This is a genomic window from Amycolatopsis sp. NPDC041971, assembly GCF_055588925.1.
Genome location: NZ_JBVJCE010000017.1, coordinates 12898 through 68682, shown reverse-complemented (window position 1 = coordinate 68682; position 55785 = coordinate 12898). Strand labels below are relative to the sequence as shown.

Here is a 55785-nt window from a genome sequence, read left to right as displayed (position 1 = left end):
TCAGCCCCGGCTGCCACTCGGGGCACATCCGGAACATTCGTCTCAGATCACAGCTTGAGCGGCCATCCGGGTGAAAAGCGGTTCATGACATGCTCTGCCCCATGTTCGCGCTGCATCAGGATGAGAATTCGGCTCGCCGCGCCCCGGCCATCTGGCGCACGATGCTGAACATCGACCGGGGGCTGGTCAACTTCGTCGGCAAACTCACCGTGACCGGCGGTGTCCCGGTGGAACTGCGTCGGCGGCCGTTGCTCATGGCGGCCAACCACATCGGCGTTTTCGACGCGTTCGTGCTGATGGCGGCCTGCAAACGGATCGGCATCAACCCGCGGTTCATGCTGGCGGGGGGCATCCTCGACGCGCCGGTCATCGGCCCCGCGCTGCGGGTCAGCGGCCATCTGCGGGTGGACCGCAAACAGGCTTCGACGGCCATCGGCCAGTTCACCGAAGCCACCGAAGCGCTGCGGACCACCCATGACCCGTTGATCGTCTACCCCGAGGGCCGGATCAGCCACGATCCCGGTCTGTGGCCGGAGCGCGGCAAGACCGGCGCGGCACGGCTCGCGCTGGCCGCCGGGGTGCCGGTGATCCCGATCAGCCAATGGGGCGCGCACGAGGCCGTGTACTGGGGGACGGAGACCGTCAACGGGCCAGCCGACCTGGTGCCCCTCGCCAAGTCCGGCCTGAGCGCGCCCATGCGGCGGCCGCGGTTCAAGGTGCATTTCGGCGAGCCGGTGGACCTGTCTGCGGTCGAGCCGGAACGGCCGGGCGCCGGGGTCCGCGCGCACGCCAAGATCATGCAGGCGATCACCGACGGCCTGGTACCGCTGCGCCACGACGAACTCGACAAACCGCGCTTCCACGACCCGACGCGGCCGACCGACACCGTCAGTCCCTGGAAGAAGTACTGAGTTCCGGCAGGCTCGAACCGGGTAATCCGTGCGCAGCTGTCTAGCGGTACATCGCCGACGGCCTTTCAAGGACGGGTGAACGGAACCGCGCACCTGTCTTCCGCGTCGTAGGGTGGTCACACAGCGTCACGCTACGGGGAGGAAGCGGGATGACCGGCGGCTACGAGGTGGTCCTGGAATCGATCGGCGCGGCATCAAGCGCGGCGAAACGCGCTTCGGACGATGTCGGGAAGGTGAACCTCGCGGCCACGCTCGCCGACGTCGCGGCAGGCCTGCCGGGTGGCGTATCCGGTGAAGCGGCCCGGCTGCTCGCCGACGCCTGGGGCCGCGCGGTGCGCGGCTGGGCCGAGAACACCGCGGACTACTCCGCACGACTCGACGCGGCGGCCGTCCGCTACCGCACGAACGAGCAGGAGGCGTCGCGGGATCTGCGCGCCGCCGGGACGCCTGCCTGATGCTCACCTGGGGTGACGTGCGCCGGTGGGATCCGGCCGCGATCGGCCGCGTGGCCGACGCGCTCAACGACGGTTGCACCCGGATCATCGCCGCGAACGACGACGTCGGAGCCATGGCCGGCTTCACGGGCTGGACCGGCGAGGCGGCCACCGCCGCGTCGACACGGGGTGAATCGCTGACCTCCACCCTGGAGCGGCTCGTCGCCGAGGCATCCGCGGTCCGGCGGGGTGCCCACGAGGTGCAGATCGCACTGGACCGAATCGTCGCGTTCGTGCGGGAGACCGACGAACTGGCGCACCGGAACGGTCTGGCCATCGGCCCCGGCGGCGAGATCTCCGTCGGCGTCGCGCGGCCTGACCTGGCTCGCGTGACGGCGGAGCTGGCCGACCGGATCGAACAGGGCCTGCGCCGCGCGGCGGACGTCGACGCCGATTTCGCCGCGATCCTGCGCCGGGCTCTTCGTGGCGAGATCACCGAACAGGGTGGCGGCACCCTCGCCCAAGCGGCGGACGCCGGGGCCGCGCAAAGCGGCCTGTCGATCATCGGGCCACCGGAGAACGGCTCCCCCGGCGACAACAAGGCCTGGTGGGCAAGCCTGTCGGATACGGCGAAAGTCGCGCTGCTGCAAGGGAACCCAGGGCTCGTCGGGAATCTGGACGGCATCCCGGCGGCCGACCGCGACGCCGCCAACCGCGCCGTGCTCGCCCGCGAGATCGCCCGGCTTCAAGGCGATCCCAAACTCAAGGGCCTGGAAGCCATCGAACGACGGCTGGCCCAGTCGGAGCCGCAGGCGTTCCTGCTGGGCTTGGACACCAGCGGTGATGGGAAGGCGATCGTTTCGGCGGGAAATCCCGACACCGCCGCGAATGTGGCGACCTACGTGCCGGGAACCGGTTCGGAACTGGCGAAGATCGGCGGCGATCTCAATCGTTCCGACAAGATGTGGGCCGTGGCGACGACCGCGGGCTCGCCGTCGACAGCGGTGATCACCTGGCTCGGCTACGACGCGCCGAACGAGATCACCGACGCCGCGAGCGCCAAGTACGCCGATAGTGGTAAGGCGGCCCTCGCCGACTTCCAGGACGGGTTACGGGAAACACATCAAGGACCGCCTTCGCACAACACGGTGCTGGGCCACAGCTACGGCACCACCGTCGTCGGGCACGCGGCGGTCGACGGCGGCCTCGCCGCGGACGAACTCATCTTCGTGGCGAGTCCCGGCGTCGGCGCGCACGACGTGAGCGAACTGCACCTCGACGGGGTGAATCAGGACGAGATAGGCAAACACGTGCACGCGACGGTGGCCGAACACGACATGATCAACCTGGCCAACGTCGAGATCGCGGGGTACGACCCGATCCTCGGCCAGGATCCGACCGACGCGGACTTCGGCGGACAGGTGTTCACCTCGGCACCGGGCACGGATGGGTGGGGCGGGTACAGCACGGAGGCGCACAGCGAATACTGGGAAGACAACAACCCGTCGCTCCGGAATATCGGCCTGATCATCGCGGGAAAGCCCGCCTCGTGAGACTTACGCTTCTGACCGCTCTTCTCGTACTCTTGTCCGCTTGTTCCGCCGGAGGTGGAGACACCATGAAACCGACCATCACCGAACACGAAGCGAAAGACAAGGTCGAGCAGTACATCGACGGCGCGTTCTCCGCGCTACCCGGCTCGGCGGGACGGAAACCGTTCACCCAGCACAGGTCCGAATGCACCGACCCCACCGACGACGGGCCCCAAGGCCGCTTCGAGATCTCCGCGACCTATGAGGTGACCGGCCTCGAACCGGCACGGTTCGCGGAATACTTCGACGCCATCGTTCAGTGGTGGTCGGCTCATGACTTCACGGTCCTGACGGATTCGCGGCCGAAAGATCAATATGTTTTCGTCAGGAACAACGCGGACGCTTTCGACATGTCCGTACAGGCGAACGACCTCGGCAAGTTCTACGTCGGAGCGACCTCCCCTTGCGTCTGGCCGAACGGCACGCCCGAACCCCAGGCCGTCGAAGCCGCCGAACCCGGGCAGCCGGTCGCCTCTCCCCCGGAACCGGAACCGGGACCGGTCCGTAGACCGCGCCGCGCTCCCGTCGACGACGAGGACTTCGCCCAGACCGACTGGACCGACGGCGGCGCCTCCTTCTGACGGCCCACCATGGTCACCAGGCGGGTAGTGAAGGCCTCCTTCGCCACCTTCGGGGTCAGGGTTCCGGCAAAGTCGCATAGCCGCTGGTCGGTGGCGCTTTTGGTGGTTCGAACTGGACTTTCGACGGGGGTGGATGACAGGGCACCTTGAGCGTCAAGCGTCCACAAAGGACATTATTCGGCCGCTGAATGTCCATTTCATGCGTTTAGGTACGTTTTTCGATCGGGGTCGTGAGTGAAATTCAGGGCCAGAATCCTCTCTTTCACTCACGACCCGGTCGAATAACGCCCAAATCGGGCACTGCGACCTCGGAGACGTCCTATGTGGACAGTCGAGAAAGATGTCAGGCGACTGTGGCAAGCCCGCCTCTGTCGCCGCAACACCCACTTGACCAGTGGTTATGCGACTTTGCCGGAACCCTGACCTTCAGAGTAGGCAAGGAGGCCTTCACGGACCGGTGAGCGCCGGGGACCTCGCGACGATCCCCACCCGACGGGATCATCACCGTCAGCAGCAGCCAGCCAAATACCACCGCTCACGAGCCCGGACCGAAAACCAGCCGCTGGGAAAACGGGTCGCCCCGCCGCCACCGGACCTTTACCCTCCGGCCGTGACCGCCGAACTCGCCGCCGCCCCCGCCCAGCACGTCGCGCGTCGCGGCCGGGGCATCACGCTCATCCTGCTCGCCGCGCTCTTCTTCGGAACCTCGGGCGTGCTGGGCAAACCGGCGATGCAGGCCGGCTTGTCGCCGGAGCAGGTCGCGGCGATCCGTATCGGGCTGTCGGCGATCGTGCTGCTCGGACTGGTCGCCGTCTTCCGGCCGAAGCTCCTCAAAGTGACGAAGCGCGAGTGGCCGCTTCTGCTGGCGTACGGCTCGCTCGGCGTGGCCGGCGTTCAGCTCATGTACTTTCTCGCGGCGGACCGGATCCCGGTCGGGATCGCGATCCTGCTCGAGTTCACCTCACCGGTGCTGATCGCGCTGTGGGTGCGGTTCGTGCGGCGGGTGCGGCTGCCGAAGGCGATGTGGGCGGGGATCGCGCTGGCGATGACAGGGCTCGTACTGGTCGCGCAGGTCTGGGAGGGGCTGAGCCTGGACATCGTCGGGTTGCTCGCCGGGCTGGGCGCGGCCGTCTGTTCGGCGGGCTACTTCCTGCTCGGGAACGCGGTGTCGCGGACCGCGATCCGCTCGGCATGGTCACCTGGGGGATGACGATCGGCGCCGTCCTGGTGTGCGCGGTCGCGCCGCCGTGGACGATCCCGTGGGGTGTGCTCGACGCCCCGACGACGTTCGGGCCGTGGCGGCCGCCGGTGTGGTCGCTGCTGATCGCGTTGGTGCTGATCGCGACCGTCCTCGCCTACGCGACGGGCATGGCGGCGCTGCGTCATCTCCCGGCGTCGGTGGCGAGCGTCGTGGGGCTGGTGGAGCCGCTGATCGCCACCACCGCGGCCTGGCTGCTGCTGGGGGAGGCGCTCAGCTGGATCCAAGCCGCGGGCGCGGTCGTACTGCTGACCGGCGCGTACATCGTCCAGCTGAATTCGAACGTGGTCCAGACGGACTCAACCCTGCTGGAGGCCCCGTAGGTCGTTGATCTCCTGCTGCTGTGAACGTGACGTCGTCGCGGCGAGGTCGCGGGCGTCGGGGTTGCGGCCGTGCTGGGTTTCGACGTCGGCGATGCGGAGGCCCGCCTCGCGCTGGCGGATCAGCCGGGCGACGAACTGACGATCGAAGTCCTTTCCGGACAGTCCCGCCAATTCCGCCATTTCCCCGGGGCCGATGTATCCGTCGCGCTGGATATGTTCGAGGTTCGGGTCGTCCGGCGCGGGCTGACCCCAGGCCTCGATGAGCGCCGAAAGCCGCGCGATCTCAGGTTCGTGCGTGTCGATGATCCGCTTGGCGAGCACCTTCAGCTGCTCGTTCCCCGCACGGGTTTCCGCCAGTGAAGCCAGATCCACGCCCTGCTGGTGGTGCGCGAGCGCCTGCCGCGCGAACGCGACATCGGCGTCGTTGAACGGAGCGGCGGCCTGTTGCGCGCCCGGTGAAGACCCGGGAGGCGCCGTCTGCGACTGGGGCGCCTCGTCCGAGCAGCCCGCGAGCGCGACGGCGGCCAGGGCGACGGCGGGCAGGAACCGGAGGACGGCGTGCGACATCGAAGAGCTCCTCGGAACGCGCGGTGGAGGTGCCTAGGTTGGCAGAGCCCACATCGGCCTGTTCACCGGGGGTTGCGCAAACACTTTTCCGCCGGCACTCGTGGTGCGACAATCCCGCGATCCACCGCCGCTCCGCCAGGAGGTGACGGCGTATGGGCGCAGAAACCACGACCGAGCGGACGGGGTTGCGCCCGGACCTGCGGCAACGCCACGTCCGGATGATCGCGCTCGGCGGCATCATCGGCGCGAGCCTGTTCATCGGCAGCGGCGCGGTCATCCATACCGTCGGCCCGGCGGCCGTCCTCTCCTACGCCATCGGCGGCCTGATCATCGTGCTGGTGACGCGGATGCTGGGCGAGATGGCGACGGCCGCGCCGTCCCAGGGTTCCTTCATGGAATACGCGAGGACTTCGCTCGGCGGCTGGGCGGGTTTCACCGTCGGCTGGCTGTACTGGTACTTCTGGGTCGGCGTGGTCGCGTTCGAGGCCGTCGCCGGGGCGAAGATCCTCCAGACCTGGATTCCCGTTGTACCGCAATGGATCTTCGCTATCCGTGGCTGAGCCGGCTCACGCTCGCCGGGACGCTGGCCGTGGTCGCGTCGATGCTGTTCGTGGACGCGGACACGCGGGCCCAGCTGTACCTGAGCCTGCTCAGCCTGGATCCGGCCGAGAGCACGGTAAAGCACCTCTCCGATCGACGCGGGATCACGGCTGAGGAAGGCCTGGCCGCCGGTCGGGAGGACGAGCTGCCCGAGTCCGGCTTCGTCGGCGTCCGGGCCCGATCCCGGGGGAGAGCAAAGGCACCGGGCGCTCCCGGTCGTGCGGTTTTCCCAGCTCGGCCGGCCGCTGCCTGACCGGCGCCATCGGCAGGCAGCGCGAGCGCCAGTAGCGAGAGCGGCCTCCGTCTTCGGGTCCGGGCGGTGGCGTGGCGTCCCGCCGACTCTCCCGGCATGGCGTTCGAGGTTACGACACCCCACCCTTAGGGGAAGGCTGCGACTTTCGGCGTAGAAGAACCCTACCGAGGCGGGAGGTGATCGAACGCGGGTCGCGGAACACTTGCCCCGTAACGAAAACACTCGAAACCGGGGGAATCCGTGATGAACCGGCCCACTCGTGCGGAACAACGCAAAGCCCGCAACGCCCTGTTCGGTCAGGCGATCACGATCGCCTTCGCTCTGCTGATGACGGTGGCCGCCGGTCGGTCTTCATCGGGATGAGCCGTGCGTGGGCGACCGGCGAGTTCGCCCAAGGGCGCCAGGGTGACGGCCATGAGTGCGCGGCGTCGGGCCGCTCCACCCGCGCGTCGGTGAAGTCGGCGTCTTGTTCGAACACAGCGTCGGCGAAGGTGGTCGTCCCGTTGAACATCGCGGCGGCGAAGGTCGCGTACCGGGGGAAGGACGCGCCGCTGAAGTCGGCGTCGCCGGTGAAGCACGCCCTGTCGAAGTTGACGAAAGGCGAGAACCGGGTCCCGCGGAAGTCCCCGCGGACGATCAGGCTGTCCTGGAGATCGGCACCCACGAGGAAAGTGTCCGCGAAGTCGGGCTCGACGAGTACCGCGTCCCGCAGTTCCAGCTCTTCGACCGCCCAGAATTCGAAAGGCCGGGCCTCCCCCGCGGGCCACCTGAAGTGCCGGGTGAGGAGCCTCTGCGCGGCGAGCCGGACGTGGAGCTCGTCCTCGTCTTCGACCGGGTACGCGAAGGGCTTGCGCAGGTAGGCGCAGGTCAGCCCGACGACGTCTTCCCTGGCGTCGGGTTCCTCGCGCCCGTAGCGCTCCAGGAGCGCGAAGCATTCGAGGCGCTCTGCGGCGTCCTCGCTGTCCATCATCTCGACGACGCGTTCCCAGCGGTCCCGCCGGAGTCCCGCGGCCACCTGTTCGGGCTGGAGCCGCCGGTCGCGGCGGACGCCCTCGATGTATGTCCGGAGGAGGTAGATCGCCCCCACTCCGAGCGCCACCCCCGCCAGCGCGGCCAAGACGTGCACCCCCACCATCACCATGCGGCGATTATGCGCGAGAAGGCCCTCCGTACGTCGTGAGTGGCGATTCGGGTTAGAACCCCAATCGCCACTCACGACCCGCTAGACCGGGATGACCGTCGGCACGATCATCGGACGGCGCCGGTAGGTGTCGGCGACCCAGCGGCCGACGACGCGGCGCACGGCCTGCGCGATGCGATGGGTGTCGGTGATGCCCTCGGCCTCGGTCCTGGCGAGTTCCATCTCCACCATCGGGAGCACGGCGTCGAGTGCCTTCGGGTCGTCGGAGAACCCACGTCCGGACACCGTCGGACGGGTCACGGCGCGGCCGGTGCTGGTGTCCACGGCGACGGTGATGGCGATGAAGCCGCCTTCGCCGAGCACGAGCCTGTCGGACAGCGTCGACTCGCCGACGTCGCCGACCGAGAGGCCGTCGACGTACACGTGCCCGACCTCGACGCGGCCGGTCCGCGTGGCCTTGCCGTCGACGAGGTCGACCACGACGCCGTCCTCGGCGATGACCACGTTCTCCGGCGCGACACCCGTGCGCACGGCCAGTTCACCGTTGGCGCGCAGGTGCTTCCACTCGCCGTGCACCGGCATGACGTTGCTGGGGCGCACCGCGTTGTACAGGTACAGCAGCTCGCCCGCCGACGCGTGCCCGGACACGTGCACCTTGGCGTTGCCCTGGTGCACGACGTTCGCGCCGAGCCGGGTGAGGCCGTTGACGACGCCGAAGACCGCGGTCTCGTTGCCCGGGATCATCGAGCTGGCCAGCACGACGGTGTCGCCCGCGCGGATCGAGATCTGCCGGTGCTCGCCACGCGCCATCCGCGACAGCGCCGAAAGCGGCTCGCCCTGCGAACCGGTCGACACGAACAACACCTTGCTCTCGGGCAGGTCGCTGGCCTGGTCGAGGTTGACCAGCAGGCCGTCGGGCACGTTCAGCAGGCCCAGGTCGGCGGCGATACCCATGTTCCGGACCATCGACCGGCCGACGAAGGCCACCCGGCGGCCGTGCCGGGTGGCGGCGTCGAGCACCTGCTGGACGCGGTGCACGTGGCTCGCGAAGCAGGCGACGATGACGCGCTGGTCGACCCGGCGGACGACGTCGTCGAGCACCGGGCCGATGTCGCGTTCCGGCATGACGAATCCGGGCACCTCGGCGTTGGTCGAGTCGACGCAGAACAGGTCCACGCCCTCGTCGCCGAGCCGGGAGAACCCGGCGAGGTCGGTCAGCCTGCCGTCGAGCGGGAGCTGGTCGAGCTTGATGTCACCGGTGTGCAGCACGACCCCCGCCGGCGTGCGGATGGCCACCGCGAGCGCGTCCGGGATGGAGTGGTTGACCGCGAAGAACTCGAGGTCGAAGGTGCCCACCTTGCGGCGCTCACCCTCGCGGACCTCGATCAGGTTCGGCCGCTGACGGTGCTCCTTGGCCTTGGCCGCGAGCAGCGCGTTCGTGAATCTGGAGCCGTAGATCTTCAGGTCCGGGAAGAGCCGCAGCAGGAACGGCACGGCACCGATGTGGTCCTCGTGCCCGTGAGTGAGGACGAGGCCGTCGATGTCCTCGAGGCGGTCTTCGATGGCGCGGAAGTCGGGCAGGATCAGGTCGACGCCGGGCTGGTCGTCTTCGGGGAAGAGCACCCCGCAGTCGACGATCAGCAGACGGCCGCCGAACTCGAAGACGGTCATGTTGCGCCCGACTTCGCCAATCCCGCCGAGCGCCACGACGCGCAAAGCGCCTTCGGGCAGCGCCGGCGGCGGGTTGGTCGGTCCGGGTCCGGTTGACAATGAACTCACCGAGGCATGGTCCCTACGCTGGTATGTGAGGTCGGCGCCGTGTAGGCCGCCGCTGAATCTGCTTGTGCCACCCGAGCACCATGCCAGTCACTGGCGGCGCTTTCGCCGAGCGGCACGCCTCCCTGGGCGAGATCGGCGGAAATCGCCTGGAGTTGCTCGTCGTTCGCGGCCACGATGGGCAGCCGCGGGTCGCCGATGTCGAAGCCGCGCAACCGCAGCGCCGCCTTCGAGAACGCGACCCCGCCGACGCGGGACATCGCCCGCAGGACCGGCAGCATGCCGCGGTGGTTGGTGCGCGCGGTCGAGGTGTCGCCGGACTCGTAGGCGTCCATCATGCCGCGGATCCGGCCGGCCACTACGTGCCCGATCACGCTGACCACGCCGGTGCCGCCGACGGAGAGCCACGGGAGGTTGAGGCCGTCGTCGCCGGAGTAGTAGGCGAGCTGGGTGTTCGCGATGACCTCGGAGCCGGCGATCAGGTCGCCCTTGGCGTCCTTGACCGCGAGGATGCGCGGGTGCTCGGCCAGCCGCAGCAGCGTATCGACCTCGATGGGGACGATCGAGCGCGGCGGGATGTCGTAGAGCATCACCGGCAGCTCGGTGGCGTCGGCCACGGTGGTGAAATGCGCGTAGAGCCCGGCCTGGCTGGGCCGCGAGTAGTACGGCGTGACGACGAGGATGCCGTGGGCGCCCGCCGCTTCGGCCTGCTTCGCCTGCTCGATGCTGTGTGCGGTGTTGTTCGTGCCCGCCCCGGCGACGATCGTCGCGCGGTCACCGACGGCCTCGACGACGGCGCGGATCAGTTCGGCCTTTTCGGCGTCGGTCGTGGTGGGGCTCTCCCCGGTCGTGCCGTTCACGACGAGACCGTCGTTGCCCAGTTCCACGAGGTGTTCGGCCAGCTCCTGCGCCCGCTTGAGGTCCAGCGCGCCGTCGGCGTCGAAGGGGGTGGCCATCGCGGTGAGCACGCGCCCGAACGGTCTTCCCGGCGCTGCGGTAGGTGGAGTGGACATGCTGTGAAGGTACCTCCTGCGGCCGTTCGCCCCCTTGCCGACGTGGTCATTCCCGAGAATGCGGGAGATTTTCCGTGGCGAAGGCGAACTCGGCGCAAACTCTTTGTGAGCTATTTGACCTTGGTCGTGATCCGGGCGGGGATCTGGCTTCCGTCAGCCTTGGCGAGCAGGCAGTAGTACCCACGCGAGTAGCTCGACGAACTCGACTCGTTCTCGTCCACGGGCCGCTTCCATTCCGCCTCGGTCGGGACGACCGCCCGCCAGGTCAGCGAGGCTCGCCGCGGCGCGGGCACGACGTTCGAGTTGAAGGTCGCCGCGCAGATCGTCTCGGCGATCCGGTTGACCGTTTCCGCCCCCGGATACTCGGCGATCTGCGCGTCGTCGTCGCCGGCCGACTCGACTTCGAGCAGTGCCCGCTTGGCGAAGATCTCCATCAGGTGGTCCTTGTCGCAGCTGACCCCGTCGTTCAGGTTGACGCCCTCTTTGAGCGGCACGTTGAAGCAGTCCCCGGACGAACCGAGTTTGACCTGGCCGTTGATGCCGTAGGTCAGGGTGGGCTGCGCCTGGTCGTTCCCCTCCGGCGCGGCCATCCAGCGGCCGAGGAAGATCCCGCCGACCAGGGCGCCGATCACCGCTATGGCGGCCAGGCTGAGCCACAGTGGACGGAGGTCGCGCTTGGCGGGCCCGGGCGCGAGCCTGGTCATCGGCTGGCCTGGCGGCAGCATCGCCGTGCCACCCGAAGGCGGGGTCGGCAAGGCCTGCACCCCCTGCGCGGCCGCGAGCAGGCCGTGCACCTGGTCGTACGACATCCGTGCCTCGGGTTTGGTGACCAGCAGGCCGAGGATCGCGGCGGCCAGCGGGCCCTGGACCCGGGTCAGGTACGGGGCCTCGGTCATGATCGCGTGCAACGTCGCGGCGGTGGTCGACCGTTCGAACGCGACGATGCCCTCCGCGGCGAAGAACAGCGTCGTGCCCAGCGACCAGAGGTCGGATTCGGGCATCGCGTCGCGGCCTTCGACCCGTTCCGGCGCCATGAACGCGGGCGAGCCGACGATCATGCCGCTGGTGGTGAGGCGCGGGTCGTCGGCGGCGTGCGCGATGCCGAAGTCGGTGAGCTTCACCCGGCCGTCCGGCGCGACCATGATGTTCGCCGGTTTGACGTCGCGGTGCACGATCCCGGCGGCGTGCGCGGCCCGCAGCGCGGACAGCACCCGCTCCCCCACCAGCGCGATCTGCTGGGCGGGCAGGGGTCCGCGGTCGCGGACCAGGTCGGCCAGCGTCGGCGCCTCGACCAGCTCCATCACGATGTAGGTGGCGCCGTTCTCGGTGACGACGTCGTACACGGTGACCACGGCCGGGTCGTTGAGACGCCCGGCGGAGCGGACCTCGCGCAGCATCCGCTCCGACAGCACCGAGGCGTCCTCGGGCGCGTTCGGGAACTTCAGCTCCTTGATCGCCACCTGACGGCCGATGACCTGGTCCTGCGCACGCCAGACGACGCCCATCCCGCCGCGGCCGAGTTCGCCCAGCAGGGCGTATCGGCCGGCGACGATCCGCGCGCCGGTGGCCTGATGCGTCTGCGGGGGCGGCCCGTACGGACGGGTCTGTTCGTCGGTCAAGGTTCGGTGCTCCTTCGGTTCGCGCAGGATGCTAACTCGGACCCGTTCGCGCCTCGAAAGGTTCCTTCTCCCCGCTTCTGGTTCAGACCGTGACCTCGTGCCCGGCTTCCCGGAGCGTCTTCACCGCGCGCTCGAGTTCGGGAGCCCGGACCAGCACGTGGTCGGTGTCGAAAGTGGACATCGAGAACAACGCCACCCCGGCGGCGGCCAGCTCGCTGGACAGCGCCGCGATGATGCCGGTCAGCGTGAAGGCCAGCGGCCCGCGGACCGAAAGCAACCGCCAGCCGTCCTCGACCGTGGCCCCGGCCGGCGCGAGACCGGCCGGGCAGATCACCGACAGCTCCTCGGGCGTGCGCGTGAGGGAGATCAGCACGGGCTCGCCGGGGTCGAGCAGGTTCGCCGGAATCGGCGCGTCCGGGGCGAGGCGGGCGACCGCGTACTCGCCGGGCCGGACGTCGATCGCGAGGCGTCGCATCAGCCCTCGAGCACCTTCGGGCTGGAAGCGACCTCGGTGCCGTCGGGCAGCGCGGAGATGGTGAAGTCCGCGAACACGTTGCCCGAGGCCTTCTGCAGCTCGCGCAGGCAGTCGATGGCCAGGGCGCGGATCTCGACGTCGGCGTGCTCGGTGGCGCGCATCGCGATGAAGTGCCGCCAGGCGCGGTAGTTGCCGGTGACGACGATGCGGGTCTCGGTCGCGTTCGGCAGCACGGCGCGGGCGGCCTGGCGGGCCTGTTTGCGGCGCAGGGTCGCGCTCGGCACGTCGGCGAACTTCTCCTCGAGCCCGGCGAGCAGCTCGGTGTAGGCGTCGACGGCGGCCTGCGAGGCGGCGAGGAACTTCGCGTGCAGCTCCGGGTCCTGCGCGATGACGTCGGGCTCGACGAACGCGGCGTCGCGCTCGGGGACGTAGCGCTGCGAAAGCTGCGAGTAGGAGAAGTGGCGGTGGCGGATCAGCTCGTGCGTCAGCGAGCGGGAGATCCCGGTGATGTAGAAGCTGACGGACCCGTGCTCCAGCACCGAAAGGTGGCCCACGTCGATGATGTGCTCGAGGTAGCCGGCGTTGGTGGCCGTCTTCGGGTTCGGCTTCTTCCAGGACTGGTAGCAGGCCCGGCCCGCGAATTCGGCCAGCGCCTCACCACCGTCGGCATCGGTCGACCACGGTACGTCCGACGGCGGGAAGAACTCCGTCTTCGCGATCAGTTGAACCTTGGGTGACACGGTCTCGGCCACGTTCGCACTCCCTTTCGACCCCTGCTCCACGACTTCGGGCAGCGTAACCGCAACCCTGTTCGACGGCGGGCCGACATCACGGTGACGTCATCGTCTTCTTGACTGACATCACTTCTGACGTCATAGTGGTGTCATGGATCTGACGCCGTACATCACAAGCCTTCGCGAGGACCTCGCGAACACGGCTTCGGCCGGCGACGAGCAGACGCGGCGCGCTGCCGCGCTGCTGTCGTCGGCGCTGGAGCCGGCCGCCCGCCTGACCATCATGAACGCCCTCGCCGACCTGGCCGCCGAAGTGACTTCAGCGCTGCCGGGGCATGCCGTCGACGTCCGGCTCGACGGCCGCGACGTGCGCGTCGTCGTCACCGGCTCCGCCGAGGGCACCGAGCAGTCCGCCCCCCGCCAGGAGGCGCCGCGGGAAGCCCCGCGCCCGCCCAAGGTGGACACGGGCGACATCACCCGCATCACGCTGCGCCTGTTCGAGCAGGTCAAGGGCCAGGCCGAGGCCGCGGCGTCCGCTCAGGGCGTTTCGTTGAACACATTTGTCTCGCAGGCCGTCCAGGGGGCGCTGGGCAAGAGCGGCGGCGAGCACTGGAACTACAAGCAGAAGCCGGGCGGCGGTGCCGGTTCGCACCTGCACGGCTGGGTCCAGGGCTGAGGGGACGGAAATGACCGAGGAAAGCATTCCCGCCGGTGAAGAGACCGTGCGCGTCGAGGATTTCGAGGCTGAGGGCCCGATCGAGATCGACGTGAGCGTGGCCATCGGCCGGGTGACCATCGAACTGACCGGCGAGAGCGGGGTCCACGCCGAGGTACGCCGGGACGGCGGCGAACAGCAGCCGTGGGTGGACGGCATGACGAGCCTGCTCAGCTGGGTCGGCGAACGTTTCGGCGACCAGCTCGGCGGTTCGCCGTCGGGTTCGGCGGACTCGGCGGGTGGCGCCGTGGCGCAGACCCGGATCGAGAAGGTCGGCAACCGGCTGGTCGTCCAGGCGCCGAAGGCTTGGCAGCTGAAGAACGTCCCGCTCGCCGTGACGGTCCGGGCGCCCGCCGGTTCGCACCTGGAAGTGCGGGCAGGGGCGGCCGACGTCACAGTCACCGGTTCGGCCGGACGAGCTGACCTCATGACCGGGGCGGGCAAGGTCGGCTTGGAACGGGCCGACGGCTCGGCGATCGTCCGCACCGGCACCGGCGACATCAAACTCGGCCCGACCCTGTCCGGTCTGCAACTGCGCACCGGCAGCGGCTCCGTCGAAGCGTCCTCGGTGAGCGGTTCGGCCACGGTCGCGACCGGCACGGGCGACGTCTGGCTCGGCGAGGTCGCGGGCGAGGTCCTGGCGCGCACCGGCAGCGGCGACCTCTCGGTGGCGGACGCCGCCTCCGGGACGCTGGAGCTGACCACCGGATCGGGTGGAGTCCGGGTCGGCATCCGCGGCGGTGTTCAGGCGGAGATCGATCTTTCGTCGACGACCGGGTCGGTGTCGAGCGAGCTCGATGTCGCGGAGAGCGCCCCTGCGGAGGTTTCGCTGAAGGTGCGGGCGCGCACCGGCACCGGCGACGCGGTGGTGACCAGCGCGGCCTGAACCGCGGGCCGAGGGGGGATCGGGGGACCTTTGCGCTCACTTTTCCACGGGGGTGGGAGCGAAGGTCCCTCGCTCAGCCGAGTGTCATGAATGACCCTTTCAGGACTTTGGCCCGAGCGCTGCCTCAGGCAGGGCGGCGAAGTAGTGAAGGCCTCCTTCACGGACATCCCCGTGGGAGCCACCGCTATGAACGGTCCGTTCCTTGCAAATTTTGCAAGGAACGGACCGTTCATTGCATTCGCGAGGAGGTCGGGCTCAGCGCACGAGGCGCGAAAGCACCGGCGCCAGGTCGCCCCGCTCCCCCACCACGACCCCGTCCAGCCCCTGCCATTCCGCCATCAGCCGCAGTTCCCCGGCGAGCTCACTCGCGACCCGCGCGACGTCCACGCCGAGCTCGGCGAAGGCGCCCTGAACGCGAAGTACCCCGGCGGCCCGATCGCATTTGAGGTCGACGCGGCCGACGAGCTCGCCGTCGAGCAGGAACGGGAACACGTAGTACCCGTAGATCCGTTTCGGCTCGGGAACGTAGATCTCGATGCGGTAGAAGAAATCGAAGATGCGCTCGGTGCGGGCGCGTTCCCAGATCAGCGGGTCGAACGGCGACAGCAGGGCCCGGCCGGTGACCGACCTCGGCGCTTTCGCCGCGACGTGCCGGTATGCCGGGGCGGGCCAGCCGTCGACGGTCACCGGTTCCAGAATGCCCGCGTCGACCAGCTCGGCCACCGCCCGCTTGCTGACGTCGGGGCCGAGCCGGTAGTAGTCCCGCAGATCCGGTTCGGTGCCGATGCCCAGCGCGACGGCGGCGCGGGTGATCAGTTCGCGAGCGCCTTCCTCCGGGCTCACCCGCAGCGACAGGATCTCCGGCGGGACCACGCGTTCGGTCAGGTCGTAGAGCCGCTCGAACGACCGGCGCGTGCCTGTGGTCAGCTGACCCATCCCGAAGAGCCACTCGCAGGCCTTTTTGACCTCCGACCGCTCCCACCACGAGCCGGGTCTGGAACCACCCGACTCACTCTCCAGCGCTCGCTCGATACCGCCCGCGCCGATCGGTCCCTGTTCCTTGACCACGGTGAGGATGTCGTCCACCAGCTGGGGAGTCTGCTCCAGCACCCGCGCGTAGTTCGTCCACCAGCCCATGCGTTTCGCCCCGGACCGCAGGAGCGGCCAGTCCGCGATCGGCAGCAGACTCGCCTCGTGCGCCCAGGATTCGACCAGCATCCGGGGTTTGCGCGCGGAGTGGGACCAGGCCGCGTCGTCCACCAGCGCGGGCTCGTACGCGCCGAGCCGGGAGAACAGCGGCATGTAGTGCGCGCGGACCGCGACGTTCACCGAATCCAGTTGCAGCAACTGGATTCGCGACAGCACGCGGTGCAGATGCCGCCTCGTCACCGCTCCGCCCGGACGTGACTCGGCGAATCCCTGCGCGGCCAGTGCGATCCGGCGTGCGACCGGCCCGCTGATGGTCGTAGTGCTCATCGTCGGAATGGTGCCATCCACCACCGACAGTTTTCCGCCGCACCGCTGACTCCACCTTCCTCCCCACCCCCACCCTCAACGGATGGAGCTTCGCTCCGCTGTAGGTTTCCTGCATGGCCGCCGCCGAAGTCCGCCCAGCAGTCGTGTCCGACGCCTCCGAAATCGCGCGCATCCAACGCGACACCTGGCGAAGCGCCTACACGGAACTGCTCGGCGAAGCGGCCGTCGCCGAACTTGAGGACGTGGACCTCGAAAAGACCTGGGCCGAAACGATCGAGTATCCGGGCACGCGCGTCTTCGTCGCCACCGAAGGCGAGTTCACCGTCGGTTTCTGCGTCGCCGGCCGCGCTCCGGCGAGCGAGGCGGCCACCGCGGACGGAGCGCTGCCCGACGACGCTTCGACGACGGCGCTCATCGCCTCGCTGCTGGTCGAGCCCCGCTGGGGACGGCGCGGGCACGCGGGACGGCTGCTGGCGAACGCGTCCGCCTGGCTGCGCGAGGACGGCGCCACGCGCGGGATCAGCTGGGTCGCCCAGACCGATCACGCGTCACTGGGCTTCTTCCGACGTGCGGGGTGGTCCCCCGACGGAACCGTCCGCATCCTCGACACCGGAAGCACGAACGTGCGCGAAGTCCGGCTCACCGGCGGCCTCGCCCTCGAGCTCACTCCCTGACTTCGCGAACACGACCCAGCGCATCACCGAGTACATGAAGACGCCTTCGCACGCCCCGGCGATGAGCCGGGAGAGGCGGTAGTCGACGCCCAGCGCGGCCAGTCCCGCGCCGACGCCGAGCAGGAACGCCACGTAGTTGACGATGATCGCGACGACGTACAGCACCGCCTGCCTGCCGACGGGCGCGTGCGAGCGGAAGTTCATGCCACGGTTCAGCACGAAGCTCAACCCGAACGCCGTCACGTACGCGAGCGTGATCGCCAGCCACACCGGCAGGCCGAGCCAGCTCCGGAGCAGGGTCAGCAAGATCAGGTCGACCCCGAAGGTGAACCCGTTGATGAGCGCGAAACCGAGGAAACTCGGCGCCACCAGCCGGGAAAGTCCGAAGGGGAGGCGCCGGACCACGGCCGCGCAGAAGTCGGCGAAGCGATCCGCGAAACCCTCGCCGCGGACCGCGTCGTGCACGTCGGCCACGGATTCAGCATGGCAGCGGCAGGTGGCCGCGAGCCGACGAACAGGTGATCTTCTGGTGCGGCCCCGAAGTCGGGAACGGGGGCTGTCCCCAGTGCGTCCTCATTTTCAGCTGATAACTTGGAGAGAACGAAGATAACGGGGAGGCAACGATGGTGGGCTGGTTGCTCCTGTCGTTCGGCGTCGCCTTCGGTTCGGCGATCCTGCCCGTGGTCAGCATCGAGATGTTCCTCATCGGCCTGTGCGCGAGCCAGCCGACGATGCCGTGGCTACTGCTCGGCGCCATCGTCGCGGCGGGCCAGGTGGGCGGGAAGACGTTCTACTACCTCGCCGCGAAGGGCACGATCAAGCTCCCGAAACCGCTGCACGACCGCCTGCACCGGGAGCGGCCGCCGACTCCGCGCCGGGAACGGTGGCAGGCACGGACCAAGAAGATGCGTGCCCGGCTCGACGCCCTGCGCGAACGCTGCCACCGGCATCCGCGCTGGATGGCGGGCACCTACGGGGTGAGTTCGGTCCTCGGCCTGCCGCCGTACATGGCCACGAGTGTCCTCGCGGGGCTGGTGCGGATGCCACTGGCGAGCTTCCTGGCCACCGGGTTCCTCGGCCGCTGGCTGCGGTTCAGCGTGCTGGCCGCCTCCCCCACCCTGTTCGCGGGCTGGTTCCACTACTGACATCCCGCGTTTAGTCCTCTAAGTGCGGGAAGCGGCTTCGAGTTCCACAGCGCGCCGCATCGTCGCGCGGGCCCGTTTCCGGTCGCCGGCGATCTCGTACGCGTACGCCAGCCGATACCAGACGCGCCAGTTCTCCTGATCCGCCTCGACCTCGGCGCGGCGCTCCTCGAACCAGGCGTCCGCGGCGTCGCGATCCACCCGGCCCGAAGGCCGCCGGGGCAGATCGGAGACGTCGGGCAGACCGCCTTCTTCGTCCAGCCGCCGCGAAAGCCGCTGGATCTGGACGCCGGAACGCCAGGTGGTCGCGATGATCCAGACCCCGAGCAGCGGCAGCAGCAGGACCCCGATGCCGAAGATCACCGGCACCGTCTCACCGCTGCGCAGCAGCACGATCGCACGGCCCGCCAGCAGGACGACGTAGACCGCGAGCGCGGCCGTCATGACCAGCGCGAGATTGCGGGCCCTCACAGGTCGAGGATGTTCTCGAGACCGACCGTCAGGCCGGGCCGCGTGAGCACCGAGCGCACGCCGAGCAGCACGCCCGGCATGAACGACGTGCGGTGCAGCGAATCGTGCCGGATGGTCAGCGTCTCGCCCTCGCCGCCGAACAGGATCTCCTCGTGCGCCACCAGTCCGGGCAGCCGGACCGAGTGCACGCGGACGTCCTCGACGAGTGCGCCGCGGGCACCGTCCACTTCGGACGTCGTCGCGTCTTCGCCGGGAGTGAGTCCGGCTTCCGCGCGAGCCTCGCCGATCAGCCGCGCGGTGTGCGCGGCGGTACCGGAGGGCGCGTCGGCCTTGCGGTTGTGGTGCAGTTCGATGACCTCGGCGGAGTTGTAGAACCGCGCCGCCTGCTGGGCGAACCGCATCGCCAGCACCGCGCCGAGCGCGAAGTTCGGCGCGATGAGCACGCCGACCGACGGGTCGGCCGCGAGCCACGAGCGCAGCTTCTCCAGCCGCTCCTCGCTGAACCCCGTGGTGCCGACGACGGCGTGGATTCCGTTGCCGGTCAAGAACTCCAGGTTGCCCATCACCGCGTCGGGATGGGTGAAGTCGACGACGACCTGCGCCTGCTTGAGCGCCGAAAGATCGTCACCGGCGTCGAGCGCGGCGACGAGGTCCATGTCGTCGGCGCCGTCGACGGCGTTGACCACTTCCTGGCCCATCCGGCCGCGTGCGCCCAGCACACCGACGCGAATTCCAGCGGTCATGATGCGATCACCTCGTGCAGGTCGTCCGGAAGGTCGTCGGCGTGAGCGTACGGCCCGACCACCGCCGCCGCCGACACGCCACCGGGGCCGCGCAGCAGAGTGCGAGCGAGCGCACAGACCTCTTCGGTGGTGACGGCGTCGATCCGCGCCACCGTGTCGTCGACGCCGAGATAGCGGCCGTAGTTCAGTTCGTTCTTGCCGATCCGCGACATCCGCGACGAGGTGTCCTCGAGACCGAGCACGAGCCCGCCCCGCAACTGCCCCTTCGCCCGCGCGACCTCGGCTTCGCTCAGCCCGTCCTTGCCGACGACTTCGAGCACCTCGCGGATCAGCCCGGCGACCTCGCCGAGTTTCTCCGGCTGGCAGCCCGCGTACACCGCCATGTGCCCGGCGTCGGCGTAGCTCGCGACGGACGAGTACACCTGGTACGCCAGCCCGCGCTTCTCGCGGACCTCCTGGAACAGACGCGAACTCATCCCGCCGCCGAGCGCGGCGTTGAGCACCGACTGCGCGAAACGGCGGTCGTCGTGCCGTGAAAGCGAACGCAGGCCGAGCATCACGTGCGCCTGCTCGGTGTCGTCGGTGTGCAGCGCGAGTTTCGGCACCATCGCGATCCGCGCACGGCCGCCGCGCGGCGCCACGGGCGTCGCCGTACCCGTCAGCTTGTGCCGCAAAGCCTTGCGTACCAAGCGAAGCACTTGAGCGTGCTCGATGTTCCCGGCGACGGCGAGCACCATCCGCGGCAACGTGTAGCGGCGCCGGTAGAACCCGCGCAGCGCCGACGCGGACATCTCCACGATGGACTTCTCGCTGCCGAGCACCGGACGGCCCAGCGCGTGATCGCCCAGGATCGCGCCGACGAACGTCTCGTGCAGCAGGTCTTCGGGGTCGTCGTCGCGCATCGAGATCTCTTCGAGTACGACACTGCGCTCGGTCTCGACGTCCTTGTCCGTGCACAGCGCCTCGAACACGACGTCGGTGACGAGATCCATCGCCAGCGGCAGGTCCTCGTCGAGCACCTGCGCGTAGTAGCAGGTGTGCTCCTTCGCGGTGAAGGCGTTGAACTCGCCGCCGACCGCGTCGATCTCTTCGGCGATCTGAGTGGCGTCGCGGTTCGTGGTGCCCTTGAACAACAGGTGCTCGAGGTAGTGCGCCGCACCCTCGACCGACGAAGGCTCGTCACGGGATCCGACGCCGACCCACAGCCCGACCGTCGCCGACCGGGAGGCGGGCACATGTTCGGTGATGACCCGGAGGCCACCGGCCAGCACACTGCGCTTGACCACCGCGCCGTCCGAAGTGGACTCCAGCGTGCGGGTGCTGCCGACGGGCTGTTCGTGCCCAAAGATCTGACGAGCCAACGGATCCCTTACTCACATGTCAGGAAAGGGTCGTTCAGGACGAAAAATGTCCTGAACGACCCTTTCCTGACGGTTCACATCGATCTGGCCGGACCTACTGGGCGTCGGCCTTCGGAGCGTCGGCCTTCTCGCCTTCGGCGGCCTTGGCGTCCTTGGCGTCCGCCGTGTCTTCTTCCTGGACCACGATCAGGCTGATCTTGCCGCGGTTGTCGATGTCGGCGATCTCGACGCGGAGCTTGTCGCCCACGTTGACCACGTCCTCGACCTTGTTGATCCGCTTGCCGTTGCCCAGCTTCGAGATGTGCACCAGGCCGTCCTTGCCCGGCAGCAGCGAGACGAACGCGCCGAACGCGGCCGTCTTGACCACGGTGCCGAGGAAGCGCTCGCCGACCTTGGGCAGCTGCGGGTTGGCGATGGCGTTGATCAGGTCGATCGCCGCCTCCGCCGACGGGCCGTCTGCCGCACCGACGTAGATCGTGCCGTCGTCCTCGATGGAGATGTCGGCGCCGGTCTGCTCGGTGATCGAGTTGATCATTTTGCCCTTCGGGCCGATGACCTCGCCGATCTTGTCCACCGGAACCTTCACGCTGGTGACGCGCGGGGAGTAGGGGCTCATCTCGTCCGGGCCGTCGATCGCCTCGGCGATGACCTCCAGGATGGCGAGGCGAGCGTCCTTCGCCTGCTTCAGCGCGGCGGCGAGGACCTCCGACGGGATGCCGTCGAGCTTCGTGTCGAGCTGCAGCGCGGTGATGATGTCCTTGGTGCCGGCGACCTTGAAGTCCATGTCGCCCATGGCGTCTTCGGCGCCGAGGATGTCGGTCAGCGCGACGTAGCGGGTCTCGCCGTCGACCTCGTCTGAGATAAGGCCCATCGCGATGCCGGCGACCGGCGCCTTCAGCGGGACACCCGCGTTCAGCAGACCCATGGTCGAGGCACAGACCGAGCCCATCGAGGTGGAGCCGTTGGAGCCCAGCGCCTCGGAGACCTGGCGGATCGCGTACGGGAACTCGTCACGCTTCGGCAGGACCGGGACCAGGGCGCGCTCGGCGAGCATGCCGTGGCCGATCTCGCGCCGCTTCGGGGAACCGACGCGACCGGTCTCGCCGGTGGAGAACGGCGGGAAGTTGTAGTGGTGCAGGTACCGCTTGTGCGTCTCCGGGGAGAGCGAGTCGATCTGCTGCTCCAAGCGGAGCATGTTCAGCGTGGTGACGCCCAGGATCTGCGTTTCTCCACGCTCGAAGAGCGCGGAACCGTGCGCCCTCGGGATCACGGCGACCTCGGCGGCGAGCGACCGGATGTCGGTCAGGCCGCGGCCGTCCATGCGGATCTTGTCCGTGAGGACGCGCTTGCGCATGATCTTCTTCGACAGGGCCTTGAACGCCGCGCCGATCTCCTTCTCGCGGCCCGCGAAGGCTTCGCCCTCACCGAGGCCGACCTTCTCCAGCACCGCGGCCTTGACCTGGTCGGTCGCGTTGTCGCGGTCCTGCTTGCCGGCGATGGTCAGTGCGTTCGCGAGTTCGTCGGTCGCGATCGCGGCGACGGCGTCGAACGCGTCCTGCTCGAAGGCGAGGAAGACCGGGAACTCGCCGGTCGGCTTGGCGGCGACGTCGGCCAGCTGCTGCTGGGCCTCGCACAGCACCTTGATGAACGGCTTCGAGGCTTCGAGGCCCTCGGCGACGGCGATCTCGTCCGGCGACTTACCGCCCGCGGCGATCAGGTCCAGCGTCTTGTCGGTGGCCTCGGCCTCGACCATCATGATCGCGACGTCATCACCGACGATGCGGCCGGCGACCACCATGTTGAAGGTGGCCTCTTCCAGCTGCTTCCAGGTCGGGAACGCGACCCACTGGCCCTCGATCAGCGCGACACGGACGCCTCCGACCGGGCCCGAGAACGGCAGGCCGGCGATCTGGGTCGAGGCCGAAGCCGCGTTGATCGCGAGCACGTCGTACGGGTCGTCCGGGTTGAGGCTCTGGACGGTGATGACGACCTGGATCTCGTTGCGGAGACCGTCGGTGAACGACGGGCGCAGCGGCCGGTCGATCAGGCGGCAGGTCAGGATCGCGTCGGTCGACGGGCGACCCTCACGACGGAAGAACGAGCCGGGGATGCGTCCGGCGGCGTACATCCGCTCTTCGACGTCCACGGTCAGCGGGAAGAAGTCGAAGTGGTCCTTCGGGTGCTTCGACGCGGTGGTCGCCGAGAGCAGCATGGTCTCTTCGTCGAGGTACGCGACGACGGCGCCGGCGGCCTGACGGGCCAGACGGCCGGTCTCGAAGCGAACGGTGCGGGTGCCGAAACGGCCGTTGTCGATCACGGCTTCGGTTTCGTGCACGGTGACTCCGGTGGAGTCGGTCATAGAGTGTATCTCCTCTTTTGATCCTCTGTAACGGCGCGAGTCTCCCACCCTGGGACCTGTTTCGCCTGCGGACGCTCGAGGAGTGAGGCCGGTCTTCGATCGAAGCCCCCGGGCCGTTACCCGGGAACCACTACCGAGGACCGGCGAACGGTTCCTCGTGCGCGCTCGCGCCACGCTCTTCGAAAAGACAGAGCTTCTTGTCTTAGACCGAGGGGGAGCGACCGTCGTGGCCACTCCCCCTCGGGTTCAAGCTATCGGCGGAGGCCGAGACGCTGGATCAGCGCACGGTAACGCTCGATGTCCACCTTCATCACGTAGTTCAGCAGCCGGCGGCGGCGGCCGACCAGCAGCAGAAGCCCGCGACGGGAGTGGTGGTCGTGCTTGTGAGCCTTGAGGTGCTCGGTGAGGCCGACGATGCGCTTGGTCAGCAGCGCGACCTGGGCCTCGGGAGATCCGGTGTCCGAGTCGTGCACGCCGTACTCGGCAAGGATCGACTTCTTTTCTTCGGTGGACAACGCCACTGTGGTGCTCCTAGATATCTGTGCCGTGCGGCCCGGACGATGTCTTCACGCCGGGTGAGACGGTCACGGCCGCCACGGACTGCAGCCGGACCCAATCATGAAGGCTACCAGCCTCGTGATCAGCGGCTTCAGGCGCGGGCGTGGTCCAACGCGTACGACCGGATCACCCGGTAGCGCGAGGACCCTTGCTCACGGTCACTGCACATCAGAACGGCTTCGGTCGCCGTCCAAGTCTCACTGGTGAACCCGGCCAGCCGCTCCACCCACGCGCTCGCGGCTTCCGGCCGGTCGCGGGGGAAGCGGGCCAGTGTCAGATGGGCCACATACGGCCTGCCTTCACTCCCCGCACCGGCCTTCGCGGCCAGCTCGTGGAGCCCGGTTCCGACCACACTCAACCACAGCACCCCGGGGAATGTCGCGGCCTTTTCCAGCCGGAGGCCGATCGGGCCCGCGCCGGCCAGCCGTCCGGCGAGCCACTCGTCTCGCCTGTCCGCGTCGTCCTCGCCGTAGAAGCCCAGGGTTACATGCCAATTTTCCCGCGTCGACCAGCGGAAACCTTCGTCCTCGGATGCGCCCAGCGCGGCGGCCACCTCGTCGAGGACACCGTCCGGCGGGATCAACGCACTGAAGAGCGTCATGGCGCGTGACTCACGTGATCAGAGCCGTGACTCACGTGATTGCGTGCGTAACTCGTGAGTTCCGCCCCCATCACACGAATCACGTCGTCAGACACGCGAGTCACGTCAGGAACCGCTCCTCGCCGCCCGGCGCAGCAGGTCCGCCAGCGCGGGGAAATCGTCGTCGAGGAGCTTCGCGGCTTCGGTGAGGTTTTCGTCCTCGCCGATGTCCCGCAGGGCCACGAGCACACCCTGGTCGTCGGCGACGGCGCCGACCGGGATGCTGTCCCTGCCCACCGTCGGCCGCGAATCGCGGACGTCCTCGAGCGCCTCCTGCATGGCCTTGCGGTCCCCCGCGGCGACCGCCGGCACCAGCACCTTGCGCTCCAGCATGATCATCTTGGCGAGCACGACCGGATTCCCGATCTTCGCGCGGCGCCCGCTCATCACCTGACTGAGCATGGGCGCGCTGATGCCGAGGACCTCGGCGAGGAAGGCCTGGGAGATGTCGAAGGCGACGACCAGTCTCCGCACGCGATCGCCGAGCGGCTCCCCGTACCACTCCCTCTGCAGCGCGATGTTCCGCTGGACGATTTTGTGGTCCTCCACCTGGTCCGCTCCCCTAACCCCATCGAACGCCATGCGCGGTCCGTGACATCTTGCCACCGGAACGCACGTGGACGGGCGTGTTTGTCGATTGTCTTCCGGCCGAGGCCGAAACGATCAGTCCTGCTCGCCGAGCAGTTCCCTGGTCCGGGCGACGTCCTCGTCGATCTGCTTCACCAGACCCTCCGACGTCGGGAAACGGACCTGATCCCGCAGCTTGGCGACGAAATCGAGCGCGACGTGCTGGCCGTAGAAATCCTCGTCGATGTCGAGGACGAAGGCCTCCACGGTGCGCTCCCGGCCCGAGAAGGTCGGATTGGTCCCGACCGACACCGCGGCACGCAGCCGCCGGCCGGAATCCGACGAACGGGTGAACCAGGCGCTGTAGACCCCGTCGGCGGGCACCGCCGCGAAACGCGGCGTCGACAGGTTCGCCGTCGGGTAACCGAGATCGTGGCCCCGGCCGTCACCCCGGACGACGATGCCCTCCAGCCGGTGCGGCCTGCCGAGCGCTTCGGACGCCGCGACGACGTCTCCGGCGTCGATGCACGAGCGGACGTAGGTCGAGGAGAAGGTGATCTCGTTCTCGGTCTGCTGTTGCGCGAGCAGCCCCTGCAATTCCGCGCCGTACGCGACGAAGCCGAACCGCTTCCCCAGGGTGCGGAGGAGGTTGACGTCACCGGCGGCCTTGGCGCCGAAGGTGAAGTTCTCCCCCACGATCACCGCCGCCGCGTGCAGTTTGTCCACGAGGACCTCGTGCACGAACTCGTGCGCTGTCAGCCTCGACAGTTCCAGTGTGAACGGCAGTACGCAGAAGACGTCGACACCCAGGCCCTCGACCAGTTCCGCCTTGCGGCGCAACGTGGTCAGCTGCGCGGGATGGCTACCCGGCCGGATCACCTCCGACGGATGCGGATCGAAGGTCAGCACCACACTCGGCACGCCCCGTTCGGCGGCGGCGCGGACCGTCCTCGAGATCAGCTCCTGATGACCGCGATGCACGCCGTCGAAGACGCCGATCGTCACCACGCACCGTCCCCAGCTCCCGGGAAGGTCACCCAAACCACGCCAACGCTGCACTTCTAGCCCCGTCTCCTCAGGCCCACTCCGTGCACCACCCTAAGTGCCAGTTGGCGAAAGCCGAGGAGGTACCCCGGAAAGCGACCGACGCGTGAACCCGCCCCGCCCGAAGGCTCCGCCATCGCGGTGACAGGACGCCTTGTCCACCGTCGTGACGTGGCTGACCAGGCTGCCCCCTGCCGACATCGATCGCGGACGCGGTTCACCGACGGACACTAGGCGGGCAGCAGCACGACCACCGAGCGGGCCAGTTCACCTTCGTCCGCGGCGAGTGCGAGCACCCGGCCGTCCGGTCCGAACATCCCGTAGGTTCCCTCGATCCCGGCCGCGGGCACCCTTTGTCCATATCGGACCGCCTGTGCCATGCGGACGTCCAGATCGCGGCGCGGGAACGCGGCGGCGACGGCGGCGTCGAGGTCCAGCGACAGTTCCGGGTTGTCTTCGAGCTGATCGAGAGTGCGGGCCTTGCCGAGGGTGAACGGCCCGACGGTGGTGCGCCGCAACGCGAGCAGATGCCCGCCGACGCCGAGCCCGGCGCCGAGATCGCGGGCCAGCGCCCGCACGTAGGTCCCGGACGAACACTCGACGACGGCGTCGAGTTCGATCCGGCCCGCCTCGCGGCGGGTGGCGAGCAGATCGAAGCGGTGCACGGTGACCGGACGCGGCGGGATCACGACCTCTTCGCCGGCACGGACCCGGGCGTACGCGCGTTTGCCGTCGATCTTCACCGCGCTGACCGCGCTCGGCACCTGCTGGATGTCGCCGGTCAGCAGGGCGATCCCGGCGGCGATCGCGTCGTCCGTGATCTTTTCGACCGTTTCCGGGGCGGCTTCGGCGATCGGCTCGCCCTCGGCGTCGTCGGTCGTGGTGGACAGTCCCAAGGAGAGGGTCGCGAGGTAGGTCTTGCGGTCCAGCGCGAGATGGCCGAGGAGTTTCGTCGCGCGTTCGATGCCGAGCACCAGCACGCCGGTGGCCATCGGGTCGAGGGTGCCGGCGTGCCCGACCTTGCGGGTGCCCATGAAGCGCCGCGCCCTGGCGACGACGTCGTGGGAGGTCATCCCGGACGGTTTGTCGACGATGACGAGACCGGGCGGCGGAGCGGGACGTTTCTTGGCTGGAACCTGATTGGGGCGCGACACGGGCCGAACCCTATCTTTCGGGCCTTCGCCTAGGACGAGACGGGCAGCGGCGCATCGGCGTCCCAGCGGCGGCGCCGGATCTGCACCGGGATCTCCTCGCCGCGGGCCTCGGCCTCGAACAGCACGGCGCGGGTGCGCCGCCACCACACGAGCATCCGGAACGTGCCGAACGCGAGCACCGCCATGACGGACAGCAGCGCCAGGCGGAACGTGCCGCCCGTCCACTCCAGCAGCACGCCGACCGCGAGCGCCGAGATCGTCGTGGCGACGAAGCCGCCGACGTTCACGACACCGGTCGCGGTGCCGACGCGCGAGAGCGGGTTGTAGTCCCGCGCCAGGGCGAAGCCGATCATCGACGCGGGGCCGCCGAGGGAAAGGAACGCGAACGCGGGGACCAGGACCGCGACCGGGACCGTCCCGTTCCAGCCGAGCAGGACCGCCCACATCACCGCCGCGCCGCCGATGTACCCGCCGACGAGCGGCATCCGCAACGACGGCCGCCGCCCGATCAAGCCGCCGACGATCGGGCCGCCGATCATCGAGCCGAACACGAAGACGATCAGCAGCGAACTCGCGGTGGCCTTCGGATATCCCTGTCCCTGCACCAGGAACGGGACTCCCCACAGCATGGTCAGCACGTTGGGGGCGAACATCGTGCTGAAGTGCACCCAGAAGCCCAGCCGGGTCCCCGGGGTGCGCCACGCGTCGGCGACCTGGCGTCCCAGCACCTTCGGAGGCACCTTTTCGCGGACGGGCTCCGGCACACCGCGTGGGATGTCTTCGACGCGGAGGGCGACGATGGCGGTGTAGAGCGCGGTCACCAGGCCGACGGCGAGGAAGGTCGGAGTCCAGCCGGGACCGTCGAGCAGCAGGCCCAGCGGAAGGGTCGCGGCGAGGTTGCCGACGTAACCGATCGCCCCGGTCAACGCCGCGAGCAGCGCGTACTGGCGGCCGGGGAAGTGCGCGGCGATCAGCCGCAGGATGCTCACGAAGGTCAGCGCGTCGCCGAAGCCGACGACGCCGCGGGCGAGCAGGCCGAGCGGGTAGGAATCGGCGACCGCGAGCAGGATCTGGCCGAGGCCGAGGAAGAACACGGCGCCGGTGAGCACGCGGCGCGGGCCGTAGCGGTCGACGAGGACACCGGTGGGGATCTGCATCGCGGCGTAGACGCCGACCTGCAGCACGGTGAACGTGCCGAGCGCGGCCGCGCCGACGCCGAAGCGGTCGGCGGCCTGGAGCCCGGCGACGCCGAACGACGTGCGGTGGAAGACGGCGAGAAGATAGACGGTGACGGCGGCGAACCAGATGAACCAGGACCGGCGGGCGGCTCGGCCTGTCACAGTGTTCCTCCTCGATGACGGCTCCGGGCAACAAGTGACGCCCGCGCTGCCGCCTCATATAGTTGTAACTCCTAAGCAACGACGAAACCTAGTCGTTACCCGGGTGGTTTTCGCCACACGCCGCTTTCTCCCGCATTTCGTCCTCTGAATGCGGTGGTTGCACGCGCAAGTACCGCATTCAGAGGACGAAATGCGGAGGGTCAGGCAGCGCGGACGGCGCCTTCCACGGCCCACCGCCCCGAGCGCCACCGCAGCAGCAAGGTCGCCAGCCGCAGCAGCATGAACAGCGAGAGCCCGGTCCAGATCCCGGCCAGCCCCCAGCCGAACGCGAGCGACAGCCAGATCAGCGGCAGGAACCCCAGCGCCGCGCTCAGCAACGTCGCGTTGCGCAGGAAGGCGGCGTCGCCCGCGCCGAGCAGGACGCCGTCCAGCGCGAACACGACCCCGGCGATCGGTTGCAGCGCGACGAAGAACCACCACGCGTGCGGGATCTGCCCGAGCACGGCCGCGTCCGAGGTGAACACCTGCGGCAGCACCCCGGCCACCGACGCGAACACGACCCCGAGGAAACAGCCGAATATCAGGCCGTACACGGCGATCTGGTTCGACAAACCGCGCGCCCGTCTGCTCGCACCGGCACCGAGGGCGGCGCCCACGAGCGACTGCGCGGCGATCGCGAGCGAGTCCAGGACGAGGGCGAGGAACGTCCACAGCTGCAGTACGACCTGGTGCGCGCCGACCGCCTCGGTGGACGTCCGCGCGGCGACCGCGGCGGCGGAGACGAAGCACGCTTGGAAGGCGAGGCTGCGCAGCACCAGATCCCGGCCGAGGCCGAGCTGGGCGCGCATCACCTTCGGCTCCGGGCGCAGCGCCACCCGCTCCCGCATCAGGGCCACGATGAACAGCGACGCCGAGATCACCTGCGCTACGACGTTCGCGATCGCCGAACCTTCCAGCCCCCAGTCCGCCCTGTACACCAGCAGCGGGCACAGCACGGCCGAGATCCCGTTGCCCGCCAAGACATAGCGCAACGGTTTCGCGGAGTCCTGCACACCGCGCATCCAGCCGTTGCCCGCCATCGTGATCAGGATGAACGGCGTGCCGAACAGCGCGATCCGCAGCCAGGAGACGGCGGCGTCGGTGATCGCGGCGTCCCCGGAGAGGACCCGGGCGATGGGCGCGGCCAGCAGCTGCCCCGCGACGATCACGACCAGCCCGACGATCACCGCGAGCCAAGTCGCCTGGACACCTTCGCGGACCGCGTCGCCACGACGTCCGGCACCGTGCAGTCGTGCCGTGCGCGATGTGGTGCCGTACGACAGGAACGTCAGCTGGCTGGAAACCTGCGACAGCACGACACCGCCGACCGCGAGCCCCGCCAGCGGAAGCGCTCCGAGATGCCCGACGACGGCCGTGTCCACCAGGACGTACAGCGGTTCGGCGGCGAGGACGCCGAGCGCGGGAACGGCGAGGCCGAGTACGCGTTTCGGCGGGACGCGCTCGTCGAGTTCGGAAGCTTCAGGCACCACCGCAGACTAATGGCCGGCTACGACAGTCCCGGACGCCGGGAAACCGGCAAGTCACCGCCGCGAGGCCACGAGGGACGGGGGCGCGGTCGCGATGATGGTGTCGAGGGTGGCGCGGGCGGTTTCGAGTGTGTCGATGGACGCGGAGATCCGTTCCCGCTCGCGAAAAAGGTCGTCGACGAGTTCCGGGCAATCGGCGATCAGCTGGACACCGTCGCTGCCCATACACGGCAGCACGTCGGCGATCGTGGCGGTGGACAGGCCGGCGGCGAGGAGATTCCGGATGTGCGCCACCACGAGCACGTCCGCCTCGGCGTACTCCCGATACCCGCTCGCACGCCGGATCGGGGCGAGCAGGCCCTGGTCTTCGTAATAACGCAGCAACCGCTGGCTGACCCCGGTGCGGCGCGCGAGCTCGCCGATCCGCATGAGTTCTCCGCTTGACTCTGCCATAGATGTGAGACTTTAGCGTCGGCCGAATGACAAGTCGATCGATCACGGAACCGGGGCGGGCGAGTCCGCGCACCTGGTTCGCGCTCGCGGTACTCGCGCTGCCCACGCTCTTGCTCGCGATGGACGTCACGGTGCTCTACCTGGCCGCGCCGCATCTGGCGGCGAGCCTGCGGCCCACCGGCACCGAGCTGTTGTGGATCATCGACGGTTACGGGTTCTTGATCGCCGGATTCCTGGTGGTGATGGGCAATCTCGGTGATCGCGTCGGACGCCGCCGTCTGCTTCTCGTCGGCGCCACGGCCTTCGCCGTCTTGTCCGTCGCCGCCGCTTACGCGCCGACAGCGGAGGCGCTGATCGCGGCGCGCGCACTATTGGGGATCGCGGGCGCGACCCTGATGCCTTCCACCCTGGCTCTGATCAGCACCATGTTCCGCGATCCGGCGCAGCGCGGGACGGCGATCGGGATCTGGGCGGCCTGCCTTTCGGGCGGCGTGGCGCTGGGTCCGCTCGTCGGTGGCGCGCTGCTGGAATCGTGGTGGTGGGGTTCGGTCTTCCTGATCGCCGTGCCGGTGATGGTCCTGTTGCTGGTCACGGCGCCCTGGGTCCTGCCGGAGCATCGCGACCCCGCGCCCGGTCGTATCGATCTGCCGAGCGTCGTCCTGTCGCTGGCGGCGACGCTGCCGACGATCTACGGCGTCAAGAAGGTCGTGGCGAGTGGCGAGTTCATGGCGGGCACCGTCGCGATCGGCGCGGGCATCGTCTTCGGCGTCGTGTTCGCACGACGGCAACGGGGGCTCGCCGACCCGCTGATCGACATGCGGTTGTTCGGCGAGCGGCGGTTCCGGACCGCGATGATCGTCATGACGGCCGGGATCGCCGTGACCGCGGGCGTCTACCTGTTCGTGACGAACCATCTGCAGCAGGTCGTCAAGCTTTCGCCGCTACACGCGGGACTGTGGTTGCTTCCCTCGTCCGGCGCGATGATCGTCACCTCCATGCTGGGGCCCGCGCTCGCGAGGAGGTTCCCGGCCGGGTGGATCGTCGCTGTCTCACTGCTGGTCTCCGCGGCCGGATTCGCACTGCTCACCGCATCGAGCGCGACGTCGGGATTGCCGGTGGTCGTACTCGGCATCGTCGTCGTTTATCTCGGACAAGGGCCGATCATGGCGCTCAGCACCGATCTCGTCGTCGGTTCGGCGCCACCGCGCAAGGCGGGCGCGGCGGCGGCCCTGTCCGAAACCGGCACCGAACTGGGGCTCGCGCTCGGTGTCGCGATTCTGGGAAGTATCGGCGCCGCCTTGTATCGGCACCAAATCGGCACTCACCTCCCACCGGGTACCGCGCAGGTCGCTCGGGAGAGCCACCACGAGACGGCGGCGGTCGCGGCGGAGCTGCCGCCGTCGATAGGCGCGGACCTCCTGCGGGTCGCCGACGCGGCGACCACCTCGGGCCTCGTGCTGATCGCCGCCGTCGCCGCCGCGGTATCGGCGGGACTGGCCGTCCTCGCGTGGCGAGCGGGGTGATCACGCCCGTCTGGTGCGCAGCATCCGGTCTCCGGCGTCCACATAGGACTCGAAGAATCCGGCGACCTCCTCGATCCTGGCCTCGGCGGGTTCGCCTTCGGCGGATCGTGCTCCGCTCCGGAGCACGCGGATGAAGGCGCGGGTCCGTTCGTGGCTGGCGGCGAGGAGTTGCTCGAACCCGCTCACCGCCTCGACGAGCAGACGGCGGCTGCCCGGTTGCGGGATGGTCCTGGCGAGTCCCCACGAGACCAGTTCGCGGACGGCCACGCTCACCGCCCCCTTGCTGAGACCGAGTGCCTCGCCGAGCTCGTCCAGTGACACGGGACCGGAGCCGAGCAAGAGCTGTCCATAGACCCGGCCTGTCGTGCGGGGCAGGTTCCACGAACCGAGGAAATCGCCCATGGCGGTGACGAACCCGGCGCGGTCGTCGGCGGCCGTCATGCCGGGGGCTCCGTGTTCCAGCCGTCGATGATGGCACCGATGGCCTTCGTCGTCGCCTCCGCCGCGTCGAGGGTGACCACGTGCCCGGCGCCGGGGATGACGTGCTCGGCCACGCCTTCGGCCCGCGCCCAGCGGGGCATCGCGGACGCGATGTTGCCGGTGCGGTCGCGGGCGCCGCGGATGAGGCCGAGCGGAACCGGCGAGCGGTGATCCGGTCGCGGGTCGACGAGTGACACGGTGGCTCGCCAGACGTCGAGGAAGACACTTTTGGGCATCCGGGCGAACACCGCCTCGCACTCGGCGATCCCCTCCGGTGTCTCGGCCGAGGCGCGGGCCATGATGCCCGGCAGCCGCGAGGCGGGGATCAGCGCCAGCGCCGGGGCGGCGAGCTTCAGCAGGAGCCGCTCCCCCGGGCCGAGCGGGCCGGCGTTCCAGGTGGAATCCACGACGATGAGGCCGTGTACGCGCTCGGGAAGACGGCGGACGAGTGCCTGCGCGAGATTCCCGCCGAGCGAGTGTCCGATGAGGATCGGCCGATGGAGTTCGAGGTGATCGAGCAGGGCGATCAAGTCGTCGAGCGCGGCCGCCGCGGTGAAGCGGGCACCCGGCGTGAGGCTCGACTCGCCGTGTCCGCGTTGGTCCCAGCCGATGACTCGGTGTCCTGCCTCGTGCAGGGCCTCCGCCTGCGCGTCGAACATCCGGTGGTCCATCCCGGCGCCATGGGTGAAGACGACTGGGCGCCGCTCCCCCGCCAGGTCGCCGTAGCGCAGCTCTCCACCGGCCCGGTGGAGCACACCGCTCATATTCAGCATTTTCCGAATATAACAAATCCCAGCAACAGATGCTGCAATCATCGGAATGATGTTGGTATCCTGTTTCCGCAGGCGACGGAAGGAAGTGTGATGGTCCGGCTGACACGAGCGCAGCAGCAGGCGCGGACCCGTGCCGCGGTCCTGGCGGCGGCGCGGGAAGAGTTCGTCGAGTACGGATACGGGGCGGCGAAGGTGGATCGGATCGCCGAGCGGGCGGAACTGACCAGGGGGGCGGTGTATTCGAACTTCCCCGGCAAACGCGCGTTGTATCTCGCGGTGCTGGTCGACCTGGTCGAGCAGGCGGGCACCCCGCTCGCCGTCGAGGAGCCGGGCTCGGCGGGAGAGGCACTGAGCACGTTCGCGCGGGTCTGGCTGGACAGGCTGCCCTTGGTCGACGACCCCGCCGCCGGGGGACGCCTGCGACTGCGTTCCCTGACCGGTGTCATCGAGGACGACACCGGACGAGTGGTCCTCGCCCAGACCGCCCGGCTGGAAGCGCTGCTGCTGGCGCTGACACTGGAGTCCTGCGCCTCCGAAGACCCGGCGGCGCGCCGTGTTCGCCTGGCCGAGCTGGCGTTGACGCTGCTCCACGGTGCAAGCCTCATCGCGGAACAGGCTCCCGGATTCGGCGATCCCTTCGACCGGGCACGCGCGTGCGAGCACCTGGCGAGCCTTGACCTCTCGGACGTCTGGGCACCGGCCCATCTGCCTTACGTGACACCCGCGGCTCGGATACGGGAGCCATGGGCGCCGCCCGCCGATGTCCGCGATCTGCTCACCGCGGACGTGGTCGATCTGGCCTCGGACGGCGTGGTGGTCGTGCTGGGAGGGGGACGGCTGGAAGCGGCCGAGGAGGCCGTGCGGTCGGCGCGTCCCGGTGAGCAGGTCACCATCGTGGTCGTCACCGGCGACCCCGCGAACATCGGCCAGCTCATTCTTTCGCGCGTCGGCGACCTGGTGGCGTGCCTGCGACAGGTCTCCCCTTCCCCGCTGCCGGGACACCTTCGTCTCGTGTTCGACGACGATGCTCGCGTCGCGGCCGCGATCGGCCTGGCAGACGTCGGCGACAGCACCGAAGCCGCGGTGCGCGTCAAGGGCGAGGCTGTCGTCGCCCGCGCTGAGGGCCGGGGCGCCGCATACGCCGTCGCGAACCCGGAAACCGCTCGTACCGAAGGGGCCACGACATGACCTGCGCCGGTTCGGATACCGGACTGCTCGTGCTGCACGCCCTGCGCTGCGGCGGTTACGCCGGATTGCCCCGCTTGTCGGCGACCAGCGGATTGAGTGAACCCGAAGTCGAGTCGGAACTGATCGACCTCGCGGTCGCGGGATATGTCACGCGGTTGAGCGGCCTTGACGCCTGGGGTTGTACCGAGGCCGGACGCGAAGCCGACGCCGAGCGCGTCACCGCTCAACTGGAGGCCGCTGGTGCTCGCGCGGCGGTCAGGGCGGCGTTCGACCGGTTCCTGGTACTCAATCCGGAACTGCTCGACCTCTGCACCGCCTGGCAGCTCCGCCACGTCGACGGGGAACAGGTCGTGAACGACCACGACGATCCAGCCTATGACGCCCGTGTACTCGATCGCTTCACCGACCTGCACGAGCGCACGGTGCCGGTGTGCCACGCCTTGGAGGCGGTGCTGCCGCGGTTCGGCCGATACCGCGTGCGACTGGCGAGCGCTCTCGACCGGGCCCGCTCAGGCGAACTGGCCTACGTCGCGGATTCGACCGCGTCCTACCACACGGTCTGGGCCGAGCTGCACGAAGATCTCCTTGCGACACTGGGCATTCCGAGATGAAGTGGCTGCGAGAGCTCACTCCGGACACTCGGGAAGATCGACGGCTCATCGGCGCGAAAGCCCACGGACTCCTCGAACTCCACCGGCTCGGACTGCCGGTCCCGGCCGGATTCGTCGTCACCACCGAAGCGTGTCGCGCGTTCCTGCGCGACGGCCACTTCCCCGACGGGCTCCGTGACGAACTGGCCGCGGCGACGCGAACGTTGGAAGAGGCCACTGGCTCGCCGCCGCTGACCGTCTCGGTGCGTTCCGGGGCCAGTGTGTCGATGCCCGGCATGATGGACACCATCCTGAATCTCGGGCTGACCGCCGGAACAGCGGCCGAGCGGCTGGAGCCGGCCGTCGAGACGGTCTTCGCCTCCTGGGAGACACCGCGGGCACGCACCTACCGGGAACTGCACGGCATCGACCACGAACTGGGCACCGCGGTGATCGTCCAGGAAATGGTCTACGGCAACCGAGACGACCGAAGCGGCACCGGAGTCGCCTTCAGCAGGAACCCCGACACCGGCGAGCCCACTCCGTTCGGTGACGTGCTGTTCGGCCATCAGGGGGAGGACGTCGTCGCGGGCACCTCACCTGTCCTGCCCCTCACCGTCCTCGCCACCCGGGAACCGGACGTCTGGAAGGCACTGACCGGCGCCCTGGGCCGGCTGGAAGACCACTACCGCGACGCGGTCTATGTCGAATTCACTTTCGAAACCGGGGTCCTGTGGCTCCTCCAAGTACGCCCCGGACGCTTCACCGGTGCCGCGGCGGTGAGGGTCGCCGTCGACCTCGCCGACGAAGGACGGATCAGCCGAGCCGAGGCGGTGCGCCGGGTTTCACGCCGGCAGATCGAACGTGCCCGCACGCCTCGCATCGCCCCGAAGGCGGATACGAAGCTGCTCGGTCGCGGGACAGGGGCATGCCCAGGCGTCGCCACCGGCAGGATCGCCACGACCACCGAGGCGGCGAGACGTCTGGCGACCGACGGCCCGGTCATCCTCGTCCGCCCCGAGACCTCCCCGAACGACATGAACGGCCTCGCCGTGGCGGCGGGCATCCTCACGGCACGGGGCGGGCCGGCCAGCCACGCCGCCGTCGTCGCCCGCTCCCTCGGCAAACCCGCCGTGGTCGGCATGGGCACGCTCACCATCGACGAGACGACCGCGTCGATCACCGTGGGCGGGCGCACTCTTGACGAGGGAATGCTCGTGACCATCGACGGAAGCGGCGGAGAAGTCGCCCTCGGCCGCGTGCCGACGGTCACGAGCGAGAACGGTGACCATCTGGAACGTTTCCTCGCCTGGGCCGGCGAAGACCCTTGAGGGCGGTCTCGGTCCAGGTGGTCGTGAGTGGCGATTCGGATTAGAACCAAGGGTGTCTTAGGTATCTACTGCGGGTGGGTCCGGGAACGCCGCCTGGAGCCTCAGTAGCACCACCGGTCACGGCAGCGCGTGAAGGCTCTTCCCGCAGTACATGAAGGCCCCCTTCCTTGCGCCTATGTCAGGGCCCCGGCAAAGTCGCATAACCGCTGGTCGAGTGGGTGTTGCGGTGACAGAGGCGGGCTCGTCACAGTCGCCTGACATCTTTCTCGACTATCCACATAGGACGCCTCCAGGGCTACGGTGCCCGATTTGGGCGTTTTTCGACCAGGTCGTGAGTGAAAAAGAGGGTTCTAGCCCTAAATTTCACTCACGACCCGGTCGAAAAACGTACATAAACGCATCAAATGGACATTCAGCGGCCGAATGGTGTCCTTTGTGGACACTTGACGCTCAAGGCACCCTGTCATCCGCTCTCCTCGGAAGTCCAGGTCGCATCACCATGAGCGCCACCCACCAGCGGATATTCGACTTTGCCGGGCCCCTGGCGCCTATGTAACAGGAAGGGGGCCTTCATGTACTTCACCCGACATCAGGCAAGGAACGCAGTAGATATCTAAGAGAGGGCCGGGCTAGAATCCGAAACGCCACTCACGACCGAGCGCGGTCCACTCACGACACTCAAGGGCGCGGTCCCGGCCCGAAGCCGGTCCATCGCAGGTCTTCCGGGAGATGCCCCATGTCGTTGTACATCAGCACCGACGGGGCACCGCCGTCGTAGTGGTCGATCACCGTCAACGCGGTGTTGCCACAGCTCAATCCCAGCCAGCGCTCCGGTGGCGCGTCGAGCGCGTCGCACACCAGCCAGGCGACCGGGTAAGCGTGCGTCACCAGCACTTCGTGCGTTTCCACCTCGGCGGGGCGAGCGAAACGCTCCGTCAACGCGGCGGCGATCCGCGCCCCCGCAGCCGCTTCCTCGGGGTCGTAGCCATCGAACAGCCCACGCCAGGCGGGAGGCGGGTCGGCGGGCACGTGCGGCACGTTGTCCACCAGCTCCATCGCCTCGCCCACCGACGCGCCCGTGAGGTGCTCGCCGAGGATCTCCGCGGTCTTCACCGCACGCGACAGCGGTGAATGCCAGACGGCGTCCACCGGCAGGCGTGCCAGCCGCTTCGCCAGCAGCTCACCCTGCCGCCGCCCCACTTCCGTCAACTCGCCGAACGGATCCGCGGCCCCGTGCCGCACCACGTACAGATGCCTCGTCGCCACGACCCGGCCCCTCACGTTTGAATGTTGATATCACTCTGATGTTAACAACATCGCACTAGCGGAGCGTGGCCATTCCCGGCGCCACCTGTACCGGGCGTACCCGAAACTCGGGGTGACGGGAGCCGGCCCGGCTGGACCTCGGCCTGGCTCAGCGGAGGAACGGTGCGTACTGGCGCTGAAGACGTAGTGCCTGCATCTGCCGCGTGGTGTCGAGCGTGACACCGACGAGGAAGACGAGGACCACCTGCAAGGTCACGCCGGCAAGGGGAACCCGCGGGCTCACGTCCAGCAGGGCCAGCCCGGCGACCGGGATCAGCGCGACCACTCCCGAGCAGAGAGCTCCGAAGGCGATGATCCGGCGGTTCACGTAGTCGAGGTACTCGGCGGTCCAGTTCCCCGGCCGGATCCCTGGCACGAAGCCGCCGACCCGTACCAGCTCGCTCGCCACCTTGTCCGTGTCCTGCGCCACGGCCGCTCTGATGAACGCGAAGAGACAGACGAGCATGAAGTAGATCACGATCCGCCTGGGATCTCCCTCGTCACGCAGCCACTCCAGCCAGGTCGCGCCGGGCCAGAGCACCGGCACGGACAGCAGCACCGCGGCCAGCACGGCGGGGCTGTTCGCCTGAGGGAACCGAAGAGGGATGTAGGTCGAGGTCCCGCCGTAGGTGCGCCTGCCGATCATCCGCTTGGCGTACTGCACCGGGACGCGACGCTGCCCCTGCGCGACGACGATCGTGATCACCGTGATCGACAGCGTCACCACGGCCATGACCGCGATGGCGGCCCAGCCCGTCTTTTCGTACAGGCGCAGGAATTCCGGCGGCAGCACGGCCAGCACCTGCGCGAGCAGCAGGATCCGGACGCCGGCACCGAAGCCCCGCTCGGTGATCACCTCGGTCAGCCGCAGGACCAGCGCCGTGCCCACCGTCAGGCACGCCACGGCGACGACCGTGTCGAGGGCCTCCTGACCGCGGAACCCGAGCACGCCGATCGCGCCCAGCAAACCGAGTCCGACGGTGAGCCGTCGCCGGTACCGCTTCAGTACACGGGCGCCGGCTTCACCTTCGGCCCGCAGCGCGGCCAGCCGCGGGATCAGGACGATCAGCGCCCGCAGGACGGGCGGCGCGGCCAAGCAGGGAAGGACACCGAAAGCGAACAGCGGCAGCGTGAACAGGCCGCCGCCGGTGAGGAGGTCGAGGATCCAGCGCGGCGGGTGGCCGGTTTCCGGTGTGCGGCCGGTCACGGAGGGGGTGGGCACGCTCTGGCCCAGGCGGAACACCACGATCACGACCAGCGTGACCAGGATCCGGCGGCGGAGGGAGGTGTGGGCGTTCATCGTGGAGATCACGGTAGGGACGACCGATGAAATTACGATGACACCGCCCGCCCTCAGGTCACAGCAAGGGCGCTCTCGCCAAGGCCGCCCTCAGCTTGTCGAGCACCTCGTCCGCAGTGCCCTCCACGGTGCATCCCGCCGCCCGGCGATGCCCGCCGCCACCCAGTTCCCCGGCCGCGGCCGAAACGTCGACACCGCCCGTGGACCGGAGCGAGATCTGCCACCGTTGCTTCGGCCCGGTCGGCTCGGCTTCTTTGAGCACCACGGCGACCCCGGCCTCCCGGGTGGACCGGACGACGTCGACGACCGCTTCGACCTCCTCCGTGCGGACGCTCCGCGCGACATCGAGTGTCACGACCGCGTGCGCGAGCCCGAAGCCGCGCGCCTCGTCCGGCTCGAGCCGGGCTCCCGCGAGCACGTCCGAAAGCATCGGCAACCACGCGAACGGATGGTCGTCGACGATCTCGCGGACCACCTCGTCCGGGTCCACACCCGCTTCGAGCAGCTTCGCGGCCATCAGATGGGTGGACGGCCGGGCCCGGCGGAACCCGCTCGTGTCGGTGACGAGCCCCGCGTACAGGCAGCGGGCGATCGGCTCGTCGAGCTCGGTGCCCATCTCCCGCAGCAACGCGAAAACGAGGACGGCGGTGGCTTCGGCGGTGTCGTCGACGACGTGGTGCGTGCCGTAGAAGACGTTGGACGTGTGATGGTCGATCACCAGGACGTCGCCCCCGGCCGCGCGGACGGCGTCCACCCTCGGCGCGAGCTTCCCGAGCCTGCCCGGGGTGGGCGTGTCCAGCGCGACCAGCAGCTGTTCACTCTCCGGCAGCTCGCTGGCGGGGACGTAGAGCCCGCCGACGTCCAGGCTCCGCAGGGTTTCGGGCATCTCCTCGGGCTCGCCGACCGAGACGCGGACCTTGACACCGCCGCGCAACTGGAGGGCCCGGGCCAGCGCCAGCGCGCTGCCGAGCGCGTCGGCGTCCGGACGGACATGGCCGAGCAGGGTCACGTCGTTCGCGCGCGCCAGCAGGGCGGCGGCTTCCTTGAGGTTCGGCACTGGAGTCGCTGTCACAATCAGTCAAGCTACGCTCTACCGGATGTCCGAGTACGCGATCCTGGTCTACCCGTCCGCCAACCGGGTCTACACCGACTCCACTCCGGCCCTGCTGCGCGCCGAACTGGCGGTGTTCGGTTTGTCCGCTTTGGAGACCGAGGTCTCGGAGATCGGCGAGACGGAACTCGGCGGCGTCGGCTACCTCACCTTCACCACGCCCGCCCCGTTGGGCGAACGCGATCTCGCGCTCCTTTCGAACCTTTCCGCGCTGTACGCGCTGTTCGAACTCGGCGACGGCGTCCTGAAGCCGGTGACGATCAGCCCGCTCGCGAACTTCGACTCGGATCTGCTGACCATCCAGAAGTACCCGGGCAAGACGAACGAGCTGTTCACCAAACTGCTCGTCAACGTCACGCTGCTGTCCACGGCGGACCCGGCCGCGATGCTGGAGAAGCCGCTGCACCTGCTGGATCCGCTCTGCGGCCGCGGCACGACACTGAACCAGGCGATGATGTACGGCTTCGACGCGACCGGTCTCGACGTCGACGGCAAGGATTTCGACTCCTACGAACTGTTCATCAAGACCTGGCTGAAGCAGAAGCGCATCAAGCACAGCGCCGAATCCGGTCAGGTGCGCCGCAACAAGGTCCGGCTCGGCAGGCGGCTCGACATCGGCTTCGGGATCACCAAGGAGCAGTACAAGGCCGGCGAGGTGCGCAAGCTGAGCTACCTCAACTGCGACACGCTCACCACGGACGAACTGCTGCGGCCGAACTCGGTGGACCTCATCGTCACCGACGCCCCGTACGGCGTGCAGCACGGCAGCCACCGCACACAGGACGCGTCGCTCGCCCGCAGCCCGCGCGACCTGCTCGCGGCCGCCGTCCCGGTGTGGACGCGGGTGCTGCGGCCCGGCGGCGCGCTCGGCATCTCCTGGAACACCAACGTCGCGCCGCGTGAGGAACTCGCCGCGATCCTGGACAAAGCAGGACTGCGGGTGCGCGAGGACGGTCCGTTCGCGGAGTTCTCGCACCGCGTGGACCAGGCGATCGTGCGGGACCTGATCGTCGCGGCGAAACCGGCCTGAGCGCGAGAGACGTTGCGACACGCTCCCGACGCTTCGCGAGACTCAGGCGATGCGTTCCCCCACGAACTTCAGCACGTCGGGCAGGATCCCGCGCCAGTAGTCGTCGTTGTGCTCCCCTGGGGTCATCTTCGCGACGGCGGGGTCGAGTGCCTTGATGAGTTTGCGGTCGGCGGGGGCGAAGGGATCCGAATTCCCGCACCACACCCCCGTCGCCGAGGCCGGAAGGTCGCCGGTGTGCAGCAGCGGCTCGTGCGATTCCCATTGCTCGCGATCCGCGAAGACCTTGCGGGACTTGGCATCGGGCCAGCTCACGAAGAGCGCTGCACTCGCCACGGCGACCGCCTTGAGGTTCTTGTGGTCGCGGGCGTAGCGCAATGCGCCGAAGCCGCCCATCGAGATCCCGAAGATCGCCGACGCCGGCCGCAGCTGGCGCTGGGCGAGCCAGCCGGGGAGTTCGTCGGACAGCATCCGCTGCGGGTCGTCGGCCTTGCCGACGTCCACCCAGTAGTTGTCACCGTCGACGGCGGCCACCGCGAAGCCGGGCAGCCCGGCGGCAACGGCTTTGTTCAGCGCGTCCTGGAGACCGAGGTTCAGGAACGTCCGGGCGTCCGCGCCGCGCCCGTGCAGGGCGACGCAGACCGGCATCCCGACGCGGGACACACCGTCGGGCGCGATGATGACGAGGTTGACGTCGCGGTTGCGGGCCGCGGACCGCATCTTCTGCACCGTGACCGTTTCGGTGAGCGGCGTCGGGGCGGTCGGCGGGGGCACCGGCGGCGGCCCCACCAAGGGCGCGTTCTCGGCGCCGCAGGCGGAAACCAGCGCCGAGCCGCCGAGGGCCGCGGCTCCCAGCAGCAGGCCACGCCGGCTCACGGCGTGGCCCACTCCCTCAGCTACGGGTCTCCCCATCGGCGAACTCATCGTCTTCGGCCTCTTCCCGCGGCGGCTTGTACGGGTCGGCTTCACCGGCGTGCTGCGCACCGGTCGCCCGCCGCGCGACCTCCGCATCGGCTTCCCTGGCCTTCGCGAGGAGGTCTTCGATGCGCTTGGCGTCCTCGGGAATGCTGTCGGCCACGAAGGCCAGCGTCGGAGTGTAGCGGACACCCGTGCCCTGACCGACCTTCGTGCGCAGCACACCGCGGGCGGACTCGAGCGCCGCGGCGGCGCCGGCGTGATCGGGCGTGGATTCCAGGTTCTCGCCGAGCACCGTGTAGTAGACCGTGGCGTCGTGCAGATCCGCCGTGATCTTCGTGTCGGTGATCGTCACGTGGTTGAGCCGCGGATCCTTGATGTCGTGCTCGATCGCGTGCGCGACGATCTGTGAGATCCGCTTGGCGAGCTTGCGAGCCCGAGCGGGGTCGGCCATGGGGATTCGTCTCCTCGAAAGGTCTTCTGCTAGTCATCCGGGCCGAGCAGCCGGCGGTGGGCGGAGAGCAATTCGAACTCCGGCCTTCCGGCCACGAAGCGCTCACACGAGTCGAGCACGTCACGGACGTGCTCGCCAGTCGCCGCGACCACGGCCACACCGATCAGCGCCCGCCGGTGCAAGTCCTGTTGACCGGCTTCGGCGACGGAGACGTCGAAACGCCTGCGTACCTCGGCCAGCACCGGCTTGATCACGGATCGCTTCTGCTTGAGCGAGTGGACGTCGCCCAGCAGGATGTCGAGCTCAAGAGCTCCTACGAACATAAGGGATTCTGGGTTGTCGAGAAGTGAAGCGGCGCTCCCCCGCCCAGATGCGGGGGAGCGCCGCCCGTGTCACTTACGCACGCGGCTTTTCGCGCTGCTCGTACGTCTCGATGACGTCGCCGAGCTTCAAATCGCTGTAGTTGCCCAAGGTGAGACCACACTCGAAGCCCTCGCGGACCTCGGTGACGTCGTCCTTTTCGCGCTTCAGCGAGTTGATCGGCAGATTCTCGACGATGACGTTGCCGTCACGGAGGAGACGGCCCTTGGCGTTACGCCGGATCTCGCCCGAGATGACCATGCAACCGGCGATCGTACCGACCTTCGACGACTTGAAGATCCCGCGGATCTCGGCCTTGCCCAGCTCGACCTCTTCGAAGATCGGCTTGAGCATGCCCTTGAGCGCGGCTTCGATCTCGTCGATCGCCTGGTAGATGACCGTGTAGTACCGGACGTCGACGCCCTCGCGGGTGGCCCGCTCGGTCGCCTTGCCCTGTGCCCGCACGTTGAAGCCCAGGACGATCGCGTTGGACGCGGTCGCCAGGTCGATGTCGGACTCCGTGACGCCACCGACACCGCGGTGGACCACGTTGAGCTCGACCTCTTCTTCGCCGACATCCAGCTGCATCAGTGAGGCTTCGAGGGCCTCGACCGTACCGGAGTTGTCACCCTTGATGATCAGGTTGAGGGTGCTCGTCTCCTTCAAGGCCTCATCGAGGTCTTCCAGGCTGACCCGCTTACGACGCGACGCGTTGAGCGCGTTGCGGGTACGGGCCGAACGCCGCTCGGCGATCTGCCGGGCGACCCTGTCCTCGTCGACGACGAGGAACGTGTCACCGGCACCGGGCACCGAGGTGAACCCGATGACCTGGACCGGACGCGACGGGGTCGCTTCGATGACGTTGACGTTGTGCTCGTCGACCATCTTCCGCACGCGGCCGTACGCGTCACCGGCGACGACGGAGTCACCGACGCGCAGCGTCCCGCGCTGGACCAGCACCGTGGCGACCGGACCGCGACCGCGGTCCAGGTGCGCCTCGATCGCGACACCCTGTGCCTCCATGTCCGGGTTGGCCCGGAGGTCGAGTGCGGCGTCCGCGGTCAGCAGGATCGCCTCGAGGAGACCATCGATGTTGATGTTCTCCCGCGCCGAGATCTCGACGAACATCGTGTCGCCGCCGTACTCCTCGGCCACGAGGTTGTACTCGGTGAGCTGCTGCCGGATCTTGTCCGGGTTCGCGCCCTCCTTGTCGATCTTGTTGATCGCGACCACGATCGGGGCCTTGGCGGCCTGCGCGTGGTTGATCGCCTCGACCGTCTGCGGCATGACGCCGTCGTCGGCCGCGACCACGATGACCGCGATGTCCGTGGCGTTCGCACCACGGGCACGCATGGCGGTGAACGCCTCGTGACCCGGGGTGTCGATGAACGTCACGAGACGCGGGACGCCCTCGAGCTCGGTCTCGATCTGGTAGGCGCCGATGTGCTGGGTGATGCCACCGGCTTCGCCCTCGCGCACCTTCGTCTTGCGGATCGTGTCGAGCAGTCGGGTCTTACCGTGGTCGACGTGACCCATGATGGTCACGACCGGCGGACGGACCTGCAGATCCTCTTCCTCACCAGCGTCTTCGCCGTAGGTGATGTCGAAGGTCTCCAGCAGCTCGCGGTCTTCTTCCTCCGGGCTGACGACCTGGACGACGTAGTTCATCTCGCCGCCGAGCAGCTCGAGGATGTCGTCCGACACGGACTGCGTCGCCGTGACCATCTCACCGAGGTGGAAGAGCACCTGCACCAGCGAAGCCGGGTTGGCGTCGATCTTCTCGGCGAAGTCGGTCAGCGAAGCGCCACGCGGCAGGCGGATCGTTTCGCCGCTGCCCTTGGGCAGGCGAACGCCACCGACGCTGGGCGCCTGCATGTTGTCCATGTACTCCATGCGCTTCTGGCGCTTGGACTTCCGGCCCTTGCGAGCGGGACCACCGGGACGCCCGAAGGCACCCGCGGTACCACCGCGGCCACCGGGGCCACCACGACCGCCGCCACCGCGGAAACCGCCGCCACCGGCCGGGGCACCGCCGCCGCCACCGGGACCGCCGCCACCGGGACGGAAACCGCCGCCACCGCCACCGCCGGGACGGAAACCGCCGCCGCCGCCACCGCCACCGGGACCGCCGCGGAAACCTCCGCCGCCGCCACCGGGACCGCCACGAGCGCCGCCACCGGGGCCACCACGGGCTCCGCCGCCGGGACCTCCGCGGGCTCCGCCACCGGGACCACCGGCCGGACGGGCCGGGCGGCCCGGCATCATGCCGGGGTTCGGACGCGGGGGCATGTTGCCCGGGTTCGGCCGGTTACCGCCGGGAGCGCCGCCACCGGGACGCGGCGGACGGTTGTCGCCACCCTGCTGGCCGCCACCGGGACGCGGCGGACGGTTGTCGCCGCCCTGCTGGCCGCCACCGGGACGGGGGCCGGACGGACGCGAGGCCGGGGAACCGGAACCCACACCGAACGGGTTGTTGCCGACACGCGGGGTACGCGGGCCGGGCTTCGGGCCGCCGGGCTTGGGGCCCTGCGGCTTCGGCGGCACGACCGAACCCTGCGACGGCGTCTGGGACGCCGGCGGGGTGGCCGGTGCGGCCGGGGTCTCCTGCGTGGGTTCCGCCGGAGCGGCCTTCGCCGCCGGAGCGACCTCTTCCTTCGGCGCCGGCTGCCGAGGGCCGGGGCGCGGGCCCGGACGGACACCCGGGGTGGAGGGACGGGACGGCTGCTGGGCCGGGGCCGACGTGGAGGACGTCGAGGACGCCGAGGACGTCGTCGGCGCCGACGACGCCGCCGCAGCCGACTCCGCCGGAGCGGACGCCGCGGGGGCGGCCGGGGCCTCGGTCTTCACCTCGGGCGCGGGCTGGGCCTGCTTCGCGGCCGGAGCCGGAGCAGCGGGCTTCGCGGGAGGCGCGGGCGAAGGGCGGGGACCGGGAGTCGGGACCGGCTTCTTCTTGCCGTCCTTGGACGGGTACGCGTCACGGAGACGACGGGCGACCGGCGCCTCGACGGTGGACGACGCGGACTTCACGAACTCGCCCTGTTCCTTCAACTTGGCGAGAACTTCCTTGCTGGTGATGCCGAGCTCTTTCGCGAGCTCATGTACTCGGGCCTTGCCTGGCACAGCTCTCCTCATCTGGGGAGGCCGGCGGCAGACCCGCAGACCTCGTCCTATTGTCGCGCGTTCATTGATTCAGCTTCACGGCTGACTCATGACGGGTCGACCTGCTTCCTGATTCCATCCGGCACCGGGGATGTCCCGGCGCCCTTTAGCCTTCGGCGTGCCGCTCCAGGCGTTCGTGGACACCCTGGGCGTCGAGCGACCCTGGAACACGAAGTGCCCGGGGGAACGCCCTGCGCCGCTCGGCCTTGGCCAGACAGTCCGGCACGGGATGCAACCAGGCACCCCGGCCCGGCAATCGCCGACGTTCGTCGACGATCAACCAACCGTCCGCCGCGACCACTCGCAGCAACTCGCCGATCAAGGCCCGCTTACGGCAACCCACACAGGTGCGTACCGGGGTTTCCCGGTCATGCTGGAGGTCGGTTCCCGGCCGCGGGCGCTGAACCACTCGTAAGTCTACCGCTTCGACCTTCACTCAGCCGAACCGGTTGCCGCGGCGGGCCGCGTCTGCCCGGCGTGGGCTTCGTCACCCTGGTCAGGGGCGGCGTCACTGCGGATGTCGATACGCCATCCGGTGAGGCGGGCGGCGAGGCGGGCGTTCTGCCCTTCCTTGCCGATCGCGAGCGAAAGCTGGAAGTCCGGGACGACGACACGAGCGGTCTTGGCCCGCTCGTCGACGACCCGTACGGATACGACCTTGGCGGGCGACAGCGCGTTCCCCACGAACTTCGCCGGGTCTTCGGAGTAGTCGATGATGTCGATCTTCTCGCCGGCCAGTTCGCTCATCACGTTGCGCACACGCGCGCCGACCGGGCCGATGCAGGCGCCCTTGGCGTTGACGCCGGGCACCGTCGAGCGGACCGCGATCTTGGTGCGGTGACCGGGTTCCCGCGCGACGGCGGCGATCTCGACCGTGCCGTCGGCGATCTCGGGGACCTCGAGGGCGAACAGCTTGTGCACCAGCTTCGGATGCGAACGCGACAGCGTGATCTGCGGACCGCGGTTGCCACGCGAGACGGTGACGACGTAGGCCTTGATCCGGTCGCCGTGCTCGTAGGTCTCGCCGGGCACCTGCTCGATCGCGGGCAGCACGCCCTCGATGTCGCCCACCTGGATGATGACCATGCCGCGCGCGTTCGCGCGGGCGTCGCGCTGCACCACGCCGGCGACGATCTCGTTCTCCTTGGCGGAGAACTCGCCGAAGCTCTTCTCGTGCTCGGCGTCGCGCAGACGCTGCAGGATGACCTGCCGCGCCGTGGTCGCGGCGATCCGCCCGAAGCCTTCGGGGGTGTCGTCCCATTCCTCGTCGGTCTGGCCGTCCGGGGTGAGGGTGTGCGCGAGGACGCGCACCAGCCCGCTCTTGCGATCGATGTCGATCCGGGCGTGCGACTGGTGGCCCTCGGTGTGCTTGTACGCGGTGAGCAACGCGGTTTCGATCGCTTCGATCACCGTCTCGAAGGGGATGTCCTTGTCCCGTTCGATCGCGCGCAGCGCTGCGATGTCGACGTTCACTTCGGCTCCTCCTTCGGCTCCGTGGTGGCGGCGTTCAGGGCCGACGCATCGTTTTCCAACAGTTTCAGGTCCTCGGCAGGTGGTTGCTTGAATTCGATCTCGATGACCGCTTTGGCCACCGAGGCGTAAGAGACGTCCCGGAGCTCGCCGTCCACGAGCACGCGCGCGGATTTCTCCCCCGCGTGCCCCACCCGGCCGATGAAGGCGGTGCCTTCGGCCGGGGTGATCTTGACGAGGCGGAACTTCGCGCGCCGCCAGTGCCGCCGCACGGTCAGCGGCCGGTCGAGGCCGGGCGAGGTGACTTCGAGCGTGTACGCGCTCGCGATCACATGCTCGTTCTCGTCGAGCACGGCGGAAACAGCCCGGCTGACGCTCGCCACCTCGTCCAGCCCGACGCCGTCGTCCCCGTCGACGACGACCTTGACCAGCTGACGGCGGCCTGCCTGCTGGACCTCGAAGGAATCGAGGTCGAAACCCGCGGCCTTGACGGCTTCGGCCACGATGGGCTCCAGCCTGCTGGCGAGGTCGTTGGGCACGGTGGAGCGCTCCTGTTCGGCTGTGGGCGACCCGGCGGTGTGGATCCGGGTTCGGTAGTGGTCCAGCTTATCCGGTCACCCCCGCGCGACGCGCGAGCGGCGGCCCCGCACGGGGTACTGGCAGGATGGGGCGGCGTGACCGGAAGATCGACAGAGCCCACCTCGCCGAACCGTCGCACTTTCCTGCGGCTGGGAGCGCTGGCCGCGGTGGCCGTGCCGCTGGCGTCCGCCTGCTCACCCGGCTTCGACGAAAGCCCCGATCCGCTGGGCCCGTTGCTGCGTGCGGCGGAGACCGACGCGGCGGGCGCGAAGGCGTTGCCAGGCGCTGAGGGCGAAGCGATCGCGACAGCGCGGGCCGCGCACGCGGCGGCGCTCAAGACCGAGGTGGACCGGCTCAACCGGCCGAAACCGGACCAGGGCCCGGCGGAGAACCCGCCGTCGTCGGTGGACGGGCTCAAGGAACGGCTCGCCCAGGCCCGCAAACAGGCCGAAGGTCTCGTGCCTGCGCTGCCCCGCTACCGCGCCGGGATGGTCGCCTCGATCGCCGCGGGCTGCGCGGCACTGCAACAGAGCTCGGACAAACTCGGCCGCGGCGACGACGCCGGAGCCGTCGAAGTACCCGCCGGCGTCCAACTCGGCGGGGAGACGACAGAAGCCGTCCAGCAGGCACTGGCCGCCGAACACGCTGCCGTCTGGGTGTACGGATTGGCCAGCGCGTACCTGCCGGCCGCCTTCACCGGCGCGGTGAGCCGAGGCACGGCGGAGCACGTCAAGCGTCGGGACGTCTGCGAGCGGATGCTTTCCGCGGCCGGGCAGACCCCCGCCGGGCCGGAGGCCGCGTACGTGCCGCCGAAGCCGGTGACCGAGGCGAACTCGGCGATGGAACTGGTGGCGACGGCCGAATCGGACGCGACGGCGGCCTGGCTCGGCGTGATCGACCGGACCGACGACGCGGCTTTGCGGACGACGGCGCTGAACGCGCTGATCGGGTCGGCGCGGCGGGGGACCGCTTGGCGGGCCGAGTTCGGCGCGAAGCCGGTGACGATCGCGATGCCGGGCCAGCCGGCCTGAGCTTTCCTCCCCCGATTCGGTCCCCTACGCGCGCTAGGAACGGTCCGTTCCTGGCAAAATTTGCAAGCAACGGACCGTTCCTTGCAACCGGAGAGGGGGCCTCCGGTCAGCGCCGCAGATCGCCAGAGAGCCGCAAAGCGTCGGTCGCGATCCGCTCCAGCACCGGCTTGTCGGTTTGCTTGTTGTAGAAACCGGCCAGCACGATGGCCACCTCGGGGCCGGTGACGTGGGAGTCGTAGGCCGCGTCCTGGCCGGAGATCCTCGGGGCGCCCTGCGCCTTGAAGGTGCCGTCGCGCACCAGGTCGGACACGTTGCCCGTGCCGTCCTTGTCGGTGAGCGCCTTGAGCTGGGTCGCGGTGACCTCGCCGGGCATGGTGACGAGGACGACCGACACCAGCGCCTTCTTTCCGGCGGTCTCGGTCGTGTACAGCGCCCGCGACAGCCGCTTGCACGGCGTCTGGGTGAAGAACTCCTTGGTGTCGCCGTAGGACTTGCTCGCGCAGTCGGTGGTGACCTGCGGGCCCTCGACCAGTGTGTACTGGAACTGGCCACTCTTCGACGGCGTGTCCGCGACCGGGGTCTGCTCCGGCTCGTGCCGGATCAGCCACCAGAGCAGCGCGGAGACGACCGCGATGGCGACCAGCCCGGCACCTTTCAGCGCCAGGCCCTTGGTGTCCCTCGACGGCGCCGGCGCGGGCGGCGGCCCGCCCGGCCCTGCCGGTCGCACCGGCTGAAGCCGGGCCGTTTCCGTCGGTCCCGGGGTAAACTGCGCACCAACCACGGGAACATACGGTAGTTCACGCCACTCCGCTGGTTCACCTGAACGTGCTTATCACCCGTTCCACGTCGCCAGCCGTGTTGTAGAGATGGAACCCGAATCGCTGCCTTCCGGCCCGGGTACCGGCCACGATGCCCGCTTCCTTCACCCGGACGGCGTCGGCGTCGAGCGAGACGATCGCGCTCCCCTGACCGGGTGAACCGAGCGCTTCGAGGAGCGAGTCGGCGAGGCCCACGCAGTGCGCGCGGACGGTCTCGAGGTCCAGGGAACCGAGGTAGTCCAGGGAGACGGCGGCGCCGACGAACGAGAGCCAGGCCGGGGACAGGTCGAGCGACCGGGTGCCCTCCGCGAGCCGCAGGGGGAGGCCGTTGACGGTCCGCCAGCGGTCCTCCCCCGCGTACCAGTTCGCGGCGACCGGCACGGCCCGTTCCAGCACCCGCGGATGCGCGGCCAGCCACGCCGCTCCGCGCGGCGCGAGCAGCCACTTGTAACCGGCGGCGACCACCCAGTCGGCCCAGCCGAGGTCGAGCGGCCGCCATCCGGCGGCTTGGGTGGCGTCGAGCAGGACCGCCGCACCCGCCGCCTCGGCCGCGGCGCGCAGGCCGCCGAGGTCGATCTGAGCGCCGTCCGCCGACTGGACGACACTGACCGCGACGAGGTCGTGACCCTCGACGCGTTCGGTCAGCTCGGTCAACGGGACTTCGGTGACCTTCACCCCGCGGTACGCCTGAGCCGCGAACGGGAAGGTGACACTCGTGAAGTCGTTCCCGGCGACCAGCACACTGGCGCCGTCGGGCAGCCCGGCCGCCACGTTCGCGATCAGCTGCGAAACGGACGCCCCGATCGCGACCCGCTCCGCCGAGACCCCGATCAGCGCGCCGAACCCGGCCCGGGTCCGCGCGACGGGCTCGTCGAAATCCGCCGGGCGGGCCTCACCGCGTCGCCACCGCTCGACCGCCTCGGCCACCGCGTCGGCCGCGTGCGACGGCGGGATACCGATACTGGGCGTGTTCAGATAGCCGGGCGGAACGGCGAATTCGGCTCCGAAGGTCTGCATACTCCCGAGATTAAAGAGATTCCGGGAGCAGAGCCGCGACGTCGCCGTAGGACGGCGGCGTAAGCGGGAGTTCGCCGTCGTCGCGGACGGCCTCGACGGTGCGCAGTGTGGCGGCCAGCGCCATCCGGTACGGCAGCGATCCGAGGCTGATCCGCGCGACGCCGAGTTCCGCCGCTCCCGCGAGGGTGACCTTGCCGGGGAGGAACAGCAGGTTCAGCGGTTTCGCGACGGCCTTCACCAGCCGCTCGACGTCCGCGGGATCGGCGAGCCCCGGCACGAACACCCCGTCGGCTCCCGCGTCCACATAGGATTGACAGCGTTCGATCGCGGTGCCGATATCGGGCTCCCCCAGCCAATGCGTGTCCGTCCGCGCGTTGACGAAGAGATCCGGAGCCTGTTCCTTCGCCGCCGCGACTTTGGCCGCGTGCCGCACAGGATCGCCTAAGACGTCTTCGAGGTTGATGCCCACGACACCGGCTTCGGCGAGTTCCGCGGCCAGCGCGCCGACCTCGCCAGGGTCGTCGCTGAACCCGTCCGCGAGGTCGACACTGATCAGCGCGTCCAGCTCGGCGAGCCGCCGTGCCAGCCGGACGGTGGCGTCCTTGGAGGACGGGGCACCGTCCGGCTCACCTTCGGCGGCCGAGACCCCGAGGCTGGTCGTGCCGAGCGCCGGGAAGCCTTGCGCGCTCAGGAAGGCGGCCATGCCGAACTCCCAGACGTTCGGCAGGAGCAGCGGGGAACCGGGGACATGGAGTGCGGCGAATGCGGTCATGGCACGACGGTAGCCAGCGGACACTTCGGTGGCAGCCGAAGCGTCCGCTAGCCGCGCGGGTGATCCGATCCGTCAGGCCCGCTCCAGGAAAGGCGTCAGCAGGTCCGGCACGGACTCCTCGGCGAACAGCAGCCCCTGCTCCGCCCCCGCGTCGTACACCGCGTACGCCCCGACTCCAGCGGCCGTGGTCGCGACGACGGTCAGCAAACCCTTGCGCCGCTGGAAGATCGACTGCTTGACCGTCCAGCCGATCACGCCGTCGCGTTCCAGGGCGAACGTGCTCCGCCGCACGGTCCCGTGCCGTCCGACGAGGTATCGCCCGGTGATCCCGTGCCCGAGATTGCGGTAGGCGTCCAGTGCCAGCAGCACCGAAACCGGCAGCAGCACGACACCGAGCGCGGCGCCGATCACCAGCAGGACGTCGGTCAGCAGGAAGCCGAGGATCGCGAAGATCGCCACCAGGACCACCACCGAACCGACCCACCAGCGCAGCAGCCGTCCCCGCGCGGCGCGCGGATGTCCGGCTAGCCGGACGGCTTCGGTCGGTGAGACGGGCTCGCGCAGGACCGTCGCGGCGACCCGGTTGGCCGTCGCGACCGGCGCGGCGGGCAGGAGTGTGTGGTAGTCGGTCTTGTCCTTGTCGTCGCTCTGCCGCATGCCGGTCGCGATCGCGTCGACCCGCGCCGCGCCGGCGATCCGGTTCCCGAGCGGCTCGACGAGGTCGATGCCGCGCATCCGGCGTTCCTCGATCGAGATCGAGCGTGTGGTGAGCAGGCCACGGCGCACTCGCAGGGTGCCGCCGGATTCGCGGTCGAGCCGGTAGTTCCACCACATCTCGATCCACAGGCCCAGCGCGCCGACCACGCCGACGACCATCGCGATCGCCAGCAGGATCAGGATCGCCACCACCAGCGGGATCCCGCGGAACAGGTCGATCACCCAGTCGACCAGGCCTTTCTGCAGGCCCGCCCATTCGGAGACCTGCATGAGCCCGCCGCCCGCGGCGAGCCCCAGCGTCGGCGTGAGGAACGACATCGGCGCGTAGCGGATCCAGCCCCGGTTCAGTTCGGCGAGCGGCGCGTCCTCGTCGGTCTCCGTGGTTTCCGTGCGGCGCAACAGATCCGCGCGCAGCCGCTCGGCCTCGGCGCGTGAGACGGGGTTGAGCTTGATCCGGCCCTGTCCGCCCGATTCGTGCGAGCCGGTGCCGATGCTCACCACCGCGATCCCGAACAGGCGGTGCAGCGGGTTCGCCGTCAGGTCGACGTTGCGGATCCGTTCGCGCTGCAGGGATTTCCGTGAGCGGAAGACCAGTGTGAACGCCGTCTCCAGGCGGTCCGGCGTGACCCGGTAGCGCACTCCCTTCCAATAGAAGAAGTCCGCCAGCACGCCGCCGCCGACGAGTACCACCCCGCCCGCGACGACCCAGACGAGCGCGACCCAGAACCTCGCGCCGCCGCCCACGATCGCGATCGTGGTCGGGATCGCGGCACCGACGGCCGCGCCCGTCATCATCAGCGCGGTGACGGCGAGCGTCCGCTTGTCGAGGGTGTTCCAGCCCTCGAACTCGCCCGAGGTCATGTCGCGTCCCCCGGCGTCGCCTGCGTCGTTTCGGTGAGCTGCTCCGCCAGGCTCGCGGCCAGTTCGTGGTCGAGCCCGCGGATCTTGACCGCGCCCCGCGCCGACGCCGTGGTGACCGTGACGGTCGCGAGCTCGAACACCTGCTGCAACGGCCCGCGCAAGGTGTCGACGGTCTGGATCCGCGACATCGGCGCCACGCGCCACTCCTGCCAGAAGAACCCGGAACGCGCGTACACAGCGGTCTCCGTGACCTCCCAGCGATGGACCTTGAACCACCACAGCGGCATCACGATCACCCAGATCAGGCCCAGCACCGCGAACACCGCCGCCGGTGTCAGCAGCCAGATCCGCGCGGGCGTGATGAGCAGCCCGAGCACTCCCGGCACCAGCACCGGCGCGGCCCAGAAAAGCGTCCCCTGCAGCCGCCACCAGCGCACGACCCGCTGATCCAGCGCGTTCCGCGGCGGCCTCAGCCGCACCTTCCCCCGTTCGGCTTCCACCGAGTTCACCCCCGAGATCGTTTACAATGCGATCGCATCGTAATAACATGGGAGACTAGTGGCAATGCGAGCGCATTGCAAACGGCCGGAACGGATGGTGAAGGTGCCGAAGCAGGTGGATCACGCCGCACGGCGGGCGGAGATCGCCGAGGCGCTGACCCGGCTGACGGCCACCCGAGGCCTCGAAGGAGTCAGCCTCCGGCACGTCGCCGCCGAAGCGGGTATGTCGATGGGCTTGGTGCAGCACTATTTCAAGACCAAGGACGAGATGCTGCTGTTCGCCGTCGAACGCCGCTCGCAGGTGTACGAAGCGCGCATCAAAGGCCGGCTGGAAGCCAACGAACTGCCGTCGACGCCCAAGGCGATCATCCGCGCGATCATGACCGAGATCCTGCCGCTCGACGAGCGCCGGCGCGGCGACTGGCTGATGGGCGTCGCGTTCTTCATCCGCGCGATCTCGGATCCCGCCTTCGCGGCCGCGTTCACCGACGGCGTCCCTCAGTTGTTCGACCTGATAGCCCTCCTGATCCGGCAGGGACAGGACGCGGGCGATGTCGACAAGTCCGCCGATCCGATGCACGAGTCCGCGATCCTCTGGGCACTCGCCGATTCGCAGGGCACCAACATCGTGATGAAGCACCGCACCCCGGACGAAGCGCTGTCCACTGTGGACTACTACCTCGACCGGCTGTTCGGCTCGGCTCCCGGGGAATGAGGACGCGGCCGGCGAGCGCGAAACGGACGTCCTGGCCCGCGTGAAGTACATGATGGCCCCCTTCCTGTACCTAGGCGCAAGGAAGGGGGCCTTCATGTACCCCGGGAAGAGATTGGTGCTACCGAGGCTCAGGCCGCCTCAAGCGACGCCGGCGCCGTCGTGGTTCTTGCGCGCGTCGAGCACTTCGCCCATGTGGACGCGGGCCCATTTGTCGAGCATGTCGAGCGGTTCGGCGAGGTTGCGCCCGAGCTCGGTCAGCTCGTACTCGACGCGCGGAGGGATCTCCGGGTACGCGGTGCGCGTCAGGATGCCGTCGCGGACGAGACTGCGCAGCGTCTGGGTGAGGACCTTCTGCGAGATGCCGCGCACGCGTTTGCCGATCTCGGTGAACCGGAGCGGCCCGTCACCCAGCACGCCGACGATCAGCACGGTCCACTGATCGCCGATGCGGTCGAGCAGCGCGCGGGTCGGACAGTCGGGGTCGTACGGGTTTCCAAGCACGTGACCTCCTCACTCTCCGTGGGAGAGTAACACGCCTAACGAGAGGGAGCGGGCTGCATGAGCGCCTCGAACAGCAGGATCAGATGACGACGACCGCGCTCCCAGCGCGCCTCCAGTTCGGTCTGATCGCGGGTCGCCCAGCTGGCGATGAGGATGCCGCGGACGACGTCCATCGCCGTGTACACCGCGTGCAGGAACTCCGGATGCGCCGCGTGGTCCGGCAGCAGCGCCTTGCCGAACTCGACCAGGCTGCTCGTCGCGATCGGCTCGACCACGGCCATCTGGGCACGCAGTTCCGCGTCGGTCCGCGACGCCACCCACAGCTCCACGGTCGCCGAGAAGACCGGCCCCTGATGCATCTCCCACATCAGCTGCAACGCGTCGCCGACCGGATCGGACGACGCCTTGAGCCGGTCGATCTCCGCCATCGCGACCTCGGTGCGCCTGGCCGCGAGATGCCGGATCGCGGAGGTGACGAGGTCGGTCTTCGTCGGGAAGTGATGCACCTGCGCGCCGCGGGTCACCCCGGCGCGATCCGCGACGCGGGTGGTCGTGGTGCCCGCGTAGCCGTACTCGACGAGGCAGTCGATCGTGGCGTCGAGCAGCCTGACGCGCATCGCGGCGCTGCGTTCCTCCTGCGTGCGTCGTGGTGCGGCCATGCGCCTACTTTATGGTGCGCCGCGCGAGGCGCTGGCCACCAGGCTCTCGACCATGCGCCCTGGGCACCGGTGGTGGGCCGACGGCGCCCATGCCACCGCGAGCCGTTGGTCCAGGTGGTGGGGGGGGGGGGGGGGGGGGGGGGGGGGGAAAAAGGAATACGGGCGAAAAAAGGGAGAAAGAGAAGGACGCCCCGCGCGGGGGGGAGGGGACTTCCTTTTAAGGTTCTGGCTTTTGTGCCTCCG

55 protein-coding genes and 3 pseudogenes are annotated in these 55785 nt (G+C 69.2%); 18 read left to right on the top strand and 40 right to left on the bottom strand.

Going from position 1 to position 55785, the window contains the following annotated elements:
• Positions 1-101: 101 nt before the first annotated feature.
• The 5 genes and pseudogenes from ACZ6DT_RS29455 (at position 102) to ACZ6DT_RS29435 (ending at position 5099) form a co-directional block, all read left to right on the top strand.
• Positions 102-911: a lysophospholipid acyltransferase family protein gene (locus ACZ6DT_RS29455; RefSeq protein ID WP_465601308.1), complete on the top strand. Its 810-nt coding sequence runs from the start codon at positions 102-104 to the stop codon at positions 909-911.
• A 149-nt stretch (positions 912-1060) separates the two neighbouring features.
• On the top strand, positions 1061-1366 hold the full coding sequence (locus ACZ6DT_RS29450; protein WP_465601305.1) for a hypothetical protein: 306 nt from the start codon (positions 1061-1063) through the stop codon (positions 1364-1366).
• Positions 1366-2898, top strand: coding sequence for an alpha/beta hydrolase (locus ACZ6DT_RS29445; RefSeq protein ID WP_465601302.1), 1533 nt, complete (start codon positions 1366-1368; stop codon positions 2896-2898). The genes ACZ6DT_RS29450 and ACZ6DT_RS29445 overlap by 1 nt, the downstream gene beginning before the upstream one ends.
• 65 nt (positions 2899-2963) lie before the next feature.
• Positions 2964-3518, top strand: a complete 555-nt coding sequence (locus ACZ6DT_RS29440) for a hypothetical protein (RefSeq protein WP_465601299.1) — start codon at positions 2964-2966, stop codon at positions 3516-3518.
• A gap of 610 nt (positions 3519-4128) precedes the next feature.
• Positions 4129-5099: pseudogene (locus tag ACZ6DT_RS29435) on the top strand (EamA family transporter).
• Here the strand turns inward: ACZ6DT_RS29435 and ACZ6DT_RS29430 are convergent.
• Positions 5076-5666 carry a DUF305 domain-containing protein gene (locus ACZ6DT_RS29430; RefSeq protein WP_465601296.1) on the bottom strand — a complete coding sequence of 197 codons (591 nt, stop codon included), beginning with the start codon at positions 5664-5666 and terminating at the stop codon, positions 5076-5078. The pseudogene ACZ6DT_RS29435 and the gene ACZ6DT_RS29430 sit on opposite strands and share 24 nt — an antisense overlap.
• Before the next feature lie 152 nt (positions 5667-5818).
• On the opposite strand from ACZ6DT_RS29430, the pseudogene ACZ6DT_RS29425 reads away from it, so the two are divergent.
• A pseudogene (locus ACZ6DT_RS29425) lies at positions 5819-6217 on the top strand (amino acid permease); the annotation flags it as partial.
• A complete protein-coding gene (locus tag ACZ6DT_RS29420; protein ID WP_465601293.1) occupies positions 6202-6519 on the top strand; it encodes a hypothetical protein in 318 nt (105 codons plus the stop codon). The pseudogene ACZ6DT_RS29425 and the gene ACZ6DT_RS29420, both read left to right, overlap by 16 nt.
• Before the next feature lie 304 nt (positions 6520-6823).
• Here ACZ6DT_RS29420 and ACZ6DT_RS29415 read toward each other — a convergent pair whose 3' ends face one another.
• The 6 genes from ACZ6DT_RS29415 to thyX form a co-directional block, all read right to left on the bottom strand.
• Positions 6824-7660: a pentapeptide repeat-containing protein gene (locus tag ACZ6DT_RS29415; protein ID WP_465601291.1), complete on the bottom strand. Its 837-nt coding sequence runs from the start codon at positions 7658-7660 to the stop codon at positions 6824-6826.
• Between the two features lie 81 nt (positions 7661-7741).
• Positions 7742-9430 carry a ribonuclease J gene (locus ACZ6DT_RS29410; protein WP_465601705.1) on the bottom strand — a complete coding sequence of 563 codons (1689 nt, stop codon included), beginning with the start codon at positions 9428-9430 and terminating at the stop codon, positions 7742-7744.
• A 5-nt stretch (positions 9431-9435) separates the two neighbouring features.
• Entirely contained in the window at positions 9436-10449 is a 1014-nt protein-coding gene (gene dapA, locus ACZ6DT_RS29405) for a 4-hydroxy-tetrahydrodipicolinate synthase (protein WP_465601288.1), read from the bottom strand.
• Between the two features lie 110 nt (positions 10450-10559).
• Positions 10560-12068: a serine/threonine-protein kinase gene (locus ACZ6DT_RS29400; protein ID WP_465601285.1), complete on the bottom strand. Its 1509-nt coding sequence runs from the start codon at positions 12066-12068 to the stop codon at positions 10560-10562.
• A gap of 82 nt (positions 12069-12150) precedes the next feature.
• Positions 12151-12543, bottom strand: a complete 393-nt coding sequence (locus tag ACZ6DT_RS29395) for an ACT domain-containing protein (RefSeq protein ID WP_465601282.1) — start codon at positions 12541-12543, stop codon at positions 12151-12153.
• On the bottom strand, positions 12543-13295 hold the full coding sequence (gene thyX / locus ACZ6DT_RS29390) for an FAD-dependent thymidylate synthase (RefSeq protein WP_005156312.1): 753 nt from the start codon (positions 13293-13295) through the stop codon (positions 12543-12545). Before thyX ends, ACZ6DT_RS29395 begins: the two co-directional genes overlap by 1 nt.
• A 133-nt stretch (positions 13296-13428) precedes the next feature.
• Here thyX and ACZ6DT_RS29385 point away from each other — a divergent pair, with 133 nt between their 5' ends.
• Both ACZ6DT_RS29385 and ACZ6DT_RS29380 read left to right on the top strand, forming a co-directional pair.
• Positions 13429-13953, top strand: coding sequence for a toxin-antitoxin system HicB family antitoxin (locus ACZ6DT_RS29385; protein ID WP_465601279.1), 525 nt, complete (start codon positions 13429-13431; stop codon positions 13951-13953).
• Between the two features lie 10 nt (positions 13954-13963).
• Entirely contained in the window at positions 13964-14878 is a 915-nt protein-coding gene (locus ACZ6DT_RS29380; RefSeq protein ID WP_465601276.1) for a DUF4097 family beta strand repeat-containing protein, read from the top strand.
• 255 nt (positions 14879-15133) lie between these two features.
• Here the strand turns inward: ACZ6DT_RS29380 and ACZ6DT_RS29375 are convergent, their stop codons facing one another.
• Positions 15134-16354: a winged helix-turn-helix domain-containing protein gene (locus ACZ6DT_RS29375; RefSeq protein ID WP_465601274.1), complete on the bottom strand. Its 1221-nt coding sequence runs from the start codon at positions 16352-16354 to the stop codon at positions 15134-15136.
• Between the two features lie 113 nt (positions 16355-16467).
• Between ACZ6DT_RS29375 and ACZ6DT_RS29370 the strand changes: the two genes are divergently transcribed.
• Positions 16468-17028: a GNAT family N-acetyltransferase gene (locus ACZ6DT_RS29370; protein ID WP_465601271.1), complete on the top strand. Its 561-nt coding sequence runs from the start codon at positions 16468-16470 to the stop codon at positions 17026-17028.
• A 66-nt stretch (positions 17029-17094) separates the two neighbouring features.
• Here the strand turns inward: ACZ6DT_RS29370 and ACZ6DT_RS29365 are convergent.
• Positions 17095-17397, bottom strand: a pseudogene (locus ACZ6DT_RS29365) (GtrA family protein); the annotation flags it as partial.
• Between the two features lie 254 nt (positions 17398-17651).
• Here ACZ6DT_RS29365 and ACZ6DT_RS29360 point away from each other — a divergent pair.
• The gene (locus ACZ6DT_RS29360; RefSeq protein WP_465601268.1) at positions 17652-18173 is read left to right on the top strand and encodes a YqaA family protein; all 522 of its coding nucleotides are present in this window, start codon (positions 17652-17654) and stop codon (positions 18171-18173) included.
• A gap of 18 nt (positions 18174-18191) precedes the next feature.
• On the opposite strand, the gene ACZ6DT_RS29355 is transcribed toward ACZ6DT_RS29360, so the two are convergent.
• The 12 genes from ACZ6DT_RS29355 to ACZ6DT_RS29300 all read right to left on the bottom strand — a co-directional run bounded on the left by ACZ6DT_RS29355 (position 18192) and on the right by ACZ6DT_RS29300 (position 30362).
• Positions 18192-18641: a tetratricopeptide repeat protein gene (locus ACZ6DT_RS29355; protein WP_465601265.1), complete on the bottom strand. Its 450-nt coding sequence runs from the start codon at positions 18639-18641 to the stop codon at positions 18192-18194.
• A complete protein-coding gene (gene dapB, locus ACZ6DT_RS29350; protein ID WP_465601262.1) occupies positions 18638-19384 on the bottom strand; it encodes a 4-hydroxy-tetrahydrodipicolinate reductase in 747 nt (248 codons plus the stop codon). Before dapB ends, ACZ6DT_RS29355 begins: the two co-directional genes overlap by 4 nt.
• Positions 19381-20745: a M16 family metallopeptidase gene (locus ACZ6DT_RS29345; protein WP_465601259.1), complete on the bottom strand. Its 1365-nt coding sequence runs from the start codon at positions 20743-20745 to the stop codon at positions 19381-19383. Before ACZ6DT_RS29345 ends, dapB begins: the two co-directional genes overlap by 4 nt.
• 94 nt (positions 20746-20839) lie before the next feature.
• A complete protein-coding gene (locus ACZ6DT_RS29340; RefSeq protein WP_465601256.1) occupies positions 20840-23104 on the bottom strand; it encodes a polyribonucleotide nucleotidyltransferase in 2265 nt (754 codons plus the stop codon).
• Positions 23105-23355: 251 nt separating this feature from the next.
• Positions 23356-23625 carry a 30S ribosomal protein S15 gene (rpsO, locus tag ACZ6DT_RS29335; RefSeq protein WP_003084034.1) on the bottom strand — a complete coding sequence of 90 codons (270 nt, stop codon included), beginning with the start codon at positions 23623-23625 and terminating at the stop codon, positions 23356-23358.
• A 128-nt stretch (positions 23626-23753) separates the two neighbouring features.
• On the bottom strand, positions 23754-24263 hold the full coding sequence (thpR, locus tag ACZ6DT_RS29330) for an RNA 2',3'-cyclic phosphodiesterase (RefSeq protein WP_465601254.1): 510 nt from the start codon (positions 24261-24263) through the stop codon (positions 23754-23756).
• Positions 24264-24368: 105 nt separating this feature from the next.
• Positions 24369-24851 carry an XRE family transcriptional regulator gene (locus tag ACZ6DT_RS29325; protein ID WP_465601251.1) on the bottom strand — a complete coding sequence of 161 codons (483 nt, stop codon included), beginning with the start codon at positions 24849-24851 and terminating at the stop codon, positions 24369-24371.
• 114 nt (positions 24852-24965) lie between these two features.
• Positions 24966-25928: a bifunctional riboflavin kinase/FAD synthetase gene (locus ACZ6DT_RS29320; protein WP_465601248.1), complete on the bottom strand. Its 963-nt coding sequence runs from the start codon at positions 25926-25928 to the stop codon at positions 24966-24968.
• Positions 25929-26143: 215 nt separating this feature from the next.
• On the bottom strand, positions 26144-27067 hold the full coding sequence (gene truB / locus ACZ6DT_RS29315) for a tRNA pseudouridine(55) synthase TruB (protein ID WP_465601245.1): 924 nt from the start codon (positions 27065-27067) through the stop codon (positions 26144-26146).
• Between the two features lie 29 nt (positions 27068-27096).
• Complete coding sequence (locus ACZ6DT_RS29310; RefSeq protein ID WP_465601241.1) at positions 27097-28407, bottom strand: MFS transporter; 1311 nt, start codon at positions 28405-28407, stop codon at positions 27097-27099.
• Between the two features lie 200 nt (positions 28408-28607).
• The gene (locus ACZ6DT_RS29305) at positions 28608-29936 is read right to left on the bottom strand and encodes an MATE family efflux transporter (protein ID WP_465601238.1); all 1329 of its coding nucleotides are present in this window, start codon (positions 29934-29936) and stop codon (positions 28608-28610) included.
• A 51-nt stretch (positions 29937-29987) separates the two neighbouring features.
• Positions 29988-30362 carry a MerR family transcriptional regulator gene (locus ACZ6DT_RS29300; RefSeq protein WP_465601702.1) on the bottom strand — a complete coding sequence of 125 codons (375 nt, stop codon included), beginning with the start codon at positions 30360-30362 and terminating at the stop codon, positions 29988-29990.
• Positions 30363-30412: 50 nt separating this feature from the next.
• Between ACZ6DT_RS29300 and ACZ6DT_RS29295 the strand changes: the two genes are divergently transcribed.
• Positions 30413-31909 (top strand): MFS transporter, encoded by a 1497-nt coding sequence (locus tag ACZ6DT_RS29295; RefSeq protein WP_465601235.1) that lies wholly within the window; start codon positions 30413-30415, stop codon positions 31907-31909.
• Here the strand turns inward: ACZ6DT_RS29295 and ACZ6DT_RS29290 are convergent, their stop codons facing one another.
• Positions 31910-32350: a GbsR/MarR family transcriptional regulator gene (locus ACZ6DT_RS29290; protein ID WP_465601232.1), complete on the bottom strand. Its 441-nt coding sequence runs from the start codon at positions 32348-32350 to the stop codon at positions 31910-31912.
• Complete coding sequence (locus ACZ6DT_RS29285) at positions 32347-33162, bottom strand: alpha/beta fold hydrolase (RefSeq protein ID WP_465601230.1); 816 nt, start codon at positions 33160-33162, stop codon at positions 32347-32349. The genes ACZ6DT_RS29290 and ACZ6DT_RS29285 overlap by 4 nt, the downstream gene beginning before the upstream one ends.
• A 90-nt stretch (positions 33163-33252) precedes the next feature.
• Between ACZ6DT_RS29285 and ACZ6DT_RS29280 the strand changes: the two genes are divergently transcribed.
• From ACZ6DT_RS29280 to ACZ6DT_RS29270, 3 genes are read left to right on the top strand one after another with little or no spacing between them, the layout of a single operon-like run.
• Positions 33253-34350: a TetR/AcrR family transcriptional regulator gene (locus tag ACZ6DT_RS29280; RefSeq protein WP_465601227.1), complete on the top strand. Its 1098-nt coding sequence runs from the start codon at positions 33253-33255 to the stop codon at positions 34348-34350.
• Complete coding sequence (locus ACZ6DT_RS29275; RefSeq protein WP_465601224.1) at positions 34347-34961, top strand: transcriptional regulator; 615 nt, start codon at positions 34347-34349, stop codon at positions 34959-34961. Before ACZ6DT_RS29280 ends, ACZ6DT_RS29275 begins: the two co-directional genes overlap by 4 nt.
• Positions 34958-36271, top strand: a complete 1314-nt coding sequence (locus ACZ6DT_RS29270) for a PEP/pyruvate-binding domain-containing protein (RefSeq protein ID WP_465601221.1) — start codon at positions 34958-34960, stop codon at positions 36269-36271. The genes ACZ6DT_RS29275 and ACZ6DT_RS29270 overlap by 4 nt, the downstream gene beginning before the upstream one ends.
• 678 nt (positions 36272-36949) lie before the next feature.
• Here ACZ6DT_RS29270 and ACZ6DT_RS29265 read toward each other — a convergent pair.
• The 3 genes from ACZ6DT_RS29265 to ACZ6DT_RS29255 all read right to left on the bottom strand — a co-directional run bounded on the left by ACZ6DT_RS29265 (position 36950) and on the right by ACZ6DT_RS29255 (position 39933).
• Positions 36950-37537: a histidine phosphatase family protein gene (locus ACZ6DT_RS29265; RefSeq protein ID WP_465601219.1), complete on the bottom strand. Its 588-nt coding sequence runs from the start codon at positions 37535-37537 to the stop codon at positions 36950-36952.
• Between the two features lie 148 nt (positions 37538-37685).
• Positions 37686-38876 (bottom strand): preprotein translocase subunit SecY, encoded by a 1191-nt coding sequence (locus ACZ6DT_RS29260; RefSeq protein ID WP_465601216.1) that lies wholly within the window; start codon positions 38874-38876, stop codon positions 37686-37688.
• 58 nt (positions 38877-38934) lie between these two features.
• Positions 38935-39933 (bottom strand): DHH family phosphoesterase, encoded by a 999-nt coding sequence (locus ACZ6DT_RS29255; RefSeq protein ID WP_465601699.1) that lies wholly within the window; start codon positions 39931-39933, stop codon positions 38935-38937.
• A 40-nt stretch (positions 39934-39973) separates the two neighbouring features.
• On the opposite strand from ACZ6DT_RS29255, the gene ACZ6DT_RS29250 reads away from it, so the two are divergent.
• The gene (locus ACZ6DT_RS29250) at positions 39974-41017 is read left to right on the top strand and encodes a TRM11 family SAM-dependent methyltransferase (RefSeq protein WP_465601213.1); all 1044 of its coding nucleotides are present in this window, start codon (positions 39974-39976) and stop codon (positions 41015-41017) included.
• A gap of 42 nt (positions 41018-41059) precedes the next feature.
• Here the strand turns inward: ACZ6DT_RS29250 and ACZ6DT_RS29245 are convergent, their stop codons facing one another.
• The 7 genes from ACZ6DT_RS29245 to rimP all read right to left on the bottom strand — a co-directional run bounded on the left by ACZ6DT_RS29245 (position 41060) and on the right by rimP (position 47911).
• Positions 41060-41926, bottom strand: a complete 867-nt coding sequence (locus tag ACZ6DT_RS29245; protein WP_465601211.1) for an alpha/beta hydrolase — start codon at positions 41924-41926, stop codon at positions 41060-41062.
• Positions 41907-42383, bottom strand: coding sequence for a 30S ribosome-binding factor RbfA (gene rbfA, locus ACZ6DT_RS29240; RefSeq protein WP_396559354.1), 477 nt, complete (start codon positions 42381-42383; stop codon positions 41907-41909). The genes ACZ6DT_RS29245 and rbfA overlap by 20 nt, the downstream gene beginning before the upstream one ends.
• 29 nt (positions 42384-42412) lie before the next feature.
• Positions 42413-42706: a DUF503 domain-containing protein gene (locus tag ACZ6DT_RS29235; protein ID WP_076154936.1), complete on the bottom strand. Its 294-nt coding sequence runs from the start codon at positions 42704-42706 to the stop codon at positions 42413-42415.
• Positions 42707-42779: 73 nt separating this feature from the next.
• The gene (infB, locus tag ACZ6DT_RS29230) at positions 42780-45863 is read right to left on the bottom strand and encodes a translation initiation factor IF-2 (protein WP_465601207.1); all 3084 of its coding nucleotides are present in this window, start codon (positions 45861-45863) and stop codon (positions 42780-42782) included.
• A 145-nt stretch (positions 45864-46008) separates the two neighbouring features.
• Positions 46009-46311 carry a YlxR family protein gene (locus ACZ6DT_RS29225; protein WP_465601204.1) on the bottom strand — a complete coding sequence of 101 codons (303 nt, stop codon included), beginning with the start codon at positions 46309-46311 and terminating at the stop codon, positions 46009-46011.
• A 23-nt stretch (positions 46312-46334) separates the two neighbouring features.
• Entirely contained in the window at positions 46335-47375 is a 1041-nt protein-coding gene (gene nusA / locus ACZ6DT_RS29220) for a transcription termination factor NusA (protein WP_465601201.1), read from the bottom strand.
• Positions 47372-47911: a ribosome maturation factor RimP gene (rimP, locus tag ACZ6DT_RS29215; RefSeq protein WP_465601199.1), complete on the bottom strand. Its 540-nt coding sequence runs from the start codon at positions 47909-47911 to the stop codon at positions 47372-47374. Before rimP ends, nusA begins: the two co-directional genes overlap by 4 nt.
• 135 nt (positions 47912-48046) lie before the next feature.
• Here rimP and ACZ6DT_RS29210 point away from each other — a divergent pair, with 135 nt between their 5' ends.
• Positions 48047-48982: a ferritin-like domain-containing protein gene (locus tag ACZ6DT_RS29210; protein ID WP_465601196.1), complete on the top strand. Its 936-nt coding sequence runs from the start codon at positions 48047-48049 to the stop codon at positions 48980-48982.
• A 106-nt stretch (positions 48983-49088) separates the two neighbouring features.
• Here the strand turns inward: ACZ6DT_RS29210 and ACZ6DT_RS29205 are convergent, their stop codons facing one another.
• The 5 genes from ACZ6DT_RS29205 to ACZ6DT_RS29185 all read right to left on the bottom strand — a co-directional run bounded on the left by ACZ6DT_RS29205 (position 49089) and on the right by ACZ6DT_RS29185 (position 53676).
• A complete protein-coding gene (locus ACZ6DT_RS29205; RefSeq protein ID WP_465601193.1) occupies positions 49089-49709 on the bottom strand; it encodes a hypothetical protein in 621 nt (206 codons plus the stop codon).
• An 88-nt stretch (positions 49710-49797) separates the two neighbouring features.
• A complete protein-coding gene (locus tag ACZ6DT_RS29200) occupies positions 49798-50817 on the bottom strand; it encodes an aminotransferase class V-fold PLP-dependent enzyme (protein ID WP_465601190.1) in 1020 nt (339 codons plus the stop codon).
• Between the two features lie 10 nt (positions 50818-50827).
• The gene (locus ACZ6DT_RS29195) at positions 50828-51589 is read right to left on the bottom strand and encodes an isocitrate lyase/PEP mutase family protein (RefSeq protein ID WP_465601188.1); all 762 of its coding nucleotides are present in this window, start codon (positions 51587-51589) and stop codon (positions 50828-50830) included.
• Between the two features lie 72 nt (positions 51590-51661).
• Positions 51662-53167, bottom strand: coding sequence for a PH domain-containing protein (locus tag ACZ6DT_RS29190; protein ID WP_465601186.1), 1506 nt, complete (start codon positions 53165-53167; stop codon positions 51662-51664).
• Positions 53164-53676 (bottom strand): PH domain-containing protein, encoded by a 513-nt coding sequence (locus tag ACZ6DT_RS29185; RefSeq protein WP_465601184.1) that lies wholly within the window; start codon positions 53674-53676, stop codon positions 53164-53166. Before ACZ6DT_RS29185 ends, ACZ6DT_RS29190 begins: the two co-directional genes overlap by 4 nt.
• 85 nt (positions 53677-53761) lie before the next feature.
• Here ACZ6DT_RS29185 and ACZ6DT_RS29180 point away from each other — a divergent pair, with 85 nt between their 5' ends.
• Entirely contained in the window at positions 53762-54382 is a 621-nt protein-coding gene (locus ACZ6DT_RS29180) for a TetR/AcrR family transcriptional regulator (RefSeq protein ID WP_465601696.1), read from the top strand.
• 138 nt (positions 54383-54520) lie between these two features.
• On the opposite strand, the gene ACZ6DT_RS29175 is transcribed toward ACZ6DT_RS29180, so the two are convergent.
• The gene (locus tag ACZ6DT_RS29175) at positions 54521-54883 is read right to left on the bottom strand and encodes a winged helix-turn-helix transcriptional regulator (protein ID WP_465601182.1); all 363 of its coding nucleotides are present in this window, start codon (positions 54881-54883) and stop codon (positions 54521-54523) included.
• A gap of 35 nt (positions 54884-54918) precedes the next feature.
• A complete protein-coding gene (locus tag ACZ6DT_RS29170; RefSeq protein ID WP_125785503.1) occupies positions 54919-55500 on the bottom strand; it encodes a TetR/AcrR family transcriptional regulator in 582 nt (193 codons plus the stop codon).
• Positions 55501-55785: the final 285 nt, after the last annotated feature.

Bases quoted from the DNA above. Each gene is read 5' to 3' on its own strand.
- ACZ6DT_RS29200 (WP_465601190.1), bottom strand. From the start codon at position 50,817: ATGCAGACCTTCGGAGCCGAATTCGCCGTTCCGCCCGGCTATCTGAAC.
- ACZ6DT_RS29290 (WP_465601232.1), bottom strand. From the start codon at position 32,350: ATGACGGCCGCCGACGACCGCGCCGGGTTCGTCACCGCCATGGGCGAT.
- ACZ6DT_RS29275 (WP_465601224.1), top strand. From the start codon at position 34,347: ATGACCTGCGCCGGTTCGGATACCGGACTGCTCGTGCTGCACGCCCTG.
- ACZ6DT_RS29375 (WP_465601274.1), bottom strand. From the start codon at position 16,354: ATGAGCACTACGACCATCAGCGGGCCGGTCGCACGCCGGATCGCACTG.
- ACZ6DT_RS29360 (WP_465601268.1), top strand. From the start codon at position 17,652: ATGGTGGGCTGGTTGCTCCTGTCGTTCGGCGTCGCCTTCGGTTCGGCG.
- dapB (WP_465601262.1), bottom strand. From the start codon at position 19,384: ATGACCGCTGGAATTCGCGTCGGTGTGCTGGGCGCACGCGGCCGGATG.
- ACZ6DT_RS29250 (WP_465601213.1), top strand. From the start codon at position 39,974: ATGTCCGAGTACGCGATCCTGGTCTACCCGTCCGCCAACCGGGTCTAC.
- rbfA (WP_396559354.1), bottom strand. From the start codon at position 42,383: ATGGCCGACCCCGCTCGGGCTCGCAAGCTCGCCAAGCGGATCTCACAG.
- ACZ6DT_RS29395 (WP_465601282.1), bottom strand. From the start codon at position 12,543: ATGCGACGCCTCGCGATCGACGTCCGGCCCGGCGAGTACGCGGTCGCC.
- ACZ6DT_RS29170 (WP_125785503.1), bottom strand. From the start codon at position 55,500: ATGCGCGTCAGGCTGCTCGACGCCACGATCGACTGCCTCGTCGAGTAC.
- ACZ6DT_RS29450 (WP_465601305.1), top strand. From the start codon at position 1,061: ATGACCGGCGGCTACGAGGTGGTCCTGGAATCGATCGGCGCGGCATCA.
- ACZ6DT_RS29180 (WP_465601696.1), top strand. From the start codon at position 53,762: ATGGTGAAGGTGCCGAAGCAGGTGGATCACGCCGCACGGCGGGCGGAG.
- ACZ6DT_RS29190 (WP_465601186.1), bottom strand. From the start codon at position 53,167: ATGACCTCGGGCGAGTTCGAGGGCTGGAACACCCTCGACAAGCGGACG.
- ACZ6DT_RS29415 (WP_465601291.1), bottom strand. From the start codon at position 7,660: ATGGTGATGGTGGGGGTGCACGTCTTGGCCGCGCTGGCGGGGGTGGCG.
- ACZ6DT_RS29280 (WP_465601227.1), top strand. From the start codon at position 33,253: ATGGTCCGGCTGACACGAGCGCAGCAGCAGGCGCGGACCCGTGCCGCG.
- ACZ6DT_RS29195 (WP_465601188.1), bottom strand. From the start codon at position 51,589: ATGACCGCATTCGCCGCACTCCATGTCCCCGGTTCCCCGCTGCTCCTG.
- ACZ6DT_RS29380 (WP_465601276.1), top strand. From the start codon at position 13,964: ATGACCGAGGAAAGCATTCCCGCCGGTGAAGAGACCGTGCGCGTCGAG.
- ACZ6DT_RS29340 (WP_465601256.1), bottom strand. From the start codon at position 23,104: ATGACCGACTCCACCGGAGTCACCGTGCACGAAACCGAAGCCGTGATC.
- ACZ6DT_RS29295 (WP_465601235.1), top strand. From the start codon at position 30,413: ATGACAAGTCGATCGATCACGGAACCGGGGCGGGCGAGTCCGCGCACC.
- dapA (WP_465601288.1), bottom strand. From the start codon at position 10,449: ATGTCCACTCCACCTACCGCAGCGCCGGGAAGACCGTTCGGGCGCGTG.
- ACZ6DT_RS29370 (WP_465601271.1), top strand. From the start codon at position 16,468: ATGGCCGCCGCCGAAGTCCGCCCAGCAGTCGTGTCCGACGCCTCCGAA.
- ACZ6DT_RS29430 (WP_465601296.1), bottom strand. From the start codon at position 5,666: ATGTCGCACGCCGTCCTCCGGTTCCTGCCCGCCGTCGCCCTGGCCGCC.
- thpR (WP_465601254.1), bottom strand. From the start codon at position 24,263: ATGACGCTCTTCAGTGCGTTGATCCCGCCGGACGGTGTCCTCGACGAG.
- ACZ6DT_RS29285 (WP_465601230.1), bottom strand. From the start codon at position 33,162: ATGCTGAATATGAGCGGTGTGCTCCACCGGGCCGGTGGAGAGCTGCGC.
- ACZ6DT_RS29420 (WP_465601293.1), top strand. From the start codon at position 6,202: ATGGATCTTCGCTATCCGTGGCTGAGCCGGCTCACGCTCGCCGGGACG.
- ACZ6DT_RS29440 (WP_465601299.1), top strand. From the start codon at position 2,964: ATGAAACCGACCATCACCGAACACGAAGCGAAAGACAAGGTCGAGCAG.
- ACZ6DT_RS29260 (WP_465601216.1), bottom strand. From the start codon at position 38,876: ATGAACGCCCACACCTCCCTCCGCCGCCGGATCCTGGTCACGCTGGTC.
- ACZ6DT_RS29245 (WP_465601211.1), bottom strand. From the start codon at position 41,926: ATGGGGAGACCCGTAGCTGAGGGAGTGGGCCACGCCGTGAGCCGGCGT.
- ACZ6DT_RS29270 (WP_465601221.1), top strand. From the start codon at position 34,958: ATGAAGTGGCTGCGAGAGCTCACTCCGGACACTCGGGAAGATCGACGG.
- ACZ6DT_RS29455 (WP_465601308.1), top strand. From the start codon at position 102: ATGTTCGCGCTGCATCAGGATGAGAATTCGGCTCGCCGCGCCCCGGCC.
- ACZ6DT_RS29300 (WP_465601702.1), bottom strand. From the start codon at position 30,362: ATGCGGATCGGCGAGCTCGCGCGCCGCACCGGGGTCAGCCAGCGGTTG.
- ACZ6DT_RS29385 (WP_465601279.1), top strand. From the start codon at position 13,429: ATGGATCTGACGCCGTACATCACAAGCCTTCGCGAGGACCTCGCGAAC.
- ACZ6DT_RS29445 (WP_465601302.1), top strand. From the start codon at position 1,366: ATGCTCACCTGGGGTGACGTGCGCCGGTGGGATCCGGCCGCGATCGGC.
- ACZ6DT_RS29235 (WP_076154936.1), bottom strand. From the start codon at position 42,706: ATGTTCGTAGGAGCTCTTGAGCTCGACATCCTGCTGGGCGACGTCCAC.